Genomic DNA, 57,671 nt, shown 5'->3' with positions numbered 1-57,671 from the left:
CAGGACTTTTATCTTTATATGCTTTTTCTTTTTACTTCGTTTAGTATGTTTATTAATAAAAATCTCTAGTATTTCATTTCGAAATAGAGCTTTTATTTTCATCTTCTCTAAATCGAAAGGTAGAGTAACAATTCTTTCCGCTATTACTTTATTTGTAGGAGGTTCGCTGCTCTCTAAAATCTGAATATTGATTGTATCATTTTTTAACTTGAGATTGATTTGGTTCGGAAGATAACCTGTTAATTCAGCCTCAACAATATACTCATCTTGTGTTTCAAATAAATCAACTCTAAATTGATACGAATCAAGCGGACTTGTAAAAGGGTCATCAAAAAATTGTCTCATCCAATCCTCTAAACCTTCTATTGGTAATGGCTTGGGATTATCAAAATTATTCATTTGCATAGACCTCCATTAATTTCTATATTCAGGATATTCAAAAATTATTAATTCGTGTTAGGACAAACCGAACAAACTTATTTGAAAATCTAATGCATTCATGTCAGAATAAAAGCTAAATAGGAGCGTTGGAGGAAACTGTTATGAAGGATGATGTTCGGTATCTCCCTGCTATACATGAGTTGCAAAACCATAAGAACTTTCGAGAAATTGAAACCAATTATGGAATAAGGGAAGATGAGGTTACAAGGATATTACGAGGTATAATTGATAAAATTCGAAAGCAAATTTTAGAAAATAATTGGGAAGAGAGTATGCATACAAAACAGGAGTTTATAGAATATATCTTCCGTATGCTAAACTCACACGTAAAAGATGCAACAGACCTTTATTTAAAGACTACCATAAATGGTACTGGCACAGTTCTACATACAAATCTTGGACGGGCTAGACTAAGTGAAGATGCTGTAAGGCATGTCAATAAGGTTGCACAGGGTTATTCAAATCTTGAATATGATTTAGCTAAAGGGGAAAGGGGTTCACGCCATTCTATTCTAGAAGAGACCATTAAGCGATTAACAGGTGCAGAAGCGGCAATGGTCGTCAATAATAATGCTGCTGCTGTATTTTTAATATTACGCGGACTTGCGGAAAACAAGGAAGTTGTAGTGTCGCGCGGTCAATTGGTTGAGATAGGCGGTTCGTTTCGTGTATCTGAAATCATGGAAGAAAGTGGTGCCAGATTAGTTGAAGTAGGTACGACAAACAAAACACACCTGTGGGACTATGAACAAGCTATTTCTGAACATACCTCTATGATACTTAAGGTACATACTAGTAATTTCAAAACAATCGGCTTTACGAAAACTGTTGAAATATCTGAACTTTTATCTCTACGTAAATATAAAGAAGATATCATTATTTATGAAGATCTAGGTAGTGGTGTTCTTTACAAATTTAAGGAGCATGGGATTGGCGATGAGCCAACTGTAAAACAAGTGTTAGACCAAGGAGTGGATATAGTCTCATTTAGTGGAGATAAACTTCTAGGAGGTCCACAAGCGGGAATAATTGCAGGAAAAAAAGAACTAATTTCTCGTTTGAAAAAACACCAGTTAGCACGTGTGCTGCGTGTAGATAAAATGACTTATGCTGCACTTGAATCGACTCTGCTTTCTTATTTAGGTGATAATGTTTATGAAATTCCAACGATAAGGGATATTCTTCTAAGTAAAGAAGAAATCTATGAAAGATGCTCTCGATTTAAAAATGATTTACATGAAATTACTACTAATTTTGATTCTAGCATAATGGAAGATGCTTCTACCATTGGTGGTGGAACTATGCCTGGAGTTGAAATCCCAACGTATGTAGTCGTTTTAACACATAAAACAAAGAGTGCTGAAGAAATTTCAAAACAGTTAAGAACATACTCTACTCCGGTAATTGCCAGAGTTAAAAACGAAAAGGTACTTCTGGATTTCCGTACTATTACTATATCGGAAATAAAAGTAGTAGTAGAAGCTTTCAAAGCTATTGATATAGATTAATGTGTGTGGAATATAGGATGAAAAAGCCGCCTTTGCGGCTTTTTGTGTTCCTTTTACATATCATGTCCAGAGTTATTCTTTTGTCTTGTATGATTACGATTTTTTACTTTTTTTGAGCCGCTTAATGGTTGAGGTTGGTTACCTTCATTTTGGCCGCCGTTTGCTCGAATGTCTTTAAATGTATTTTTTTCTCCCATCTCTTATCCCCCCTTATATGTATTAGGATAATGTTTTTCCACTTTTTTATGCGAAAAGTGACTGAATGATTTTATGGAAAAAAGGTAAGCTATTATTGAAATTCATCCTAGAGGGAGATGACATAATGCCTTATCACAAAAACAAGCAACAAGCCTTTCAGGCTGCGCAACAAGGAACTGAGCAGGCTAGAGATGTTTATGAAAATATTGTTAAAGATGATCCAGATTATGGTGTTCACTTAAAGCGGTTGAAAAATGAAGTGAATGAAGCGTACCAACAAATTGAAAATGCACTTGAGGTTGCTTCAGAACATCAAAAAACTCAACTAGAACAATTTCAGAATGATTTACAATCCATTATGAATGAGGTTAATGAATAATTGGATAAATAAAGTAAGCCCGCATCAAAGCGGGCCTTTATTATTTCCAACATATTAATTTGTTTACTGATTCTTTTTTCTCTTTTTATTGTTTTGGCGCTGTTCAGCTGTTAGGGGTTCATTAGAAAATTCCTCATTAAAACCTGCTCCCACTCCTTGAGCACTAGCTGCATTCATACCTGGACGTACATGATTTGCTTTGCGCTTCGACATTCTTTTCACCTCCGTCATTATTTTATATCTACTATCGATAAATTATCCTTCTTCTCTATAAGTTAAACTTATAGATGACAATAACTTTCTTGTTATTTACTTATGTATATAGTTATATTAATATATGTAATGCAGGAATATTATGGAGTAAATAAAATTCTCTTATATTTCGACATTTCGAGCAATTTGAGCTATTATTTAATCAAAGGGGGAATACATATGGCAAAAAAAGATGTTTTTAATGCACGTTCTTCATTTGAAGTTAACGGTAAAAAGTATAATTTTTATAATCTAAAAGCATTAGAAGATGCAAATATTGGTAATGTTTCAAAATTGCCATATTCAATTAAGGTTCTTTTAGAATCTGTATTACGTCAGGTTGACGGAAGAGTTATTACAAAAGAACATGTTGAAAACTTAGCAAAATGGGGAACTGACGAATTACAAGAAGTTGATGTACCATTCAAACCTTCACGTGTAATTCTTCAAGACTTCACTGGGGTACCTGCTGTAGTTGATTTAGCTTCTTTACGTAAAGCAATGGCAGATATGGGTGGAGATCCTGACAAAATTAATCCAGAAATTCCAGTTGATTTAGTAATCGACCACTCTGTTCAAGTAGATAGAGCTGGAACACTTGATGCACTACAATTCAACATGGATCTTGAATTTGAAAGAAACGCTGAACGTTATAAGTTTTTGAGCTGGGCTCAAAAGGCGTTTGATAATTACCGTGCTGTTCCACCAGCTACAGGTATTGTTCACCAAGTTAACCTTGAGTATTTAGCAAATGTTGTTCATGCTGTTGAAGGTGAAAATGGAGAATTTGAAGCGTTTCCAGATACATTAGTTGGTACTGACTCTCATACTACGATGATTAACGGTATTGGTGTACTTGGATGGGGTGTTGGAGGAATTGAAGCTGAAGCAGGTATGCTAGGCCAGCCTTCTTATTTCCCAGTACCTGAAGTAATTGGGGTTAAATTAGTTGGTACATTACCAAATGGTACTACTGCAACTGATTTAGCACTTAAAGTGACTCAAGTACTACGTCAAAAAGGTGTAGTAGGGAAATTCGTAGAATTCTTTGGTCCTGGTGTTTCTCAGTTACCACTTGCTGATAGAGCAACAATCTCTAACATGGCTCCAGAATATGGTGCAACATGTGGATTCTTCCCGGTTGATAGCGAAGCAATTGAGTATCTTCGATTAACTGGCCGTGACGAAGAACAAATCAAGGTTGTAGAGGAATACTCTAAAGCTAACGGTTTATTCTATACTCCTGATGTAGAAGATCCAACTTTCACATCTGTTGTAGAAATCGACCTTTCTGAAATTGAAGCAAATCTTTCTGGTCCTAAGCGTCCACAAGATTTAATTCCACTTTCAAAAATGAAAGAAGCTTATCAAACAGCTCTAACTGCTACTGGTAACCAAGGGTATGGTTTAACACCTGAGGAAATCAACAAGGAAATCACTGTTAAGTTCAATAACGGCGATGAAGTACAAATGAAAACTGGTGACATCGCAATTGCTGCGATTACTAGCTGTACAAATACTTCAAACCCATACGTAATGCTTGGTGCTGGTCTTGTTGCAAAGAAAGCAGTTGAAAAGGGCTTAGAAGTACCTAAATATGTAAAAACATCTTTAGCACCTGGTTCTAAGGTTGTTACTGGTTACTTAGAAGATTCAGGTTTACTTCCATACCTTGAAAAACTTGGCTTTAGCACTGTTGGTTATGGTTGTACAACATGTATCGGTAACTCAGGTCCTCTTGCGGACGAAATTGAGAAAGCAGTTGCTGAAAATGACTTAGTCATTACATCAGTTCTTTCTGGTAACCGTAACTTTGAAGGACGTATTCATCCTCTAGTAAAAGGTAACTACCTTGCATCACCACCATTAGTAGTGGCTTATGCACTAGCAGGAACTGTTGATATCGATCTTCAAAATGAACCTATCGGTAAAGATAAAGATGGCAACGATGTATTCTTTAATGACATCTGGCCAACTGCGGAAGAAGTAAAAGAGGAAGTTAAAAAGACAGTTACTCCAGAGTTATTCAGAAAAGAATACGAGCGAGTATTTGATGATAACAAGCGTTGGAACGAAATCGAAAGCACTGACGAAGCATTATATGTTTGGGATGAAGAATCAACATATATTCAAAATCCTCCATTCTTTGAAGGATTATCTGCTGAGCCAGGCGAAGTTAAACCACTTACTGGTTTACGAGTTGTAGGTAAATTTGGTGATTCAGTAACAACTGACCATATTTCACCAGCTGGTTCTATCGGAAAAGATACTCCAGCAGGTAAATATCTACAAGAAAAAGGCGTGTCACCTCGTGACTTTAACTCTTATGGTTCAAGACGTGGTAATGACCGTGTTATGACAAGAGGTACATTTGCAAACATCCGTATCCGTAACCAAATTGCACCAGGTACAGAAGGTGGTTGGACTACTTACTGGCCAACTGGCGATGTTATGTCTATCTATGATGCTTGTATGAAATATAAGCAAGATGGAACTGGCTTAGTTGTTATTGCTGGTAATGATTATGGTATGGGTAGCTCTCGTGACTGGGCAGCTAAAGGTACAAACCTTCTTGGTATTAAGACAGTTATCGCTGAAAGCTTTGAGCGTATACACCGTAGTAACCTTGTATTAATGGGTGTACTTCCACTTCAATTCAAACAAGGTGAAAATGCTGAAGTTCTTGGCTTAACTGGTACAGAAACTATTGAAGTTCAAATTGACGAAAATGTTAAGCCTCGTGATTACGTAAAAGTAACCGCTACAGACGAAGCAGGAAACAAGAAAGAATTTGAAGTACTTGTTCGTTTTGATAGTGAAGTAGAGATTGATTACTATCGTCACGGTGGTATTCTACAAATGGTTCTTCGTGACAAAATGAAGGGCTAAAAAGAAAAGCGGAAGCGTCTTGCTCAGAAACGAGAAAACTGGCCGACTAAAACCGCCACGTCCTGTGGCACCATCGGCACTTGCACTTCCTGTGCGTCGGAGAGTCCGACGAAGAGGCGTTTTTTGCCTCTGTAGGAGGAGTTGAAGTTTCTCGAGTTTCTAGACGCTGTAGCTAGACAATTACGAAAAGCGGAAGCGAAAAAAGACAGTTTTGTGAAATTCACATAACTGTCTTTTTTTATAATTGAAATGTATGGTTTAATAAACATATACATGTTAGTAATGTAAATAAAAACCGTTTGGCTTTCGTAATTTGTGGAGGAAACGCATATGAGAAAATTTGTAATAACCATAATAATTCTTGGGTTAGCAGGTTATGCAATTTGGCAGTTCATTGAAGAACAGAAGCGTGGAGTGACAGGGATTGAAATTGGTAATACTGCGCCTGACTTTGAGGTCCAATTATTAGGTGATGAAAACGAGACGATTCGTTTATCGGAGCTACGTGGGAAGAAGGTTGTTATTAATTTTTGGGCATCTTGGTGTAAACCATGTCGGGAAGAAATGCCAGAAATACAAAAATTTTATGAAACAAAAAGCGATGATGTTGAAGTTCTAGCAATTAATATGACTGCATCTGAAGTTAAACCCGAAAATGCAAAAGAATTTGTTGAGGGAAAGGGATATACCTTCCCACTCTTATTTGATGTTAAAAACCAAGCTAGCAGTGATTATAAAGTATTAGGTTTACCCGAAACGTTCTTTATAAATTCTGATGGTACAATTAACGATTATATTAAAGGACAAATGAATATGGAGACCTTAGAAAAAAAGGTATCAGAATTAAAATAAAGTATTACGAACAAGAGTCAAAAGGCTCTTGTTTTTTCTTTTTATAATTTTTTTTAGTTAATTTTCGAAAATTTGTAATAATTTCAGCGTCTTTTGGAGATTAATAATATTACAATAGTAATAGAGGAAGGTGAGAATTTTGAGAAAAGTACGAAAAGCTAGCTTTGCTGACTTAGTTAATGAGAACAAGCAACAATTATTAAAAGACCAAGAAGCAATGGATCGAATCGAGGCAAGACTAGAACAAAAAAGACTTGAAAAAGCTGAATAGTTTTGCAAGCGGATTCAAGATTATCTTTTCATATAATGGATGTAATCCCCAGTCTCCTTCTTACATGAGAAACACTTTCTCTGGTGATAATGAAAAGGAGGAGGGGGATTTTAATATGCCAAGAAATTATCACAATCAATTCAAGAATAACCAAATTGGTACACAACCAAGAGGTTTTGGCGGTAATAAAGGGAAAAAAATGCAAGATAAATCTGGAGAGCATGCACAGGTAATTCAAACAAAAGGTGAATAGTAGCAAGTATAAAAGGAGGACGTGTGACAACGTCCTTTTTGCATGTATGTTTGTATAGAACAGTGTATCTGTTTAATGGGAGAACTTGGTGGATGTGGGGACGGTTTAATGCCTAACTTCCTTCTTTTGTTATGAAATATTTTTACCTAATTGAAGCACAATAGGTATGTAAGATTAAGTAACTACATAGGAGGAAACAGAATGACTCATAATAGACCAAAACCAGATGATCGAAGTGATAATGTAGAAAAGCTTCAAGAGATGGTCCACAATACAATCGAGAATATCGAAGAAGCTCATGAGGCAATGGAATTTTCAAATGCAGAGGAACGTGAACGTATTGAAGCGAAAAATAGACGAAGAGAAGAGTCTATTACTGCGATGAGAGAAGAAATTAAAGACGAAGCTTCAGACAGGGAAAATGGTTATCAATAAGTTACAATGAAAAGTATGCCGTATGATGGCATACTTTTTTAATGATTATTACTTTATTTCACGGTATATAGTGCTGGCTTAAATTGTATGTAGATTTTTCAATTTATGATACTATTATGGTTATAATTGTAAAACAGATAGGGAGAGAGTTAACTTGTTAATTTCAGAAAAAGAAGTAGAAGTACGATACGCAGAAACAGATCAAATGGGAGTCGTTTACCACGCTAACTATCTAGTTTGGATGGAACTTGGTAGGACTCAACTAATAAAGGATCTTGGTTTCAGTTATGCAGCAATGGAGGCAGAAGGCATAATTTCTCCTGTAATTGATTTGCAGGTTTCATATAAAAAACCACTTACATACGGGCAAACTGCACTAGTAAAAACATGGATAGAACATTATGATGGTCTACGTGTTATTTATGGATATGAAATTCAAACACCTGGGGGAGATATCTCAGTAACTGCAACTTCTTCACATGTTTGTGTGAAAAAAGAATCTTTTCGACCAATTCAAATTAGAAAACACTATCCAGATTGGCATGCTGCCTACGAAAAAGCAAAGAAAAAGGAATAGTTGAAGGAAAGAAATTATTGGTTTAGAGTAATGGCTATTTTTGCAAACCTTGTTGCATATGGAAGGCATTGATATGTTTCACAAGGGTGATTGGAGCGCAGGGTGCGAGACTCCTCGAAAATGCTTTGCATTTTCTTCGTGCGTGGGAGAATTCAAAGGAGACCCTCAAAGTCCTGCGGGAAAGTCATAGAATCGTCTACTAAAAGCCGCCACGTCCTGTGGCGAACGTAGACGTCAGCACATCCTGTGCAAGTCAGTGAGACCCCGCAGGAGCTTTTGACTTGTCTAGCTTCAGCGGCTAGAAACTCGAGAAATTTCAACTCCTCCGTCAGAGGCAAAAAGCGCCTCTTTTGTCGGAGTCTCCGACGCACAGGATGTGCTAGTGCCGCCAAAGCCACAGGACGTGGCGTTATTGGCGGCCAATTTCCTCGTTTCTGGTCGAGCCGCTTCAGCATTTCATTGAGGAGGCTCACGGTCCGCCCGCGGAAAGCGAGTGCCAGGAGCGGAAATCACCCAACTTAGTACCCTTTCATTCTTAATTAAAACAAGTCCAATAAAAACTCCTATAAAAACAAGCTTTTAGAAAAGAGCAAAGAAAAGACACTTCATTTACAAATGTGAAGTGTCTTTTCTCCTTTTCTATTTAATTAACTACATTAAATTCTGGTTCATTCAGTTTTTCATTGAGTGTAATTGAAACACTATGATCATCTAAATACCAAAGATCTTCTTCTCTAATATAAAATGTAATTCCAGAAGCTTCAGTTTTGACACCGATATGCTCTGCTGGTTCTATAGAGAGTCCAAGTGAAAAACCTTTTTGGAAGGAACTAAATCCCCCGTATCTTACAAAAAATCGGACAGAGTCACCTTTGTTAAGCATTAATTCATCTTTGTACCATTCTGCAGCTTTTTCTGAAATAAGTAAATCCATTTAACAGCACATCCTTTAATGAACTACCTTTATTATATAATTAAACTTGAAAAGAATACAAAAGTCTGATTTGTGAACTTTTTATCCTGGTGTAATCGTTCGTTTTACTACGTAGTACGAATGATTACGTTTAGGTGGGAGATAACTGATGCTAATACTCCGATATGTTCATCTAACAATCAGTTGTGAAGTACAAAACCCTACGGATTGAAGTTTCACTTTATTCTCTTCCATTTATCCATTGAGACATATGCTGGTTTGTTTCCTCGTATACAGCAGATGCATTGCTGAGTCCAACCGAACCCGCGTTCTCTAAAGGAACGACTCGAAAATTACGGTACCTTTGACTTGTTACGTAAGTGGGTATGAAGGATGGATTTTCTAGACGAATTTCAGTTTCACCCTTGGTCTTAATATCCTTCACAATTTCTATTTGAAAAACGCCACCAATATCTTTATAATCCTTCATTTGTCCAGATAAAAAGTTTCCTAATGAATAAATGACAAATGTTTCATTTCCGTCTTTGCCACTCAGCCACTCCATAGGTTGGAGAACATGTGGGTGATGTCCGATTATCAAATTTACCCCTTCATCAGCAAGTTCTTGAGCAAGCGTTTTTTGTTCATCATTTGGTATCCGTTGATATTCATTACCCCAATGCATACTAACAGCTAGTACATCAGCTAATTCTTTTGCCTTTTTTATATCCTCTTTTATTAGGTCCATATCAATCAAATTGACCAAATACTCTTTTCCCTGTGGTACTGGAATGCCATTCGTTCCGTAGGTGTAAGAGAGAAATGCAATTTTTATTCCATTTCGATTTATTACTCTAATATGCTCTCTATCTTCAGGACTTCGGTAGCCACCTGTATAATCCATACCAATGTCCGTTAGATATTTGGTGGCATTTAAGATAGCTTTCTCTCCACGATCAAGTGTATGATTGTTTGCAATTGAAACAATGTCTACACCTGCATCTTGTAATGCATCAGCAACTTCAAAAGGACTGTTAAAGCTTGGATATGTGGATAATCCAATCTCTGTACCTCCAAGAATTGTTTCTTGGTTAGCAATTGTTAAATCTGCATTTTCTAAGTGTTCTTTAACTCCCGCCAGCATGGGCTTGAAATCATAACTATCTGCCGTTTTAGCATCATTGTAAACTGTTCCGTGAATTAAAATATCACCTACTGCGGCAAGTGTCATAGATGTAGTAAAAGGTTTAAATTCTTGTTCAGTTTGTTTTGTTTCGTGTTTTTGTACAACAAAAGTTTCTGAAGAAGTACCATTTTGTATTAGTCCGATTGATAAATAGGTAACTGAACCGAGCAAAAGTAAGATGAAAATGGTGAGTAGGTATAAAGGACGTCTTTTCTTTCGTTTTCTCATGTAACAAAACTCCCTAAATATGATAATTCTACTATAATATAAAGTAAGTTGAAAATGTTAGAAATTTATCGAATTTTGTCAGGTTTTTTGAGGTATTTCATAAGTCGAAATAAATTTTGAAGGATATTTTATTAGCTTGTCGAATAGAGTAGTTATGGCTTTAAAAATTTATAAAGAAGGTGTAGATAAATGAACTTTCAGAAACCGGATGTTGAACAATTTTTCAGGACCTTTGGCATTCAAAATTTCACAGTTAGTCCTGATGAAAAACAGCTCGTCTTTAGCACGAATTTAAGCGGTAAATATAATCTTTGGGCAATAGACTTCCCTAATAACTTCCCATATCCGCTAACTTTCATTGATCAAAGTTGCCAAGAACTTACATATGAGAAAAATGGACGGTTTTTAATAGCTGGATTTGATAAAGACGGAGATGAGAATACCCAACTTTATGCACTCCAACCACAAGGTGGAGATCTAAAGCCGATTCGATTACAAGAAGGTCATAGACATATGAATCCAATCCTTTCAAAGGATGGAGAACGCTTGTATTATACATCGACTAAAGATAATCCAATGTATTTAAACTCATATTCCTATAACCTTGTGACAGGGGAAGAAACTGTCTTGAATGAAGGTTCAGAAGCTGCAACCTACCTTGGAGTATTAAGTCCAGATGAGACAAGCAATATACACTTACAAACATTTGCAAATACGCACTCAATAGCGTTTTTACATCGAAACGGAGAGGCAATTCGATTAACTCCAGAAACGGATAAGCAACATACTGTCTCTGATGTATTGTTTGTATCTGAAGACGAAATATTCTTAGTGACGGATTACGATGATGATTTCTCATACTTAGCGAAATATAATGTAGAAGAAAGACAATTTTCTAAATTAGTTGCTTTTGAAAATGAGGATTTTAAAGCTATTAGATATAATAAAGCGTATAATACAATTTACATTGCTAGTGAGAAGGGAGTAGAAGACTTCCTATACGCTTATGATTTAACTTCTGGTGAGGTAACTAAGCTCGAAACACCTGTGTCTGTTATTGAAAAATTGATTGTTACGGAATCAAACAATATTTATGTACTAGGTCGTTCTGCAACAAGACCATTTAATATCTATAAGCGTGAAGCTAGCTCAAAAACTTGGGAAACTTGTACTAATTATGGTGTACCTGGGGTTAGTGAAGAAGAACTTGTAAATCCTGATGTTGTTAAATACCCTTCTTTTGATGGCCTTGAAATTGAGGCGCTATTTTTTAAAGCGAAGGAAGACGTATCAAATGGACATGTCATCCTATGGCCTCATGGTGGACCACAAGCAGCAGAAAGAAAGTCATTCAGAGCAATGTTTCAATTTTTAGTGAATCGAGGATACAGCATCTTTGCTCCAAATTTCCGTGGTTCAACTGGTTATGGGTTATCATATACCAAAATGGTAGAAGGAGATTGGGGATACGGGCCACGCTTGGATAACATAGAGGGAATAGAATGGTTAATCAAGAATGGTTATGCTGACCGTGATCGAATCTTGTTATTAGGTGGAAGCTACGGTGGTTATATGGCGTTATTACTACATGGTAGACATCCAGAATATTTCAAGGCAGTTATTGATATCTTTGGACCAAGTGATTTATTTTCCTTCATCAATTCGGTACCAGAACATTGGAAGCCTATCATGAACCAGTGGGTAGGGGATCCTGAAAGAGATAGAGAAAAATTAATTGAATACTCACCAATTACTCATCTAGATAATATGAGTAAGCCGATGTTAGTAATCCAAGGTGCGAATGACCCGCGTGTTGTAAAAGCGGAATCTGATAAAATTGTTCAAGCATTACAAGATAAAGGTGTTAAAGTTGAGTACCTCGTACTTGAAGATGAAGGGCATGGTTTCTCAAAAAAGGAAAATGAAATTAAGGTTAACCGTACAATATTAGAATTCTTTGATCGATTTATTTAAGCTAAATAAAAGCAAAAAGACGTGTGACCGATTAAGAGTCTCACGTCTTTCTATTTTATTGCGAATATGTTTTGTCTTTTATACCTATAAAGCGCTTACATAGTCTTCATTATCATCTAAAAATTCTAATACAGATATTAGTTCATCAAAGGACGAAATTGTACGATATGGAGTTAAACTAGTTGAAAAGTCAGGGGAGTATGTGTAAAGTTCCAATAAAAATTCCTCAGTTGACGGACCAACACTCGTTTGATAAACAAAATTACTTGATTCAGTACCTTTCAACACAATCAACTCCTTAAATATATATTCTACTATTATAATACAACAAATCTGTATAGATTATCACTAAAATTATTGACAAATCTGAAAACTTCACAAAAAGAAAAGCCTCCGTAACAGGAGGTCTTTGTCTCTTATAGCCATTTTATTTTAGGTTCAGTCTTGTTTCGAATACGAATAATATTTGCACGATGACGGTAGAATACAAAGCTTGCTAAGAGGACTACGATAATAATTAACGGAATATCAACCCTAATGATTAAACTAAATACGATACTATATAGCACACACACAACTGCTGTTAACATAGATGAAAGAGAAACCATTTTAGTAAGTTTTAAAAAAATAAAAAAGCTTAAAAGTGCTGTTATAAACAGCGGCCAGTTGTATAGAAGGAGTACTCCTCCAGAAGTTGCAACTGCTTTACCACCTTTAAATCCAGCAAACACAGGATACATATGCCCGATAACAGCAACCATCCCTACTAGTAGAGGGTGCAACTCAGGTGCAAAGAAAAGTGGGAGGGAAGCAGCAAGTGTCCCTTTTAATATATCTGCAAGAGTGACAATTAGCCCTGCTTTTTTGCCAAGTGTTCGAAATGTATTAGTTCCACCTAAATTACCACTGCCATGTTCTCTTATATCAATTCCATATCCAATCTTTCCAACAATCAAAGCTGATGGTATAGAACCTAGTAAATAAGCTATGACAATAAGTATTATATTTACTACCATAAACATAACTCCTTTTAAAAAAATGATCTATAATTTCAGTAATTCCTATTGTACCATTTTTTCATCAATATACCATGTTTGTCCAATTATTATCATTATACTTAATTTTTATCTATTATATGATTTTTTCTTTTCTTTTCGACAAAAGTTTCGTAACATGTCGTTAGGAGGATGTATAATGGCCCGAATTGAGACTTCAAAAACTAAATCACCACTTTATATTTATTTTGGTTTACTTTTAGCACTAATCCTTGTTTTAACTAGTTTGATAGTTTTATTATTTCCATTTCCATCAAAGGAGATAACAACATACACGAGTATGAAATATCCAATAGTCACAGATGGTGAAATTTATAAGGATGAAGCCATTTATGTAAACGGTACCGTCTATTTTCCGTTTTCTTATATACAAGAATTGATAGATGACGGTCTACTCATTGATGAGAAAACTGAATCTATTATTCTAACAACCCGTAGTAAGGTCTATCAAATACCGGTTGATTCTCTTGAATATTATGCGAATGAAGAATCACTTGTAATAGATTATCCTATTTATAAACAAATAGGAAGTATACCGTATATCTCAATCGATCCTTTTCAACTACAGTACCAATTACAATATAAGTTTAATCTAGAAACAGGCATTACAGTTGTAAGAAAAGCAGGAGAAACGATCTTAACTGGTAAAGTGAAAGAAGAGCAGAAAGAGCCGCATCTTTTAATGAGAAGTGAGGCAACCTTGACTTCTCCTTTTGTAGATTCTCTACAAGCAAATGAAATAGTATTTATTGAAGATGACCTTAAGGATTATTATTATATTCGAAAAGCTAATGGGAACGCAGGGTATGTAAAAAAGGAAATCCTATTAATTGATGAACCTACTACATTAGTAATAGAAAATCCAGATAAAGAAAATACCGGTGTTCAAGCTCCTACTCTTCCAATCAACCTTACATGGGAAGCTGTTTATACGAAAAATCCCAATACAAATAAGCTTCCAGAGATGCCGGGTGTAAATGTTGTTTCACCGACATGGTTTTCACTAAAAAACAATGAAGGCGAGCTAAATAATCTAGGATCGACCGAATTTAGTAATTGGGCAAAATCTAAGAATTATGAGGTGTGGGGATTGTTTTCTAATGACTTTGACCCTGACAAAACTCATGAAGCATTCAAAGATTTTGAAACTAGGAAGAAAATAATCAATCAGCTTTTAGAATATAGTGCAGTCTATCAGTTAGATGGAATTAATATAGATATTGAGAATGTGTATGAAGAAGATGGATATCTTGTCACGCAATTCGTTAAGGAAGCAACCCCTTACCTACATAATGCAGGACTTGTTGTATCAATGGATGTAACATTTATTTCGGATAATAGCACATGGTCAAAATTCTATGATAGAGAAAAGTTGATTTCTGTAGTAGATTACATGATTGTAATGGCTTATGACGAACATTGGTCAAAGTCACCTATTGCTGGAAGTGTAGCAAGCTTACCTTGGGTAGAGAGTAATCTTCAGCGAATGTTAGAAGTTGTTCCTAATAATAAGCTTGTCCTGGGTGTCCCACTATACACAAGGCTTTGGAAGGAAACAGAAAAAGAAGATGGTAAGATTGAAGTAACTTCTAGTGCATACCGAATGGCTGATATTGAGCAATGGATGGCAGAGCATAATGTAACACAAGTTTATGATGATGCTTCTGGTCAAAATTATGTGGAATATCATAATGAAAAGGAACATGCTACATACAAAGTATGGTTAGAAGATGAACAATCCTTGCAAAAACGTATCGATTTGTTTCATAAATATGAACTTGCAGGTGTAGCGTCATGGTCAAGGTACTTCGCAAATGAACATGCATGGACGACAATTTCACAGTCAATTGAAGAAACGGAAGTAGTTAATAAGTAATTTGAAATTAGTAAAGGAATATCCTTCTTACTAATCGAAATACTATGGAAGATACTTACTAGACTTTTACTTCAAGAAATTTTATCTTTTTTAACATTAAAAGTGAGGAAAAACATTGAATCCGCTATTTTTTTCGGTGAATCGTGTTTTTCCAATGATTTCATTATACGTAAAGGGGACTAGGTAACATGGCAGTAGAAATACCATCACGTGATGAATTAGGAAAGATTTTAAAGAAAAGCAAGCGGATTGCTGTTGTTGGATTATCAGCTGATCCTGAGAAAACTTCTCATATGGTAAGTAAAGCAATGCAGGATGCTGGTTATGAAATTATCCCAGTTAATCCGACTGTTGATAAAGTTCTAGGTGTGAAAGCAGTAAAGTCACTGAATGAAATTGAAGGACATGTTGACATTGTAAATGTATTCCGTCGTTCCGAGCACTTATTAGATGTGGCAAAGGACTTCGTAGAAATAGATGCTGATGTGTACTGGGCTCAACTAGGTCTGATTAATGAAGAAGCTTATGATTTCTTAAAAGAACGTGGTTATACGGTTGTAATGGATCGTTGTATAAAGGTAGAACATGCATTAACAAAGTAGAATTTAAATTAGATTAATCTAATGGAAAAAAGAGGATGCTATCTTTACTTTATGTCTATAGATAATTCCTCCAAACCTTTAAAATTCGACTGTTTTTTATCTAACCGTTGATAAAATCCTTGTCCATTTAGACAAGGATTTTTGCTTTTTTCTAAATTTCGGTTTGCCAAATTAAGATAAACAGATAAAATAAAACATAGAGCATTAAAAATAAAAACATCTGTTCTTTATCTTAGAAGGCTTTATTTAAGTGATAGTATAAATATATAGAGAGAGGCTTTAAAGCCATATGGCTTGGTAGATATACCAGGTTTTTGTGTATATGAAAGGGGTATGTTTTTTGGCGAAGCAGCAATTTGAATATAATGACGATGCAATACAAGTACTAGAAGGCCTTGAAGCCGTTAGAAAAAGACCAGGTATGTATATTGGAAGTACAGATAGCAGAGGACTTCATCATCTTGTTTATGAAATTGTAGATAATTCGGTGGATGAAGCACTTGCTGGTTACGGAAATCATATCATTGTAAAAATTCATAAAGACAATAGTATTAGTGTACAGGATAAAGGTAGAGGTATGCCTACAGGGATGCATAAAATGGGAAAGCCAACTCCTGAGGTAATATTTACCGTGTTACATGCAGGTGGAAAATTTGGACAAGGTGGTTATAAGGCGAGTGGCGGGCTACATGGTGTAGGTGCATCAGTCGTAAATGCCTTATCTGAATGGTTAAAAGTGACCATTAAACGAAATGGATTTGTATATGAACAACGGTTCGAGAATGGTGGCGTACCTGCTACAACACTTGAAAACGTGGGTAAAACTAACCAATCTGGTACAACAATCCATTTTAAGCCAGATCCAACGATTTTTAGTACTATAACTTATAATTTTGAAACTTTAAGCGAGCGGTTACGTGAATCTGCTTTCTTACTAAAAGGTTTAAAAATAGAGATTATTGATGAGCGTAATGATTTTCAAGAAGTGTTTCATTATGAAAATGGTATTGAAGCATTTGTTGGATATTTAAATGAAGAAAAAGATGTTCTCCATCCTGTTATTTCATTTGAGGGGGAGCAGAACCGGATTGAAGTGGAATACTCCTTTCAATTTAATGATGGATATTCAGAGAATGTTCTTTCTTTTGTTAATAATGTGCGAACAAAAGATGGGGGTACACACGAAGCTGGTTCTAAGACAGCATTAACCCGTGCCTTTAATGAGTATGCACGTAAAATAGGTGTCCTCAAGGAAAAAGACAAAAACCTGGATGGATCAGATATCCGTGAAGGATTAACAGCTATTGTTTCTGTTCGTATTCCAGAGGAATTATTACAATTCGAGGGTCAAACGAAAGGAAAGCTTGGCACAAGTGAAGCACGTTCAGCTGTTGATTCAGTAGTTTCTGAAAACCTGGCATATTTCTTTGAGGAAAACCCTGATATAAGCTCCCTCTTAGTTAAAAAGGCAGTAAAAGCTTATCAAGCAAGGGAAGCAGCTAGAAAAGCAAGAGAAGAAGCGAGAAGTGGTAAAAAGAAAAAGAAATCCGAGGCGGTCTTAAGTGGTAAGTTAACGCCTGCTCAATCTAAAAATCCTCAGAAGAATGAATTATACCTAGTTGAGGGTGATTCAGCCGGAGGCTCTGCGAAGCAAGGTCGAGACCGTCGTTTCCAAGCGGTTCTTCCACTTAGAGGTAAAGTTATTAATACTGAGAAAGCAAAACTTCAGGACATTTTTAAGAACGAAGAAATCAATACTATTATCCATGCTGTAGGTGGCGGTGTTGGTGCTGATTTTTCCGTAGAGGATATTAATTATGATAAAGTTGTAATCATGACAGATGCTGATACAGATGGTGCGCATATTCAGGTATTATTACTTACATTCTTTTATCGTTATATGAAACCACTTATTGAAGCGGGTAAAGTATTTATTGCATTACCACCGCTATATAAAGTAAGTAAGGGAACAGGTAAAAAAGAAGTTATTGAGTATGCCTGGTCAGATGATGAATTAAAAGGCGCAATTAGTAAAATAGGTAGAGGATATATGATTCAGCGTTACAAAGGATTAGGAGAAATGAATGCTGATCAGCTTTGGGATACAACAATGAACCCTGAAACGAGAACGTTAATTCGTGTTCGTATTGATGATATTGCAAGAGCTGAAAGAAGAGTAACTACTCTTATGGGCGATAAAGTAGAACCACGTCGAAAATGGATTGAATCAAATGTTGCTTTCGGTCTTGAAGAAGATTCAAATATATTGGACAACGAAAATTTATCGGTCGCAGAAGGGGAGTTAAATTAAGATGACACAGATAGAGAAATTTCGCGATTTACCTCTGGAAGAAGTAATTGGGGATCGATTCGGGAGATATAGTAAGTACATTATTCAGGAACGTGCACTTCCAGATGCGCGAGATGGTCTAAAACCAGTTCAAAGACGTATTCTATATGCGATGCATGTGGAAGGAAATACTTCTGACAAAGGATTTCGTAAATCAGCCAAAACGGTCGGTAATGTAATCGGTAATTACCATCCGCACGGTGATACTTCTGTATATGATGCAATGGTAAGGATGAGTCAAGATTGGAAGGTTCGTAATGTTCTTATCGAAATGCATGGAAACAACGGAAGTAATGACGGTGACCCTCCAGCTGCAATGCGTTATACAGAGGCACGTTTATCAAGTCTTTCTTCTGAACTATTGCGAGACATTGAAAAGAAAACTGTTGAATTTGTTCCTAACTTTGACGATACAAGTGAAGAACCAATTGTTTTACCTGCGATGTTTCCAAACCTGCTCGTAAATGGGTCTACTGGTATTTCAGCAGGATATGCAACAGAAATTCCCCCACATCATTTAGGTGAAGTGATTGATGGGGTTATTATGAGAATAGATAAGCCTTCCTCAACAGTTGAGGATTTAATGAAAGTTATTAAAGGTCCTGACTTTCCTACAGGTGGTATCATTCAAGGTATAGACGGAATTAGGAAGGCCTATGAAACTGGAAAAGGTAAGATAATCGTTCGTGGTAAAGCTGATATTGAAGATTTACGTGGTGGAAAACAACAAATTGTAGTTACAGAAATCCCTTATGAAGTAAATAAGGCTAATCTTGTTAAAAAGATAGATGAGTTTCGTTTAGATCGCAAGGTAGAAGGTATTAATGAGGTTCGTGATGAAACAGATCGAACTGGTCTACGAATTGTCATTGAATTAAAGAAAGATGCAGATGCTGCAGGAGTATTATACTACCTCTATAAAAATACTGATTTGCAAATAACGTATAACTTTAACATGGTGGCTATATTAAATAAGCGACCAACATTAATGAGCCTTCCCAAAATGCTAGATGCCTATATCGAACATCAAAAAGAGGTCATCACAAATCGATCTGTTTTTGAACTAGATAAAGCGAAAGAACGTCAGCACGTTGTAGAAGGTCTCATGAAGGCACTGTCTATCTTAGACGAAGTTATTGCAACAATTCGCGCTTCACAGGATAAGCGCGATGCAAAGAACAATTTGATAGATAAATTTGCGTTTACTGAGCCTCAATCAGAAGCTATTGTTTCTTTACAGTTATACCGCTTAACAAACACCGATATAACTGCTCTGCAACAAGAATTTGATGAGTTAAATCAAAAAATAAATGAACTAACTGAAATTCTTCAAGATGAGAGTAAACTATATCAAGTTATTAAAACTGACTTGAAACGCGTAAAGAAAACTTATGCAGATAATAGACGTTCAAAGATTGAAGATGAAATTGAGGAAATCAAAATCAACCTTGAGGTAATGATTCCATCTGAGGATGTAATTGTTACAGTTACACAGGATGGCTATGTAAAACGCACAAGTCCGCGTTCATATGCAGCATCTAACGGTCAGGATTTTGGTATGAAGGATACAGACAGGTTATTACGTAAATTAGAAATCAATACCACGGATACACTGCTTCTCTTTACGAATAAGGGTAACTACTTATATTTACCTGTACATGAATTACCTGATATTCGTTGGAAGGACCTGGGTCAACACGTAGCAAATATTATTAGTATAGACCGTGATGAACGTATTATTGAAGCGTTGCCTGTTACTAATTTTGACTTACCAGAGTATCTACTTTTTGTGACCAAAAACGGTATGGTAAAGAAATCAGAGCTATCATTATATAAAGCACAACGCTATTCAAAGCCATTAGTTGCAATTAACGTTAAAGCTAATGATGAAGTAGTTAATGTACATGTGACAAATGGAAATATGGATGTGTTCTTAGTTACAAACTATGGTTACGGTCTATGGTTTAGTGAGGAAGAGGTAAGTAACGTAGGTGCAAGAGCAGCGGGTGTAAAAGGAATTAACCTAAAGGATGGCGATTTTGTAGTTGCTGGAAACATCCTTGCTCCATCAATGCCAGTTGATTTAGTTATTGTCACTCAACGTGGAGCGGCAAAGAGAATGAAATTAACTGAATTTGAAAAAGCAACAAGAGCTAAACGCGGTGTTGTCATGCTTCGTGAATTGAAAAACAATCCACATCGAATTGCAGGAGCACATTTAGTTAGTAAAACTGATGAAATATTTATGAAAACCTATAACGGTAAAATAGAAGTGCTAGATCCTAATACACTTAGACCAAATGATCGTTATAGCAACGGCTCATTCATTATTGACTCAGATGATGCAGGACAAGTAACCGAAACCTGGATTATTACTAAAGAAGAAACTAACGAAGAAACAAATTAACTTCAAAAAGACAGCTACTGATACTAGTCAGTAGCTGTTTTCTTATGTAAAGAGACCTGTTTATTAATTGAATATAGCAGAAATGTGATAATCGTGCTTTAGTATAGGGATAAAACCTTTATTAGAAAAATATTTATATTTTAAATACGCCTACTTTACTGTACAATAATAAGTATATATACTGAACGGATTTTTCAGTAGAGGGTAGGTAAAATAAGTAAATGATAAAAAAATATGTAAATAAAAAGAATATACTCCTTGCTCTTGCGGTTATTGCAATAATCTATTTATTACCGATGTCTGTTTCACTTATTTTAGCCTTTTTAACTGCTCTCATGTTAGAGCCTATTATTAATTTATTAATTACTAGATATAAATTTAAACGTATATACTCGGTTACGGTAACCTTTGTTATTTTCTTAGTTTTTCTAATTATCTTAGGCTATGTGCTGGTTAATGTTATTATCAATCAGTTAATAACCGTAGTTAAAAATATTCCTTTTTATATCTCAAATATTAATACCGATGAGATTATAGCCACCTTTGAAAAACTAGAGAATTATTTTGAAGATCTACCGTCAGAAGTAATCTCCTCTATAAATAATGCGCTTTATTCATTACAAGATCTTGTGATAGTGTTTGCTAAAAATATTACGGAAGGAACCTTTGGTTTCGTATCAAGCATTCCTGAATTATTATTAGAACTTATCGTTTATCTTGTTGCTGCATTTTTATTTATGAATGAGGTACCTGATATAAAGCGTAAATTAAAAGAAATACTTGAAGATAGTACAATTGAAAAAGTAAAGATTGTAACAACTCAACTTAAAAAGATTTTTGTAGGTTTCTTTAAAGCCCAACTTGTTCTTAGTGGTGTCACATTTATTATTACATATATAGGGCTCTGGATTTTGGATGTAAACTATTTAATTGTATTATCATTACTAATTGTTTTAGTAGATTTGTTGCCTATTTTGGGTACCGGTTCGTTTATCGTTCCATGGGCAGTCTTTGTATTAATTAATGGTAATACCAAGCTCGGAGTCGGCTTGCTAATATTATTCGTGTTAATTACCGTTATAAGAAAAATCATTGAACCTAAAGTATATTCCACAAGTTTTGGTATAAGTGCGTTGGCGTCTCTAATTAGTATGTATCTAGGGTTTAAGATTATAGGTATTGTAGGCTTATTAGTAGGACCACTTGTTGTGATTATGTATGATTCGCTATCCAAAGCAGGAGTTATTAATTTGAGTTTTAAATCTGACAAAGTTGAAGAATAACCAAAAAAGCTACCTGTTGGTAGCTTTTTTATTTTAGAAATTACCCCGGGACTTAATCTGGGAATTTTTATTGTATTGCCTTAATGTGATTCAGTAAGAAACCTTGAAACTCTTTTAAATCTTGTTCTTGCTGAAAAGCTGCTTGAGCAGAGGTGTTATTTCCACCACCCTTACCATTATAGTTCTGGAGTTCCTGCTTAAAGATCTGGCCACAATGAAGCGGATGGGTGCCATTTTGAGCAAGGAGGAGCTTGTTTTCAAGAGTTGTAGTCAAAATAACAATATTATTTGTTTGGTCCGTAATTTGCTTAGCAATTCCTTGGAGTTCTTTTACAGTTTTGTCATTGAAGGTTTCAGTAATAATTGGTTCGCTATGGTTTTGAATGAGTTCCATAGCTTTAAATCGATTTAATTCATCCTTAAGGGTATCGATTTCCTTTTGTTGTTGTTTGCTTTCTAATTCCATTTTGGAGAGTTTCTCTAGTAAACCCTCTCGATTTGTACTATATTTAGTAGCAATCGTTGTGATTACTGAGTGTGATGCTTGGTAGTCTTGTAATGCACGAAGACCATAGATAAAATAAACCCTTGTGTTTCCTTTGCTTTTTTCTGTCTTAAGTAGCTTCAACAATCCAAGTTCACCAGTTCTTGTTACATGTGTTCCTGCACATGCTGAGGTATCAATTCCTTCTATCTCCACAATTCTTAAGTCACCTTCAACTTCTGGCTGTTTGCGAAGGGGAAGTGATTTAGCTTCTTCTTTTGTTACGAAATATGTTTTTAACTCGCGATTTTCAAATATAAATTGATTTACCTGTTTTTCAATATGTAAAAGCTGCTCTTCTGTAAGTTCAGGAATGCTTAAATCGATCGATACAATCTCTTTTCCTAAGTGAAAGCTAGAAGTATGTGCATCGTATAAGTCGATGCAGACAGCAGAAAGTAGGTGCTGACCAGTATGTTGCTGCATATGGTCAAATCTGCGATTCCAATCAATTCTACATTCTACAGTTTGAGATGCAGGTGGATGGGGGAGTTTATGATACACTTCACCATTTTCCGTATAAACATCTAGAACCTCTATATTTCCTATTAATCCTGCATCAGAAGGTTGTCCACCGCCTTCAGGATAAAATGCAGTTTCTTCAAGGGTTACAAGGTAATGGTCTTCTTGTTTGATGATACTTTTAATGGTGGTAGTCCACTGTGTAAGATATGCTGAATCATAATACAATTTCTTTGTCATGTTCTCGATCCTTTCGGTTTCCTATGCATATGCATAAATAAAACATACTAAAAAGAATGGTAATTTTCAAATAAATCGTTTTTGTTGTTGACATACTAAATAGAGAAGAGGGGCAGCTAATAGTAAACTGGAGGGAATTGTTATGGAGAGTTTTAATAATTTCAATGACAATAATAAGCTCATTATGGGTGAAATAGAGGATAATCAATACATATTAACTCAATTCAAACATATCAAAACACAATCAGTAATTAGTAAGAAGAGGATAGAGGCTATTTGTACATACCTAAGGGATGAGTTAGAAAATGGGGGACAAGAGCACTTTATTACGATTAATGATCAAATTCCTGTGAGAGTAAGCAGCGAAGAAATGAATCAGCTGCTAGAGGAGTTGAGATTTATAAAGGAAGGGTTGAAAGAAAGTTAAAAATGGAATTAAAGTCAACCATAACTATATTATGTAAACTAATCTAAAGAATTATGGAAGGAGGTAGAGATATTAATTTTTGTGTTTATTAATAACATATTCCATTCCAACTTCTAATAGTGTGTTTGTGTGGGTGCGTAATGATCTAGCACGGTTCTTTAGTTGATTATATTGATTTTCACTAAACGTCGTTCCCATTTGAACTCGGTCATTCGGTTTGTCTGGAGCTTTAAAATCAGCAGTTTTTTTATACGTTTTTAGTACATAATCAATTCCATCAGCAAGCAATTGATTGAATGAGATTTGCTTGTTTTTTGCAAGTAATTTAATTTTATCTAATAATGCCTGGCTAACTGTCGTATTACGCGTTACACGATCAGGGTTAGATGCGCGAATTTTGCTTTGGTAAGGCATTGGTATCAACTCCTGGCTTTAAAGTTGGTTATTTGATAGCAGCGAAAGTATAAAGTATCTACATAAATATTAACTACATATATGATTGGATACTTATAATAATCAATTATTGAATTTTGTTTTATTTTGAGTATATCATAGGTGTGCTGTATATTTAGTGTTCATTTTCTTGTTTTGAACTAAGTGCCTAGAATAAATATTATGTAAACCTAATTTTTTTTTAAAAAAAGAGCAAGGGTGAAATAAACGCCCTCTACTCTTCACTTTGTAGGTCATTAAATATTTTATGGAAGTTTTCATCTGCTTTACACCATTTGTAAAAAGTTGATTGTTTAATTCCTATTGCAGCGCATGAAGTCTCTAAACAACTTGATTGCTGGTATTCTTTTAGGAAGTTCTTTTTCCGTAATGAAACAGCATGTTTAGTTCTTTTATGCTTCCTATCTACTAATTCGCTTTTAGGATGTTGTTCTTGCAAAAAGTTAGAGAGTTTTCGATTTAAATAAAGATTCCCATTTGTATAGATCCATTGTGCAAATAGTTGTATGGTTAATCTGTCGGAAATAATGACTCTATAGTAGTTCTGCCTTTTAATAATTTGGGGGTTAAACCCTTTGTTTCTTAATAACTCATATAGAGCGTTCATAAATTCAAAAGAACCACCAACAAAACTAACTACATATTTCTGATAATTTATATTCCCATCCCCATCAAAATACCCTCTTATAAAGTGAGATAAATACGCATCTGGTACGAAAGGAAACAACACAGTTGAAGATTTGTTTGGAGTTATTCCATGGATGTTTATTAAATCATCCTTTAATACCTTGCTATTAAGGTTTAATAAATAAACTCCAGTTTTCTCATTTTTTTGTAATGGTTGATTAGAACCTAATTCATATACAACCATCTGCAACAATAAATCCTAAAATATATGCCATGTTATTAGACCAATATTTGAAATAATCTTCATTTAGGCTGTATTGGAGTTTTCCAGCTTCCAAATGGCCTCATTTCGATATTATTGTTGTTAAGTACTTTACGTATATACCTCGCGCTTACATTGGCTAACTCTGCTATCTCAGAAGTTTCCTTTCCTTCTTGATATAACCTGAAGATTTCTTCAAATTCTAGGGTGCGTTTTCTTTTCTTTCTAGTGTCGCTTCTAGCCATTGAATTCACCCCTTTTTATCGACAAAAGAACATTTGTTCTATATTTCTATTATTCGAATATTTGTTCTTGTTTTCAAGTGAAAGCCGCATGTAATAACAAAAAGTTAGAATCCTCAAAAAGTAACAAAAAATTATCTTGAAACTCTATCGCTATGAGAGTAAAATCATTTCATCTAGATACATTTCGTGTCTCTAAGTATATGCTGAAAGAAGCTGACATCTTGATGAAATATTCATCTGAGGAAATTAAGTGGAATGAAAAATTTAGTATCTACAATGGTGCTACCTCCATTGTCGTCCAAAGCTTTATTAATGGTTTTATACCCTTATTTGCTATTCAAGTTTTACATGCATCAAATGCACAAATAGGTCTTATTAGTTCAATGCCATCTATCATGATGTTACTCTCAATGATTCCGGGCGCTTATTGGATTAACCGTCTTGAATCTAAGAAAAGATTTACAAGTATTAATATATTTGCAGCAAGATTTCTCTTTATGCTTCTTCTTTTTGTTCCGCTTATTCAGGTATCAAATCAAGCGTGGCTGTTAGTCGTGATCATTGCAATGATGAATTTACCGAATGCACTGGCAACTTTATCGTGGCAGTCACTCATAGGTGATTTAATTCCGGATGATCGCAGAGGACAATTTTTTAGTAGGAGAAATCGGGTATTAACCATTGTGGGGATGATTATTACATTTGCTGCAGGTATATACTTGAATCAATTTGAGAAAAGTAACCCTTTTCCATATCAACTTCTTCTTTTTGTCGGTTTTATCTTTGGTATTTTAGAAGTTTATTATTTAATGAGACATATCGAGCATAAGCAAAAACAAGAACTGGTCCAACCGAATATTTTCAAAGGTTTAGCAGCAACAGTTAAACATAAACCCTACTTATATTTTATAGTGTGTGCAGTATTATTTAATTTTGGATGGCAAATGGCATGGCCGCTGTTTTCTCTCTATCAGATAAATGATGCCCATGCCACAGCTTTATGGCTTAGTATATTTACTGTAGCAAATCAGATTGCACAAATTGTCAGTTACACCTGGTGGGGAAAAACGGCAGATAAATGGGGGAATTCAACAATGCTCTTTATCTGTTCAATTGGGATGGCTACAGCTCCAATCATAACTGTAATGACAACCAATTTATATATCTTGGCGTTATCAAATTTATGGACCGGTTTATTTGTTTCAGGGACCACTTTGCTTTTATTTAATCAGTTGCTGGCAGTGTCACCAAATGAAAATCGTACTTCTTATCTAGCAAACTATAATTTGTTAATTGCTTTAATCGGGTTTATCGCACCTCAAATTGGTGTATTTTTACTTGAATATGTTGGTATGATAAAAGCAATGTCAATCTCTTCTGTATTTCGGATAATTGGTGGAATTTCGTTCTTAGTTGTTGTTTTCTATTTTGAAAAGAATAACCGAAAAAAGATATTCAAAGCACCTGCTTAAATTACTTGTTCGTCTAAGGTCAGCCATATACTTCTGGTTGACCTTTTTTAATATGTGCTTGTTATCCTCTAATCTTCCTTGTTCCTTTCAAATTCTTTTAATTCTTTCATAAATAGGTTTGAAGTTTTTGAGTCATAGTTAGATAGTTCCTTATACCACACCAATTGATTCTCACCTATCGTGTTATCTGTTTTCTTCAATATATAAATGATAAAATTCCGATGTACTTCTATTTGCCTGTTAAGTTTAACAATTCCGTCGTTATCTACATTATTAATTGCTGTTCTTAAGTCTGCATATAAACTAGATAAATACAAAAGTTGATCACCAATAATCCTTAATTCTGATCCCATTTCTGTAAAGTTATGTGCATTACTAATTAACTCTCCAATAAATCTTTCTATTAGGACATCTCCGTTTTTCTTTTTCAGTTCTTCTATCCAAAAGCTGGCTGGGCTTTCTAAGTCAAAAATAGTATTTCTAACGGTTGTCTGATACTTTGATCCCATAGAAAGCTTAAAGTCTTTGTTTTTTTGATATTGAACATAGTTAAACCCGACAGAAGCAATTAATAGTAAAACAACTGTATATTTTATTAGTTTACTTGATTTGATGAAACCTCCTCCCTTCTTATATCAGTGCTCTTTCAGGATTATATCCTTATATAAAAATAGTACTTTTCTTTATTAGTTATTTACTTTGCTCCAGTTTACTAATTTTACCATAAAATCACTCGTAAAATCGCAAAAAAACAGTGTTATTTCTACTAGAAATACACTGCTTTTGTATCTGGTTTATTCACTTTTAAATGTATATGAGTTTCTATTCCTTCGCTACTATTTCGAATTTTGAATCGGGGTATTTCCGAATAACAACTTCAGAACCTGGTTTTAGTTGTATTTTGTTAGCAATTTCTTTTCCCAGATACCAAATATGTGAGCGTCCTTCTCTGTATCTAAATGATGTAACATAAGGTGTCCCATTAATAAACACCGTTAATTTACAATTTGTCTTAGGAAAAAACCTCTTGAAGTCCTTTGTTACACGAATCTGCATCTTTTTAACATCAATCTCAGTTATTGAGTTTCCTTGAGCTGGCAGGGTGAAAATTTCTCTTTTATTCATAAGCTGTCCCCTTCCTTTTAAGAAAAAATCATAGTGTTACTTAAGTTTATTCTGTAAAAGGTAACTCATTCCTACGTTCGTAGTCCACTCAACAATTACAATTAAAAAATTCACTATAAAATAAGGAAAATTGTCCCGACAGTAATTATAATTCCACCAATAATCACATGCTTCGTTGCCTTCTCTTTTAGGATGAGGAAACTGAGCACAATGGTTAGTACCACACTGAATTTATCAATGGGTGCAACTATTGATACTTTTCCGATTGCAAGTGCAGCAAAATAGCATAACCACGACAAACCTGTTGCAACACCAGATAAAATTAAAAAGATGTATCCTTTTTTTGTGATCTGTTTCATTTGTTTAAAGGTTTTCTGAAAAAATACGATGGCCCATGCAAAAAGTAAAATAACAATTGTACGTAAAAAGGTTGCTAAAATGGAATCAACATCCTCTAATCCTAACTTTGCTAAAATCGAGGTTAAGGCTGCGAATACTGCACCTAAAATGGCATATAAAATATACACTTGTGATCCTGTAAATCGTTTGTTTTCTTCACTTTTACCTATCAGGACAAATGTCCCCAACGCTATAATTGCTCCTCCGGTAATTACAAAAGTGTCAAGCGGTTCTCCTAATACCATAAAGGATAAAACAATCGTAAGAACTACGCTTGATTTATCAATAGGGACTACTTTTGAAACGTCTCCCATTGCTAATGCTTTAAAGAAAAATAACCAAGAGAGACCTGTTGCAATCCCTGATAAGAAAATGTAAAGCAGCGCCTGATTTGAAACTAAAAATACAGTGTTAAGTTGATCTGTAACAACCACGACTACAAAAGCCATAATAACCACAACAATTGTTCGAATGGCTGTCGCTAAATTCGAATTAACATTTTCAATACCAATTTTGGCTAGTATTGCAGTTAAAGAAGCAAACAGTGCTGCTAAAAGTGCAAGAATTATACTCATTGTGATCCCTTCTTTTGGTTAAAAGTTAATGACTATATACTGTCGACAAATAAAAAGCGATTTCTAATAGAACATCGCTTAACTTAATTACTTATTTAATTAGCATTTCTACGATATAAGTCCCTACTTTTATATCCACTAGCTAGAATCAATTTCATTTCTTCACGTCTTTTTTCTTTAGTTGATTCTTGTTTTGCACTATAAATATAACGGGCCCAGTCTTTTTGGTACCCAGGTGTAAGGGCTTGATAGAATGTTAATAATTCAGGAACGTCACTTAAATCCTTTTCAATCTCTGGTATATAGCTTATATAATCATCAACACACTGACTAGCTAGCTTTACTAGACGTAGCATTTTTGCTTTTTGAATCCTCTTTTAATCCAACGATCGTAAATACGTCGTCTAATCCAACCATTCGATTAAATTTTATTGTACTTTCCCCAATATACCCGTTTTCGTCTGCTCCTAAGCCTTCAAATAGTGAATCTCTATGTATATAGCTTGTATATTTTTTATTTCCCTTTTTAGGATAAGCCAGCAAAAGGTACCCATTTTGAATAAGAAAGTTTTGGCTTTTGACTTTATCAACAATTGATTTTAATGATTCCATATTTAATACGAACGAAAAAATAAGATCATATGATTGATTTGGCTCAAGTTTAGTTTCGTATCTGGGTAATCCTGATAAGTAGTCGCTCCCTTCAGGTAAATCTAAAACGGCTACTTTCTTATATTTTGTAAGATTTAGTTTTTCAACAATCGTTTTTGTCATTATACTCACCTATCTTAAAGTAGTAAAAATCTACTCAAAAGATTTTTTATTATATATTGTTTATCCAACGCCCAACCATATCAATCCAATTTACCACGTCAGTCTGTATAGATGCCTCATTATTTAGACCCTTTGTTTCTTCTGTTCCGAGTGACAATCCATGAGCACCTCTTGGATAAATATGCATTTCCATGGATACATTGTTTTTTAATAGAGCATCTGCGAATAATGTACTATTTTGAACAGGAACAGCAAGGTCTGTCGCGGTGTGCCATAAGAAAGTCGGCGGTGTTTCCTGTGATACCTGTTTCTCAAGAGATAATAATTCTAACAGTTCTCTATCCCCATACTTATCACCTGCTAAAGCCTTGAAACTACCTTGATGAGCATACTCCCCTGAGGAAATAACAGGATAACAAAGGACAATTCCATTTGGTTTAATTTGTTCACTTGAAAAAGGAAGTAAGTCTGTTAAAAATTCTTTATTCCAAAACACGCCAATACTTGCAGCTAAATGCCCACCCGCAGAGAAGCCTAGTACTACAATTTTCGTAGTATCGACATTCCATTCTTCTGCATGTTCTCTAACCTGACCTATAGCGCTGGCTAATTGACAAAGAGCTGTTGGAAAAACAGCTGGAGCCACACTGTACCATAAGACACATGCATGGAAACCCATAGCGTTCATTTGAATGGCGATCGGCTCTGCCTCTCTGTCAGAGGTGAATTGATAACCTCCTCCAGGGCAAATTATAACTATCGGCCTTTTTCGATTTGGGTCAATCTGTGGTGAGTTATTTAGTATATAGGTTGTTAAAGTTGCATTTTCACCAGCATGGGAAATATCAATTGTTTTATGGATCATAATGTCACCTTCCATTCTGAGTTACTAATCTACTAATAATTTCGGTATTTTTTAAAATAATCCTTTGTTTGTACACAAATTTGTACTGGTCTTTACCTAATTATGATGCATTGGCAATGTCTTGATTATGCTTATTGTTTTTTAATAGTTTCACAAATGAAACTACTATTGTGAAGATAGGTAAACTCCAAATAAAAATGGCGTATGGTAAATATGATATAATCGGCACCCCAACAACTGCACTACACATTAAAGCTAAAACACTCCAAGGAATCATTGCTGGAAATAACATTGTGGAATCACCCATTACCCTAGACAGTTCTTCTTGAGTATGGTTTTTTCTCCAACGAGTTAATAAGGTTCTTCCAGTAAGAATAATTGGTAATGTTTGGTTTGCTGCGATTAAGGATATCCCGAAAGTAGCTAGTATCGTTTTAATAGTGTCATCTACTATATTTTTGGAGGTATCAAACCATTGATCAATTAAAGGTTGGATAAGCTTGAACTCTTCTAAAATACCATTATATGCTCCAGCCAAGGCTAAGAAAAGCAGGAGGAGATACATATTTATTAGGCCTCCACCCTTCCCTTCAACTCCTAACAATAATGAAGAGAAAAGTTCTTGTGTCGTTACGTCATTTGTGAGTGCTAGCATACTAGCAGCAACGATACTTAGAAGAAATCCATAAATAATGCCTTTTCTAAATAAAACAACCGCTATTAAAATGAGCGGGGGTAAAAATGATAAAAGAGAAATCTCCTTCAAGCCAGGCGTTACCTGAGTTATAGTGAAAGTAGATTTAGAATCTAAAATTCCATAAAATAGTATAGCTATTGTGACTCCTATGACAGTTGTAACTGACATTGCTTTAAACTGTTTTTTTGTCGGCGTTTCAACTGTATGAGAAAGTAGTTGAAACGCACTGGAAAAGGGTGATGTTCGATCTCCTACAAATGCTCCAGATATTAGCGCACCTGCTACTATTTCAAGAGGTAATTCAATAGCTAAAGCTGTACTTATAATTGGTATACCTACAGCACTTAATGTCCCTACAGAAGTACCTAGAGTCATTGAGAACAACATCGCGATTATAAAGGACAGTAGGTAAAAATGTTCAGGTGTAATTACATAAAGGGATAATGATACTAGCTGATCAATCGTCCCAGATAAATACCATGAAGGAAGTACGAAACTTACAAGTAAAAGTATTATGATAACACTTTGAGTTTTACTTACTCCATTGCGACTGATTTGCAACAAAGTTTTAAAGGAAACCCCCTTCCGTCTAACTAAAAAAACTAAATATATATAACCAGGAAGCATTCCCAAAACTAGTGGAATTTGAAAACTAACAGATAATAAAACTCCTAAAAGTGTTACAAGAATTAAGCTGATAATTTGTAGTTTCTTGTATTTGTATGTATTCAGTTCGTTCACCTCAAAAAACGTTAGATAAGTAACACTTTAAATAGTATCACGTTTACATGTAAAAACAATTAGAATCTGACGACAATGGTAATTAGAAAACTCGGCGATTGCCGAGCCATTAGGCGACAGAAGAGCCGTAGTTGCACTTATACAGATAGGAAAGAATTTTATAAATTCCTATCGCAAAAAAACGGAGCTGCTGTGCAACTCCGGCTAAGTGAATCTTTCATCCATTCATTATAAAAATTGCAACTATCGAGATGACGGGAATTGCAGACATTAATGCTAAGCCAATAAAAAACAAGGTATTAACGATATTTTTTGATTGGCTTAAAGGATTATGGCCAATAACGTCCCTTCTAGTAGCTAGGGCATTTATTTTTGCGATGGCAACTATTACGATGATTGAGAGTAATGGTACGAAGATATTTATTGGCTCAGTAACTTGTTCAATTTGCATAAAGCCAAATACAATTAATAGTATTGGTATAGATTCAGCAACCGCTACATTTATAAAAAAACGTGTCTGTTCTTTTTGTAGCCCTTGCAATTTAAGCTCCTGACCATTATTTATTTGTGCCTGAACCTGCCTCATGAATTTCTTAAACGCTAATAAGATCCCAATAACTGCTATCGCTGTTGCAGCAACAAATAACCATGCAGGATTTAGCATAATATCCCTCCTTTTAAAGTTGTTCTCTTACTCAAGGTACCACTTTGTCAGAGAAGAATAAAGGTTCAAGGCCTTAATAACTTGTTAGAAATCAGGTTATACCTGAGGTTCTACCCCTTAAATCGTAGGTATCTGTAAAATGATGAAGATGGTACCCAGCAATTATATAGCCAATTGCTCCTACGAAAATAGATTCATTGTTTGCTTTACCTTTTCTCCGCCAAGAAGTTTGATGTGTCCCCTCACGAGTGAAATTGTTTCCCCAAAAAGTCGACTACTTTTTTTGATAGATAAAACGAATGTGATAGTTCTGTGACATAATTAGTTGAATGGGAGAAAGTTAGTTATAATATGATAATATGGATGTTGGTAGTAAACTCAAACTTAGTAATAGAAATATGGAGTTGATAAAATGAATGCAAAAAGAATCTCTATTCTTGGATTGGTTGTCATTGCGCTAGGGTTTGTTTTATATGTTGCAACTAACAATACAGATGAACCAACTGAAGCGAAAGTTGAGGACATTAAGGCATTGGTTGATGATTATAGTGCCAAGAAAACCGATGACGAAACTGCATCAATTACTTCAAAAGAACTCATTATTACAAAAAGTGATGAAAGCCAGGTAACTTATGAATTACCTGAAGACGAATTCTTTGTTTCCATTGCACCGTTTATTAATGAAACACATCCATGTGCAAACCATAGCTTAACAGGCTGCCAGGGAGAATTAGTGGATGCTGATTTTGATATATATATCGAAGACCAAGATGGAAAAGTGATTGTTGACAAAACAATTAAATCATTATCTAATGGTTTTGTTGATTTATGGGTTCCGCGAAACAAGAACTACACTATAAAAATCGGTTATGATGGAAAACAGGCAGAAGCAGAATTTTCTACATTTGAAAGCGACAATACCTGCATTACAACCATCCAATTAAAGGATGAAAAAAGCGCCTAAAAGGTGCTTTTTTCTTTTTACTAACCCGATTAATTAATAAATTCCTTTTTGAAAATTAGTTCTCCATAATCGTTTTCTTTGTACTGGCTAATAAACCCTACACTTTCGTATAAATGTATGGCGTGTGTGTTTTCTTTCTCAACAGTTAAGTTAATAACTTTACACCTGGGATGTGTCTCTTTAATAAATTTAAGTATTTCCTCTAGGGATTTTCTTCCTAAACCTTTCCCTTGGTGTTTTTTGTCGACTTGGAATCCACCAATCCAATAATTTTTTTCACTGTCAGGTGTATAACTTAGATAAAACATACCAATTATTTCTTCGTTAACATATATCGCATATGGCTCAAGTGCTTCATCCCAAGGCTTAAGATATGCATAAGCGAGTGATTCTGCAACCGACGGAACGAATGTTCTTTGATTGTCCATTACCGAGATACTGAATGCTTCTTCCCAGTTTTCTTTTGTGATCTTTTTAAACTGAATGGTTTGTGTCATTTATTCAATCTCCTATAATAATTTCCTTATAATTTATATATCTAGCTACTATTTTGTATGTATATGATTCTTAGATCAATTTAAAACAAGTCATATTCACATTCTAATCGTTGTCTATAGAGATTCATTATCCTAATATGTTCTTCTCTTCGTCTGTCTTCCGGCCAGTACATATGCATCAAGCTGTATTCAAAGACCTCTTTACAAAAATGACATCCACGTAATTTCTTCAACCTGTTCATCGTACGATTTATAACCCGAGAGTCTAGCATAATAGTTTTCTTGTACACCACTACAATGATATATTTCATTCGTAATTTTCTTTACTTTGTGTATCTTAATAGGGTACTTTTTATTGACGAAATCTAAGACATATTGTTCATCAACTTCTTTTCTAACCATTTGAATAACCACCTATTAAGTATTAGTACTGAAACAGTTTTCAATTACCGCTTCTAATAATACGATTAGTGGAGAGAAAAGTTCACAATTTTTTATGTTTCACGGGATATTATATATTTTACCGATTTCTTTATAAATCACAGAAAAAACACGTAATTTAAAAGGAATTTATCACGTGTTTTTCTGAATGTTATTTTACAAACCAAACTTTCGTTATTTTATCACCTGTTATTTCATATATTGCGATTGCCTCCGATGTAATACCATTTGCACGCCCAGTGATGTATTCATGATCTATTACAGTGTTTTCTTTTACAATTCTACCTTTTAGTTCTGCATGTTGATTTGGGTTGTTTTTAAACAGGTCATCATATCTTTTTTTGAAATCTTTCATTCCAGATAGCTTAACCTCATTTGTAGGAAAATCCATTACCACTACGTCCTCACTATAAACTGAAATGAAATCTTCGAGTTGTTTATTGTTGTATGCATCTAGTTGTTTTTGCGCTAATTTTTCCGCAAGTGTCATTTTGTACCTCCAAATAAATAAGTATTCTGCTGTTTAATTTACTATTTCTCTTCCCGTAAGTAAACAAAAATTGTGAATTACAGGAGTTTAAGTTTATTTCATCCATCAATACAAACCATACTTCTGGTTGACCAGATAAAAGAAAATAGCGGTGCATGGATTTCCAATTACACGCTGGTACACTTGAGGAAATAGATCAAGTTTAATCGCAGTTAGTAATATTAGGAACAATGACTAAAGTTCAATAAAAAAAAGAGCCTAGTTTAGGTTCTTTGTTGTTGTAACTATATCATTAAGATTTCTTTAATATCATCTTCAGTTAATGCAGTGGATCCTTTGTTTTCTGAATCGATTAGTTCGCCGATTAGATGTCTCTTTTTATCTTGTAGTTCATTTATTTTTTCTTCGATTGTTCCTCTACTAACGAGTTTGATAACTTGAACATTATTTGTTTGACCAATCCGATGGGCACGGTCTGTTGCCTGCTCCTCAACAGCGGGATTCCACCAAATATCATAGAGAATGACGGTATCCGCACCTGTTAAATTAAGCCCTGTTCCCCCCGCTTTTAATGAAATAAGGAATATATCTCTTTCTCCTTCATTAAATTTGTTACAAAGGTCAACTCGTTCTACTGAAGGGGTTTGTCCGTCAAGATAGAAATAAGAATATCTTCTTTTAGTAAGCTCACTACCGATAAGTTTTAACATCTTGGTAAATTGAGAGAAAATTAATACTCGTTTTCCTGAGAGCCTTGCTTCCTCTAATACCTGTAATAACTGCTCATATTTTGCAGAACTTCCCTTATAACCATCCACAAACAACGCGGGATGACAGCAAATTTGTCGTAACCGAGTCAAACCCGCTAATATTTTTATTCGGTTTTTCCTCATGGTGTCTCTATCCAGGTGTTTTAAAGTGTCTTGTCGTAGTTTTGCCAAATAAGCCGCATAAAGCTTCTTCTGTTCTGGTAATAATTCACTCGATTCAATTGATTCAATTTTATCAGGAAGTTCGGATACAACGTCCTTCTTTACTCTCCTAAGCATAAATGGGCGGAGCCTTCTAGCGATATCTTTTCTTGAAAGATGGCTATATTCCTTAAGACCTTGGAAAAGCTGAGGAAAGATAACATGATAAATTGACCAAAGCTCTTCAATCGAATTCTCAATCGGAGTTCCAGTTAACCCGAATCGAGTATCTGCTTGTATTTTTTTTACTGCTCGAGCAGTTTGTGTAACTGGATTTTTAAATGCTTGAGCCTCATCGAAAAATACTGTATGGAATACTTGAGTCTCATACCACTTTATATCCTTGCGGAGTAAATTGTAAGAAGTAATGATGACATCAACTTGATCTAGTTGTTTTTGAAGTTCCTCTCGATCTGATTTCTTACCGTCAATGACAATAGCTTGAATAGTCGGAGCAAACTTCATGATTTCGGCTAACCAATTATAAGTCAATGATGTTGGTGAAATGATCAGGATAGGAAGATTCTTTTCACGTATGTTTTCTAACTCAGAAGCAATATACGTTATGCTTTGAAGGGTTTTTCCGAGTCCCATTTCATCTGCTAACACACCGCCAAAACCATAACTGGCTAATGATTTCATCCACTTGTATCCTTTTTTTTGATACGGGCGTAGGATAAATTCCAATTGGTTTGGAACTTCAAATTCCAATTTTTCAGGGTAATGAATTTTATCTAAAAAATCTCTGAACGATTCCTCAATTTTAAAAACCTCACTATGTTCAACAGAGTCAAGAAACTTCAGACTTTGAATAATGGGCATATTTAGTTCCGCTTCAATGTCGTCATGTTGAACGGGAACCGCTTTTAAAAATCGTTGGATTTCTTCCATTTCCCTACTTTCTAATGAGAGTAAGGTGCCATCTCGCAATCGGTAATACTTTCGTTTTTCCTCAAGAGCAGTCAAAATATCACGTATATGTTGGTCTGGTATACCGTCCATTTCAAAGTTGAATTCGAGCCAATTGGTTCTCTCCTTTTTGACCTTCACCCTTATTTTTAAAGGAGGATTCCCCCTGAAAATACGATTTCTCACGGCTGTTGTAGCATAAACTTGTACTAATTGTTGTAGCTTAGGCACTGTGTGGTAGAGAAAATTGTATTCTAACTCTTCGTTGTACATGTAATAGCCGCCGTCTGTTTTGGAGAATAAGCTCTCCTCCATTAACTCAAGGATTTCTTCCTCTTTTTCATAATCTCGGATGATGAACGGACTAATTTGCTCTTCATTACTTTCCAATGGTTGGATGATGATATTTTCATAGTGGAATTCAAGTCCAGCTAGTAACCGATTTTTAAGACGATCCAAATATAATCTTGCCACTAAAGGAGCCTTTGAAAACTGTCTTGTTAATGATCCGGGTAAGTGAACAACTCCAATTTTCTTCAATTCTGGTACTATATTCGTAATAAAGCTTTCCATTTTATCATTTGGTATTGCAATTTGGTTACCTTCTGGTGAATTCAACATTTGTCTTAACTCTAGTAAGCGGGTACAGTCCTGTTCATTTAGTTTAAATAATCTTGTTCCGCTTAATGCCATATTATATGAACGGAAAATGGTTAAATTTTCGAACCCCTTTATAGTTAACTCAATGCTCTCATTTTTTTGTTCAGAGAAAGAGAAATGTAGAGGTAATGGTCCCTTATCTACTTTGAAATTAATAGATTGCCCTTGATACTCAAGAGTAGCAAGAGATCCAAGTTCTAATGAAGGCATTAGATCTTCCCATGAAGATGGAGGAATAACTAATATGTGATTATTCCTCAAATAAACTGCTTCATCAAGTTTTGTATGAAAGTACGCATTTTCATCTTCTGCCACAGCTATCATCTGTTGAATGACAACATCTGCCTGGGGAGAAAAACAATGATTAGATGGGTGGTAAACAAATCCTTTAGAAAATGTATACTTCTTTCCTCGCTTTACGTTAGTTAGAAAATCTTTTATGTCTGTAGCCTTATTTTCACCGAGATATACACTAATTCCAAACATATTAGAGATGTCATCTAAGAAAATAGGTACACAAGAAAACTTGAGATCTAGTACTTCTCTTTTTTCAAAATGTCGCTGAGACCCACTGGGCTTTACTTTTCTTTCACTGAATAATGTCATTAGACCTTCAGCTAATTCTAGGTTTTGAACGTTAGTTGGACCCTTTTTAATGGTATCTGCTGGATACTCATTCGGTCTTTGTTGCTGATCATGAATGGCTAGTAGTACTGCCGCTATATGTTGACAATCCTTTTGAAAGGTTTTAAGTGTGGGACAGCTGCATGTTGTTTGTAGCTTTCCTCCATAATTACTACTCTCAATCGTTACGTAAAATTCCTCTGAACCAGTTACTGTGGCTTCACAGTAAGTTTGATTGTATTTTGTGAATTTTACCTTGTTTGTACGGAAAAAAGTATCTCCCTTTTTGAAGGAGACGGTGCCGCATAAATCTTTTATTTGTTTGTGAGTTACCTTTATATTCAAGGAATCCCGCTCCTTCTAATCCTTTAACATTGATAGTAATGTTACTTTTTTTATGTAACCAATTCTATCATATTTCTTCTAAAATGACGAAACTGATGTTCGTACCCCAAATAAAATCGAGAAATTATTGGACAAGGGTCATACGTTCCAAACTTTTTCATAAAATGTACAAGTTGTATTTTTTATAAACTATCTTCCGGTAAAGAGAAATCAATTAGAAAAGACTTGTTTCTGCGTTAAATCGGTAGGCGGTTTAAAAGGGATGGAGTGATGACTATTGAGTGTAAGCATATTACTTAGTTATATACTATTAGGGTTAACTTTGGCCGCTCCAATCGGTCCAGTTAATTCAGCCCGTTTAGATAAAGGAATAAAAAATGGCTTTTGGCATGCTTGGGTAGTTGGTGCTGGCTCCATGATTGCAGACGGAATCTTTATGCTCCTCGTTTACCTCGGTTTGGTTCAGTTTCTTGGTATCCCCGGTGTTCAAGTCTTTTTGTGGTTATTTGGAGGCTTTGTTTTAATCTATACTGGTATTGAAAGTATGTTAGGCGCTAACTCCGTTGATTTAGAGTATAGTAGAAACAAAGATTCTCTATTAAAATGTTTTCTTACAGGTTTTATTATGTCAATAACCAGTCCACTATCCATTTTATTCTGGTTAGGAATTTATGGCTCTGTTTTGGCAAAAACAGCGCAGGAAAATGGAACTGGCGAATTATTAATATACAGTTCAATGATTTTTATAGGATTAACCTTATGGGATATTTTCGTGGCAGCATTAACTACATTTTTTCGAAAATATCTAAATAGTATTGTCCTCATCTGGATTTCTATTTTGTCTGGTTTATCCCTACTAGGATTTGGCGTATATTTTGCATATCAGGGTATTACAACACTTTTTGGATAAGTTCTAGGACTGAAAATAGAAAGTAGCTAATGAGCTACTTTCCATTATTTCTGTTCGGATATTTCTTTGGTATACGTGATGGTCTTCGAGGACGTTCAAAATAACATTCATTACATATGGTAAATGAAAATCCAATCGGAAGATTTTTCCCACACCGTTTACACACTCTCTTAGCTGGTTGTACCCCTGATTTCAATTGCTCATGTATTTTGTCACTGATTTCTTCTCTTATTCTTTCCCAATAATGTGCTTCTGTGTTCTTCCCGAGCTTGTATAGGAAAAGCAAATGTAGACCTATTGCTTTATAGGATAATTCGAGTTCCTCAAGTCCTGAGTCTTTAACAACTGGATCTGGTAAAGCTTGTCCATCAACGATCGCCTCTAAATTTCTTTTCCATTGGGCTCTTAGTTGTTGCTCATTTGAGGAAAACGGTAAATGTAAAAAGCCATACAAATCAGGTAATGACAGCTTTGCTTCAATAATTGTGTCTTCTACGAGTTCATATAAAAGACGTTCTTCAGAGAGTGTTGCTTTTTTTGTTCCTTCCGGGCTTTTAAATTGATCCCATAGGTAAAAGAACATCCCGAGTTTTCGAGAGTATTTTTGAAACTTTTCAAGTACAGCTGTAGTAGGTGCAATAGCGAAACCTTCAAGCGGCTCATCCTCCTGTTCAAGAAGACGAGTCATTGTCTTACTATCACTTGTGAATGACACCCTTCCAATATTATAGATTCCCTTGCGGCCAGCACGTCCGGCAATTTGTTTTACCTCTTGAGAGGTTAACAACCTTCTTCTCGTACCATCAAACTTATCATTTTCTAAGAATACAATCCTTCTTATAGGTAAGTTTAATCCCATTCCAATTGCATCTGTTGCAACGATAACGGTTGTTTCACCATCAATAAAACGCTCAATTTGCTTCTTTCTTGTTTCCGGAGGCATGCTGCCATAAATCATACTGACTCTACGGCCGGTTCTTTGAAGCTCAGATGCCGTCTCAAGAACCTTCCTTCTTGAAAAACAGACCAATGCATCTCCTTTTTTTGTATGATTTAGTTTAAATAACTGGTTTTCTACCTCTAAAGGAACATCTCGTACATATTCATAAACTTCGACTTGTGAATCTCCTAACAACTGTAGGATCATTGATTTTGCATGGAAGCTGCAGATAATATGGACTTCCTGTGCGTTTGCTTTCGTAATGGCCTTATACCAAGAGAATCCTCGATCTTTATCAGCAATCATTTGTGCCTCATCAATCACAACAATCTCATAATAGTCCTTCTCACGTAACATCTCTACAGTAGAAGATACATGTGCTGCTCCTTCAACATATTTCTCTTCTTCCCCTGTCTTTAAGTTACATGGTACACCTTCGCTATTAAGGGTCTCATAAATTTCTAAGGCTAATAAACGTAAGGGTGCTAAATAAATACCACTTTTGGCTTCTTTCATCCTCTGAATAGCTTGAAAGGTCTTACCAGTATTTGTTTCACCTACATGAAGGACATATTGAATATTTCGTCCGGGAAAAAGGTTATATTCTCTTCCAAATATGTCTTCCAGCATCCTTGCTTCTTCTTCTTGCTGCCTTTTTCTTTCCTCTTTTTCTCGGATGACCTTTTGTTCTCGTTCATAGATATCGGTCTTAAAAAGTTCCCGATGAGTATTAAGGTCAAATGGAATATCGATAAGTTTCGTTAAGTCAGAAATGTATTCGTCTAAGAAGTCCTCAAATAAATCATCCCTTAGTTCAATGAACAATTCATAAGCCGCTTCTGTCAAAAACGATTCATTCAGTGCTTCATTAAATGCTTGTTTATACTCATCGAACAAATGATCGGGTAGATGATTTTTTAACCAGTTTGGCCCAAAATCAAGTAAATATGTAAGAATGAGGTTCTCATACTGTTCGGTAGCATCTTCATGAAAAAAGTATTGAGTATATAAGAATTCTGTTTCTTTGTAAATGTACGACGAAAAGGTGATATCTTCTGAAGATAAAATAATTCCTTTTTGTTCAATCTCAATAGCTAATTGGCTGCCTAGTAAATACCGAACATATAGGTAAAGCTCTTCGTAATTTTCTCCGAGCAACTGCTCAGTATAGTATACAAGCTTGTCTAAGAATTTGCTTTTTACTTCTCGATCCTTCTGGTTTTTCATACGTTCGGTATATACTGCTCTTGCAAGTGTATATTTTTCTTTCCATGCTTCGTTTTGATTCGCGAACTGAGTTTCTAACCAATCCAGGATGTTATAGGGCTCTACACTTCGAATCTCTGTTCGAAACAGCTGATTTATGAGCTTCTTGGGTACATCTTCCACTTCAAAACCATGTTCCTCAAGAAATTCCTTCTTTTCCGAATATCGAGCATGACTCCCGGCTGTGTTCAACCATGCATTTTGCCAAATCTGTTCAAAAAAATGTCCACGCTCCCTAATATATTGTTCATATGAAGGCATATCTTCTTTTTCCTCTAAATAGTGATTGATATCTTCCATCACCATTGCTTTTGCTCGTTCTATAGCTCTTTGATAGTAATGCTCTAAACGTTCGCTCATGAGTTAACCCCTTTAGTACACGTAATATGTCTTAGGATATTTTTTAATGATTATAAAGTAAAGAAATTTCAACTCCTTTATCCAAGGCGCTTGCGCTTTTCTTTTATTGTGCATTCAATATCCAAAAATATGAATACTGCCTTTTATAAAAGGTTGATATTACCAAGCAAAACATGGTCTTCTCTCTGTTACAATTCTATAGTGAAGAAGATTAGGAGGACAACAACCTATGAAAAAACAACATGTCTTCATTGGTGTCTTTTTAGTTGTACTATTTATGGGTGGCTTCTTTTCTGGTGCGTTTTTCTCTAAGAATGAAGCAAAGCCAGAATATGATGTAAAACAGTCGCCATATTCGACTAAATCCCCAAATATGAAGGATATGCCTAAGATAGAAGAACAGAAATCAAGCGTACTAATTGGTTACAATCAGGATTTCAGAGATCCAAATCAAGTCGACTACGAAAAACTTACACATGTCATTTTTTCATTTGCTCATCCAGAAAAAGACGGTAGTCTATTATTTACTGGGGACCATGCAATAAAAAATCTGCAGGACACTGTGAAAAATGCTAAGAAGCATCAGACAAAGGTTATTTTGGCAGTTGGTGGCTGGTATCACATGAATGGTGGAGAATCCTATGGTTATTTTTCATCAGCATTAGCCAATCAAACGAGCCGGAACAAGCTTATTACTGAACTGATGACAGCAGTGGAAAAATATAATCTTGATGGAATCGATATTGATTTTGAACATCCACGAACAAATGAAGATGCAACGAACTTAACTGTTTTTATGAAAGAATTAAGTAAACAACTCCACAGCAAGGAAAAGGAATTATCAATTGCAGTCCATTCTAAGATTCATGGAGAAACGCTAACCGAGCTAGGATATGTTAAATACGAGCCAACGATGTTTGAGTATGTTGATTATGTGAATATCATGGCCTATGATGGTCAATGGGATGGAGGTTATTTCGCTAAAAACCTATCCCCTTACCCGTTTACTGAGAAAATAGTTAGTTATTGGGGAACCCTTTTTGACTCACATAAACTGTCAAAAGAAAAATTGGTTCTAGGTGTTCCATTTTATGCACAACCTGAAAATCCAGATATAAAACAAGTATCTTACGGAGCAATTGTAAGTGCAGATCCTAAGAATGCAACTAATGATACTGTTATGATGAATGACACAACGTATCATTTTAATGGGAAAACAACCATGCAACGAAAAACCGAACTAGCCCTTAATAACGGCTTTGGCGGAATGATGATCTGGGAGCTAGGGCATGATTCAACTGGTCCAGAAAGCATGGTAGGTACAATTTATGAGGCCTTGGAAGCAACTAAGGTATCTGGTTATTACACCTTGAAAAAATAAGAAAAAGGATTGTACGGATGAATCTGTACAATCCTTTTTCGTTATTGTTTATTTTCTCGATATGTTTTAAATGCCAGAAACCCGGCTAATAATCCCTCAATAAGCATTACAGTCTCTGGTAAACTTCCAAGTGCTCCGCGACTTACAATAAAGAAAGAAATGGAAAGAATAGCTATTATTCCAAAAAAGACAGGTGTACTCTTACTTTTTTTTCGCCATGATACCATTATTAGTACGATACTTACTAAAAACAGTAGAAGAATAGGTATAAAGAATAAATAAGAAGTGCTTTGAACACCATCTAAACCAGCAAGTAACATCAATGCTATAACGAAAACTGTTAAAAATAAAACCCCAATCCCCATTAAAATCCCGCCTAAACGAACAACACCACTATAGCGCATTTCATATCCCCTTTTTAGAACGCAATTTTCTTTATTTTAGCATGAGTAGTGGAGAAAATCTTATTAAATTTTAATAATTTTCTGTTTAATAGATGAACTACATTATCTTTAAAAAATTTAATAAATAACCTCGTTTTACCCATGCTAAAAATGGTGGAGGTGAAAAAAATGAAAGATTCAAATCCTGTAGAGTTCACCGGAAAAGTTCTTGACCAACGGAATGATTTAACAGGCCCAGATCAAGGGAAAGCATCGTTTCCTGAAAAGCCAAATAACGCTCCTATAAAGGAACAGAAACGGTAAGAAAGAAAGCCGAAAAATAGATAAGATGGCTTTCTATTTTTCGGCAGGTAGTAACTAAGCCATAACCTGCCCACCATTTACATGTAATGTTTGCCCTGTGACAAATCGAGAGTCATCTGAGGCAAGGTAAACATAGGTTGGTGCAAGTTCAAAGGGTTGACCTTGACGATCCATTGGGTTCCCGGCAAGTGGTACTTGATCTGCTGAAAAGCTTGAAGGAATGAGTGGAGTCCATACTCGACCAGGAGCTACAGCGTTAACCCGAATTCCTTTTGAAACAAGATTTCTTGCTAGTGCACGTGTAAAACCTACATTAGCAGCCTTTGTTGCTGTATAATCAATTAGCTGATCATATCCGTAAAAGGCAACAACTGAAGCCGTGTTAATAATAGAACTTCCCGCTTTTAAATGTGGTAAAGCAGCTCTCGTTGTATAAAAATGTGAATAGATATTTACTTTAAACGTATCATCAAATTGTTCATCAGTTATATCAAGAAGACTGAGTTGTTGAAACTGAATCCCAACATGATTACATAAAATATCAAGTTTTCCAAAGGTTTTTACTGTTTCCTTAACGATAGATCTACATTGTTTTTTATCCCGCAAATCGCCTGGGAGTAACAGACACTGTTGGCCAATTTCCTCAATTCTACTTTTCGTGCGTTCGGCGTCCTCTTGTTCATCTAAATAAGAGATAGCCACATTAGCCCCTTCCTTTGCAAACGCAATTGCTACGGCTGCCCCTATTCCACTATCCCCACCTGTAATCAAAGCAACTTTTCCACTCAGTTTAGCGCTTCCTTGATAGTTTGGGTTTTCAATGATGGGTCTTGGTACCATTAGTTTTTCTACCCCTGGTTGACGAAATTGTCTTTGCTCAGGGACCGTTAATGCAACATCCTCATATTGAGTGATTCTCCCGTAGTTTGGACTCAAGGGATAGTTTTGCTTCCCTTCATTTTCTCGTTTACTGCTAGACATAGGCAACCTCCTAAATTCAATACTGATTTAGCGTATGAACTAAGGAAAGTTCAGGTGCTTGTATGCTGGTATACAAGAAGAATCTTCGCAGGTACGGGCTCATGAAACGACAGAGATGAATAAAATGGGGTAAGCATCTAAAGGAGGCATAGGTATGTATTATTTTAATCAAGAGGTTAAGTTTTTGTTGATGAATAACTCTACAAAAAAGGTTGACCTTGTCTATAATGTCAATGATCAATCCTTTGAAATGCCTGAGATTGGGCCAAGACCACCGTATTACTATAATCCTAGATATGATTTTTACTATCCAGTAATTTAACACAATTGTTATAAATAATCTTGTTCATGGGGAATCTACCTTCAAGAAAAGTTTGGGGTGAGGTCTCCATGGTAGAAAACCAAAATGAACAAAATGAATCTAAGATGACAGATGAAAACCCAGTACGTGATCGAATTAAACAAAAAAACTCAACTGATTTTAGCAGCTCCTCGTTTCGCCGTATTGCATTAACACAGCTTGGCCGTAAATAGGTAAGAAAAAACGTTAGGAGCTAATCCTAACGTTTTTAACTGTATGTCTTATTAAAAAGTACCGCTTCATATAAAGCTTTATACTCTTTTGCGGATGCCTTCCAACTGAAGTCCAAATTCAATGCTCTTTCGATAAGCTCTTTCCACTTCTTTGGCTGGAACCGATAAAACCAAATCGCCCTTTCAATTGTATAAAGCATATCGTGCGCATTGTAGTTCGTGAAACTAAATCCATTCCCATAATCAGTGAATTCATTGTAAGGAATTACGGTATCTTTTAGACCACCAGTTTCCCTAACAATAGGCAAAGTTCCATAACGGAAAGCAAGTAATTGACCAATTCCACATGGTTCAAACTGAGACGGCATTAAAAATAAATCTGATCCTGCATAGACTTTTCGGGATAATCCTTCATCGAATAATAAATTAGCGGAAACCTGAGCGGGATATTTTTCGGCTAATTCACGAAAGGCATCTTCATATCGCGATTCCCCTGTTCCAAGTAAAACAAATTGTACATTTTGTTTAATTATTTCTTCAAAAACATGTAAAACAAGGTCAATCCCCTTTTGTTCTACTAATCTGGTTATCATCGAAATGACAGGGATTTTTGGATTAACTGGAAGTCCGAGCTGTTCTTGTAAAAGTCTTTTATTCTCAGCTTTTCCTTCATACGAATCATAGTTGATAAAGAGATTAGGATCAGTAGCGGGATTATATTCATGAGAATCAATCCCATTAACAATCCCACATATATCACCGCCACGCTTACGCAAAAAACCATCAAGATTTTCTCCGTAATAAGCGGTTTGTATTTCATTTCCATAGGTTGGGCTTACCGTGGTTATCGAATCAGCAAAGGCTAAGCCGGCTTTTAAGTAACTAACATTCCCGTAGAATTCAACAGCTTCAATATGAAAATATCGATCACTTACGTCTAATAATTCCCCTAATACGTTTCGAGGGTATACCCCTTGGTAGCGAAGGTTATGAATAGTGAAAACTGTCTTTATCTCTTGGTAAAAAGGATGATACTTGTAATGTGCCTGTAATAGTAAAGGAATTGGTCCGGTTTGCCAATCATGACAATGAATAACATCAGGTTTCTCTTCAAGATAAGGCAATGTCTCAAGTACTGCACGTGAGAAAAAAGCAAATCTTTCACCATCATCGTAAAAACCGTAACTTCCATACCTTTTAAAATAATACTCATTATCGAGAAAGTAACATGTAACCCCGTTATATACGATTTTTTCAATACCGCAAAATTGTTTCCGCCATCCAACTGGAACATCAATTATTCGTATTAATTCTAATTTTTCTTTATATGAATCTGCCAAATCACTGTATTTTGGCAAGATAACTGTTACATTTATATCTTCCTTCTGTAATGCTTTTGGTAAAGCACCAATTACATCTCCAAGGCCGCCAGTTTTAATAAACGGAGCACATTCAGATGCGGCAAACAATACATTCATGACTTTCCCCCATTATACGTTCTCCGCTTTTTTTATAACATGAGGATAGAATTCCCCAATTATCACTTTGTCTGGTGTAATATTTACTTGTTTATCCGTTATGACATTTTCCAGATACGTTCCTTCTTCAATAATTCCTTTTTGCATGACGATACTATTTTTCACAGTTGCACCTTTTCTAATTTTTACACCTCTAAATATAATTGAGTTTTCAACGGTCCCCTCGATGTCACAACCGTTAGCAATCAGCGAATTCGTTACTTTCGAGGAGGTTGAGTATTTTACAGGTGGTTCATGCTTTATTTTGGTATAAATATCCCAGGTATCAAAGAAAAACTCTCTTGTTAATTCCGGATTTAGAAAATCCATATTGCTTTTATAATAACTAGAAATAGAATGAATCCATGGCATATAGCCTGTGACACGATAGCTGTTTACTTTTAACTGGTGAAGGTTTGCTTTAACAACATCTCGCAAAAAATCATATTCCTCATTCTCATAGCATTTTGTAATCAGCTCAATTAAAATCTGTTTATTAAAGACAAAGGTTTCTAAGCAAACAGGATCACCGTAAATAGGAGAAGTATATAGCTCTAAATTCATAATGTTTCCTTCAGAATCATGGATACAATTATGATAAATCGGTTTTTCTACAGGCTCCCCATCAAAGTGTTTATACAAAATGGTAATGTCAGCACCGCTTGCACGGTGACTTTTCACGACTTCATTATAGTTAATTTTTGTTACATGATGACCCGGTGAGAAAATCACAGTATCTTCATATGAACGTTGAAAAAATTCAATGTGATCATAGAACTGTTGGATATCTCCTTTGATATTATTATCGGGGTGCACAGGTGGTAAAATGAACAGCCCTCCGTTACGTCGATCCAGATCCCACTCTTTTCCTGAGCCAAGATGATCCATAATAGAACGATATTTATCCTTCGTAAATACTCCGACCTTTTTAATTTGAGCGTTGATAAAATTAGACATTGTAAAATCAATAAGCCGATATCGTCCTCCAAATGGTACAGCTGATAAACAACGATGATGAGTTAGCTCTTTTAAGTATTGTTTCTCGTTAACCAGATTTATAACGCCAATTACACGTTCCAAAAACATCGCTCCTCTGTAGTTATATCTGTGTATCTTACTTATTTACAATAAAGGGTTCTTCCTTATTTGCATCGCCTATTAATGTAATCTTAGAATCTATTGAATCAGAACCTATAACTGCTCCATCCGTAATGCAAAGGTCACTGGCAATTATAGATTTGTATATTCTTACGTTTTTTCCAATTTTGACATTCGGCATGATAACAGAATCCTTTATTACTGTGTTCTCTCCTACTTGAACATTATAGGAAAGTACAGAATGATCTACTGCACCGTGCACGATGCATCCTTCATTTATTAGAGATTGAGAGACTGTGGAATTAGCAGATATAAATTGTGGCGGATGATTTGCAATACCAGTAAAAAATGGCCATCGTGGATCATGCAAATCAAAACCAGGGTTATCATCTAATAAATCCATATGAGCTTCCCATAAGCTTTCGATTGTCCCAACATCCTTCCAATAACTATTAAACTGATAGGCATAGAGGTTTTCTTTGTCAGCCAATAGCTTTGGGATAATATCCTTGCCAAAATCCTTTGTAGATAAAGTGTTCTCTTCATCTTCAATAAGGTATTTTTTGAGAAGCTTCCATTGAAACAAATAGATTCCCATCGAAGCGAGATTGCTTTTTGGATTTGCTGGTTTTTCTTCAAACTCAACGATTCGTTGTTCTTCATTTGTATTCATTAGGCCGAAACGGCTAGCCTCAGACCAAGGAACCTTGATAACAGCAATTGTAGCTGCAGCTGCTTTTTCAAGATGAAATTCCAGCATTTTACTATAATCCATCTTGTATATATGATCACCTGATAATATCAGGACGTATTCAGGGTTATATTGCTCAATATAATGAATATTTTGGTATACAGCATTCGCAGTGCCTTTGTACCATTCTCCTCCATCTTTTCCAAGGTAAGGAGGAAGAACGGTAACACCGCCGCTATTTCGGTCTAAATCCCATGGTCGACCGTTACTTACATAGTTATTCAAAACATGTGGCTGATATTGGGTGACAACACCAACTGTATCAATACCTGAATGAGTGCAATTACTTAATGGAAAATCGATAATACGATATTTACCGCCAAATGGTACAGCGGGTTTTGCTAGAGTTGTAGTTAATTCGCCTAACCGTGAGCCTTGGCCTCCAGCAAGGACAATTGCAATCCACTTCTTTGATCTCATTTTACTTGACTCCCCCTCGATCTCTTCTTCGTAAGTTTTTGAAAAATACTTATAGCTAAAGGTGGAACCTTAATGCTCATACTATATGGCTGATTATGCCAAGGTTCGGAACTTACCAGTGTAGGTTCATTGTTTAGTCGACCTGAACCACCATAGAACTCACTATCACTATTAAGAACCTCGATATATTTTCCTTTAGAGGGAACGCCAATTCGATAATCCTCATATACTTGAGTAGAAAAATTACAAACAACTATTGAATAATCACCTTTACGTTTTCCATGTCTGATAAATGTAAGCACCGATTGTTCATGGTTATCCGGATCTATCCATTCAAATCCAGCTTGCTCGTGGTCAAGTCTCCATAGACTGTGATTTGTACGATAAAAGTGCTGAAGTTCTTTTACATAACTTTGAAGTTTTGAATGTGACTCATAATCTTGTAAGAGCCAATCCAGTTGCTCTAATTCCTTCCATTCAGAAAACTGACCAAATTCTCCTCCCATAAAGAGAAGTTTCTTTCCTGGATGTGTCATAAAGTATCCGTATAAAAGTCGTAGGTTCGCAAACTTTTGCCAATAATCTCCTGGCATCTTATCGAGTAATGACTTCTTCCCGTGTACAACGTCATCATGAGAAAATGGAAGTACAAAATTTTCAGAAAATGCATAAAAAAACGAAAAGGTTAATAAATTATGATGGTAGCGTCTTTCGGAAGGATGATGTTTCATATATGTAAGAACATCATTCACCCAACCCATATTCCATTTGTAATTGAAACCAAGTCCTCCTACAGAGGTGGGTGCACTAACGAGTGGATAATCTGTTGCTTCTTCAGCAATCATTAGGACACCTGGATACCGTTTGAAAATTTCTTCATTCGCTTTTTTTATAAATGCAATTGCTTCTAGATTTTCTTCACCTCCAAACTGATTTGTAAGCTTTTCTGGTTTTGGGTTGTCATGGTTGAGGTAAATCAATGAAGAAACAGCATCAACCCGAAAGCCATCGATATGATAAACATCCATCCAAAACACAAGGTTGGAAAGTAAAAAACTATGCACTTCTGGCTTCATAAAATCAAAGCTATAGGTTCCCCATAATTCTCGGTCTGCTCTACTGGAATCAGCAGGTTCGTAAAGAGGTGTTCCATCAAACCTGCCTAGACCATGGTCATCACGACAAAAATGCACAGGAACCCAATCAAGAATTACACCTATTCCGTGCAAGTGGCATTGGTCAACGAAATACATAAAATCTTCTGGAGTACCATATCGACTTGTAATAGAGTAATAGCCTGTTAATTGATACCCCCACGATAAGTCGAACGGGTGTTCGAATACCGGCATAAGTTCAATATGTGTATAACCATGTTCAAGAATATAGGGTATGAGTTCATCTGCAAGTTCCCTGTAAGTATAAAAGGAACCATCATCCTTCTTTTTCCAGGATCCGATATGAAGTTCGTACATAAGAATTGGTTTGTTATAAGATGATTCCTTATCTCGCTTTGTTAGCCATTTTTTATCATTCCACTCATATTGATTAAGGCGTTTTGTGATAGATGCCGTATTAGGGCGCACTTCAGAATAAAATGCATATGGATCTGATTTAAGTTTTCTCTCACCATTAACATTTTCAATTTCAAACTTATATAGTTCCCCTTCCCCTAAATCAGGAATAAATCCAACCCAAACTCCGGATTGTGGAAGTTTTTTTAGTTTATTCTTTGTTCCATCCCACCTATTAAACTCCCCAACAACAGAAACCTGTTTTGCATGAGGCGCCCATATTGTAAAACGGACTCCAGCTACTCCTTTGTACGTAATAAAATGTGCCCCTTGCATGTTATATGCTTCCAAAAGTGTTCCTTCATGAAAAAGGTATAACTCCAGATCACTCGGAAAAAGGTCTACGTCTAGTTCAGCAATCGAATTCATTAAGATATCCCCCTTTTGTTATATGTGCAGGTGACCTATGTAATACCAGAAATCTAGTTGATTAGTTATATATTTGTAAATTCTCTTTCGTATAGAAATTATCCTTTAGCGAATAATGTTTTTTATTGTCAAATAAAGAGGAATAGGTAAAAAAATATTATTTAACACGCTTGCGAACAGGACGTTTTATTTGTAATCGTTTTCAACAAATAGTTATTTAGTCACATATTATAAGATTGAGGTTAGAAATTTAATTATTTCAATATAATATTATGAATCTACATTCATTTATTGTTTTTGTTATCTTAATATAGTTTTTTCGACGATAAAAAAAGCCGCTTTACGCAGCTTTTTAACTTTATTCAGCAGAAGTCCCCTACTTCTATAAGTGGGGGATGAATGCAAAAAGAGTATACAATTAAGCCGGGGTTCAAACTCCGGCTGAATAAAGTTAAAGCCTCCGGCGGATGCCTCGATTTTTAAAAGGAAATTTTTCGAGCAAGCTCGAAAAAAATCGGGCGCATATACGCCAAGGCGCATTTGATAAAGTCTATGATATTTTTTCTGTAATTACATGTTCCATCTTAAAGAGGAATTCATAGGATAGTGAGACTGACCAGGCGAGTGGTGTATTTCCATTTGGGTGATTTGTACCACCAACATATAATTCCGGTACCTCCCAGTTGTCCGGAATAATTCGCTTTGTCTTACCAACGTATTCCTCGGCCTTATCAAATAAACCAAGTTCTAAGTAACAAAGACCTAACCATGGAAACCCGAAACACCATTCTGCCTCACTACCTTGATTATAATATTGATCATTTTTGTAACGAATAACCCCGTGTCTACGCTCAAGTTTAGATGAAACATTATCTACAATTTTTATTGCTGTTTCTCTATCAACCACACGGTATGGATACACCAATGATAATAATGCTAAATCTGTATCTTTTGTTTTGCTTTCTCTAGGTAAAAGGTCTTTTAAGGCCTCTTCCCCTTTTCGAATTAGGTCTTCTTTTACGTTTACAAGGATTTTTACTGCGTGTAGACCAGCAATACAAGCTCCAAGACTAGAAGCATGGACTTCCATATTTTCTTCCCACATTCCATTATCTGCTGCATGCCAATACTCAAGACATTCGAGGTAATCAACGAGCTTTTGAATAATTTCTATATCTTTTTCATCACGAATGACTCTTTGACCAAGTCGATAGCCTTCACCTACACCCCATAAAAATGCGCCAATCGCATCATTTTGTGCGTGACCCCATTCTACTGGCATTTCCTTTAACTCAGTTGAATAACGGGAGTGGATATATTCATACAAATAAATTGGTTTCTTATTTCGGTGGATATCTATCTTCCATTCGTATCTTTTAAATAAATCAAATAACGCATGATATGCCTTTGTATAACGTTCCGAAGGTTCTTTCATGAACGGAAGTACTGTGTATACAATGTCCCTTATCCAAACGTAGCTATAATCTTTTGACAAACTAGCTGTATAAGCTCCATTCGGTAAACGCATGCGGTCAAGAACCTGTATGGCTTTATTGGTATACATTTTTGTAACACCCCATTAGCTTTTTTAGTTACATTCATTCTTGACGGAATTCTTATTTGTTAACCGGTAAGGTAATCGTTTGTAAAATATAATAATTTACTTTCAAATAGAGGCTTTCGTAAAAGCTCTCTTCTTCTTACAGATACTATAAGGTATGTTAATAAGGGGAAATTTGATAATCATTGTCTACAAGAAATCAAGAGTTTGAGTAATATGGGCATGATATGATGAGCTTGTTACTAAATTATTATAAAATACATTCGATTTGCAAAAAAAAAAAAGCTTGGTTTAAAAAATCATACCAAGCCACATATCATGTCTATAAAATTTTTACCATGTTAAACCATACTTCCCCACCATGGACTGAATTGGAGATACCTTCGTTTTGATATCCATTTCTTTCATAGAAGGTAACTAATTCTTCTTTACAGGTCAAAGTTATGGTTTGGCGTTGCTTCGTTTTTGATATTTTTTCAATATGGGTTAGTAACGCTGAAGCAACACCCTGCTTTTGGTAATTGGGAGATACTGCAAGTCCAAGGATACTTTGATGGCCTCCAGTTGCTTTGTTCGTATTCACATCACGAAATAAATTGTCTGTAATGTACTTGTTTTCGATGACAGGCCCGTTCACAAAGCCAATTACCTTGTCATTTTTTTCAGCGACAAAAAAGCTATCTGTGATTTTTTGTATTCTATTTACAAATGCTTCTTCTGAAGCGGCCTCTTCTTTTGAAAAGCAGAGATGCTCAATTCTTATAAGGGTTGGTAAATCATTCATATTTACATTGCGTATCATAAGCATAATTACCCTCCAAGGTGTATTCTATATTTATCATAATCTTTTTAAGTATACTAAAAAAAGACCAATTAGCAGTGAAATTGGTCTTTTAGTGATTACCTATTAAAAATCTTTGAGATTATTTCATCTGTAGTCATCGTACTATCGATTTCATAGGTACCTAACTTTAGATATTTTGCTACTCCCTTGTCTTCTACTATAAAAGTGAAGTCCCAAGCATCTTCGATGATATTTGCTGATACAAGCGCCTTACCTACATCAAAACTTGTCATACCTTCTGAAACTGTAACAACGGTACGAAATACTTCCTCTCTAGGTTCTTCAGCTTTTTTTTCAGTAGTTGTATCTTCGGTAGCTTCTTTTTTCTCTTCAGTTTTTTCTTCAGTAGCTGGTTGAACTGCAGCAGTTAATTCGTTCCATTCTGTCTCAGTATGAACAACATAACCATCTGCCTGTAATAATTTTGTCATTTCCTCAACTGTTGGTTTTTCTTCGGCTTTTGTGGTATTTGTTTTATCAGGGCCGACAAAATATACGAGTGCACAAACACTTGCAGCAACCAACAATCCAGATGCAAAACTTCTTAAAATTTTATCAGTCATTTGCTACTTGTCTCCCTTCCTCTTTTTGCTTCATAAAAGGAGAAAGTAATTCTTGGACTTCGATTTCTGTCATGTCTTTTTCAGTAGCTATGCTTGAAAGGGAATACCCTCTTTTGTATAAATCAAGTGCTTCGCGTAACAGAATTCTTTGCTTTCGATCTGTTGTATCAATTCCTGCTTCATTTGCAAGAATCTCTGAGTCTAGCTCTATATCTCTCATTTGCTGTTGTAATTTATTAATCTCTTCCATAAAGCTGATTGAATATAGCTCAAGTTCTCTATGCTCGGCCTTCTTAGCTTTTTTCGTTAATGTATAGGATAAAATGAGCAACACTGCTGCTGCACCAAATAATATGACTAACGCCCATTCCATCATGAACGGAACCTCCTTTATTTTTAGAAAAAGTTGAATTACATTTAGTTATTATACAACGAAATAAGACAAATTTCGATTTAATTCGAGAAAATCCTTCGATAGTTTGGGGGAATGGGAAACATTACCGAAAAGCAAGGATAATATAGTGTCGAAAGTCCTATGTACAAGAATAATTGGTGAGGTAGTAATATGTCAAAAAAAGTCCTTCAAGATGAAGGACTTAATGTCATTGTTACTTATTCTTTTGTAAACTCAATTGTACTTCTAACAGTATTAATTGGGCGAACCATTTTCTCAATGGCTTCGCGTTTCGATTCTAAAAATGGAGGTAGTGACAACTTCTCTCCTAGTGTTTCATAAGGTTCATCTCCCATAAAGCCTGGTCCATCAGTCGCAAACTCAAATAAAATTTGAGGAGCCATGTTTGAATATAAAGAACCAAAGAAGAAACGATCAACAAAACCGGACGTTTGGAAGCCAAAGCTTCTAATACGTTTATCCCATTCCTCGATAGCGGATCGATCTTCTACGCGGAAAGCTGCGTGATGAACAGTACCAAATCCCTGACGTGCTGGAGGAAGAACAGTGTTGTTTTCTACAATAACTTGTGCTCCGTTTCCACCTTCTCCTACTTCGAACAAATGATGAGGGCCTTCTTTAGCAATTTCCTTAAATAGTAATACCTTCTCCATCATTTCCTTGAAAAAGTCAAAATGGGCAGTCCGCACAAATAGTGGTCCTAAACCAGTGATTGCATATTCAAGTGGGATTGGTCCTTTTTGCCATGGAGTACCTGAAGGAACACCCTTATTGTTTTGGTCTGATATTAGTTGGTATTGCTGGTCATCGAAATCAACAAACGATATTGTTTTTACACCAAACTGTTCCTTTATTCCAGTATGTTTAACCTGTAGACGATCAAATCTCTTTTCCCAATATTCTATTGCAGCGTCTGTTGGCACTCTGAAAGATGTTTTTGAAATCTCATTCGTTCCATGGGTTCCTTTAGGTATACCAGGGAAATCAAAAAATGTCATGTCCGTTCCTGGATTTCCTGTGTCATCAGCAAAGAATAAATGATACGTTTGTATGTCATCCTGGTTTACAGTCTTTTTTACGAGTCTCATCCCTAATGTATATGTGAAAAATTCATAGTTTTTTTCAGCACTGCTTGTAATAGCTGTAACGTGGTGTATTCCCTTTAATCCGTTCATCATTCAACCTCCGTATTTAAGTATACTTATATTTTCCTTTTTAATGGGCAATTACTCTACTTTCTAATACCTTTAATTAAAATATCTTTAACTCAAGATAAATTTATCAAAGAGACTCGGATTTGTCAAATAGTGATTAATTTTATTCAAGTAAAAAAGGGTGTCAATAAAGACACCCTTTATGCAATACTCTATATGTTTATGGTAGTACATTCCCTGCTGAACGATAAATCTCATACCATTCTTCTCTTGTTAGTGTAATATTTGAAGCCTCGGCAATATCCTTTAAACGTTGTGGGTTCATCGAGCCAACTACAGGTTGAATGCTAGCCGGATGACTTAAAATCCAAGCTATTGCAATAGCAGAATCTGTTACCCCTTTTTTCTCAGCAAGTTCCTGTAGTTTAGCATTTACTTCTGGATAATCCTTATTTCCCATGAAGGTCCCTTCAATCATTCCGTATTGAAATGGTGACCAGGCTTGAATTGTCATGTCGTGAAGGCGGCTATATTCCAAGATGCCACTTGCTCGAACAACAGAAGGATCATTTTGCATATTCACATTAAATCCTGCATCAATCATTGGAGTGTGCATAATACTTAGTTGTAATTGATTAATGATTAAATGTTGTTTAACATTCTTCTTTAACAATTCAATTTGCATTGGGTTTTGATTGCTCACACCAAAATAACGAACTTTCCCACTTTCTTTTAAAGAAGTAAATGCTTCTGCAACTTCCTCTGGTTCCATTAAAGTATCAGGACGGTGTAGAAGTAAAATATCTATGTAATCTGTGTTTAATCTCTTAAGACTTCCTTCAACGGATTGAAGAATGTGTTCCTTCGAGAAATCAAAAAATCCTTTGCGTATGCCACATTTTGTTTGAAGTATTATTTGCTCTCGATTAATTGAAGACTGCTCAAGTGCTGATGCAAATACCTCTTCAGATTTGCCCCCACCATAAATGTCTGCATGATCAAAAAGATCAATTCCAGTTTCAATTGCGGTTTCGATAACTGTTGCTGCTTCTTGACTAGTTAGACTAGACATACGCATACAACCTAAAGAGATTTCTCCTGCTTGTATATCACTAGTACCTAAATTTAATTTTTTCAAAAAGTACAACTCCTTAATTAGAATAAGTTCATTTTATCACTTAAATATATCGGCTCCAAAATAAATGATTGAACATTTTGTAACATTGGGACACAAAATACCCCATACTAGCTAGTATTACTAGTAAGGGGTAACATACATACAGCTTTTTTATTCTCCGATAACAACTCGAAGTACATTTGGACAATCTTTAAACGTTTTTGTACCAGCGCCATATCCAATGGAGGAAACTTTCATTGAAGGTATGCTGCAAAAATCTTCTGCTAGTACTGCTACAATTCCAGCACCTGTCGGAGTTGTTAGTTCAAAACGAACTTCACTATGCTCGATAGGTACTCCTCTTAAAATCTCAAGTGTTGCTGGTGCAGGAACTGGGTAGATTCCGTGGTCAATATGTATTTTACCTGTACCAACAGGAATTGCTGAAGATTTTATAGTTGTTATTCCTAACTCATTTATAAGAATAGCAGCTCCCACAATGTCTATGATTGAATCTACAGCACCTACTTCATGGAAATGAACATCCTCTAATGGAAGTCCATGAATTAAACCTTCCGCTTCACCAATTTTACGAAAGATTTTTAATGAAGTTTCTTTAACATCAGAAGAAAGTTCTGATGTCTCAATCATTCTCACAATGTCTTTATATGACCTATGGGAATGGTGATGACCATGTTCATGATGGTGATCGTGTTCGTGATGATGACCATGTTCGTGATCGTGTTGATAATCATGTCCGTGATGGTGATCGTGATCGTGTTGATAATCATGTCCGTGATGGTGATCGTG

The 57,671-nt window shown here is 35.4% G+C and carries 55 protein-coding genes and 2 pseudogenes (1 of these 57 only partly in view); 22 read left to right on the top strand and 35 right to left on the bottom strand.

Going from position 1 to position 57,671, the window contains the following annotated elements; all coding sequences use genetic code 11:
- On the bottom strand, positions 1-399 hold the 5' portion of the coding sequence (locus AB3M96_RS14205) for an Hsp20/alpha crystallin family protein (protein ID WP_412968285.1). Its footprint begins 3 nt before the window's first position; the window shows 399 of its 402 coding nt (coding positions 1-399); it begins with the start codon at positions 397-399; its stop codon lies off the left edge, out of view.
- 143 nt (positions 400-542) lie between these two features.
- Between AB3M96_RS14205 and selA the strand changes: the two genes are divergently transcribed.
- On the top strand, positions 543-1,949 hold the full coding sequence (selA, locus tag AB3M96_RS14200; RefSeq protein ID WP_412968284.1) for an L-seryl-tRNA(Sec) selenium transferase: 1,407 nt from the start codon (positions 543-545) through the stop codon (positions 1,947-1,949).
- Between the two features lie 53 nt (positions 1,950-2,002).
- Here selA and AB3M96_RS14195 read toward each other — a convergent pair whose 3' ends face one another.
- A complete protein-coding gene (locus AB3M96_RS14195) occupies positions 2,003-2,146 on the bottom strand; it encodes a small acid-soluble spore protein P (protein WP_412968283.1) in 144 nt (47 codons plus the stop codon).
- 125 nt (positions 2,147-2,271) lie between these two features.
- On the opposite strand from AB3M96_RS14195, the gene AB3M96_RS14190 reads away from it, so the two are divergent.
- Positions 2,272-2,526: a hypothetical protein gene (locus AB3M96_RS14190; protein WP_412968282.1), complete on the top strand. Its 255-nt coding sequence runs from the start codon at positions 2,272-2,274 to the stop codon at positions 2,524-2,526.
- A 63-nt stretch (positions 2,527-2,589) separates the two neighbouring features.
- Here the strand turns inward: AB3M96_RS14190 and sspO are convergent, their stop codons facing one another.
- Positions 2,590-2,739, bottom strand: coding sequence for a small acid-soluble spore protein SspO (sspO, locus tag AB3M96_RS14185; RefSeq protein WP_412968281.1), 150 nt, complete (start codon positions 2,737-2,739; stop codon positions 2,590-2,592).
- Positions 2,740-2,958: 219 nt separating this feature from the next.
- On the opposite strand from sspO, the gene acnA reads away from it, so the two are divergent.
- The 6 genes from acnA to AB3M96_RS14155 all read left to right on the top strand — a co-directional run bounded on the left by acnA (position 2,959) and on the right by AB3M96_RS14155 (position 8,055).
- Positions 2,959-5,667 (top strand): aconitate hydratase AcnA, encoded by a 2,709-nt coding sequence (acnA, locus tag AB3M96_RS14180; RefSeq protein ID WP_412968280.1) that lies wholly within the window; start codon positions 2,959-2,961, stop codon positions 5,665-5,667.
- 330 nt (positions 5,668-5,997) lie between these two features.
- Complete coding sequence (locus AB3M96_RS14175; RefSeq protein ID WP_412968279.1) at positions 5,998-6,519, top strand: TlpA family protein disulfide reductase; 522 nt, start codon at positions 5,998-6,000, stop codon at positions 6,517-6,519.
- A 139-nt stretch (positions 6,520-6,658) separates the two neighbouring features.
- Entirely contained in the window at positions 6,659-6,790 is a 132-nt protein-coding gene (locus tag AB3M96_RS14170) for an FbpB family small basic protein (protein ID WP_412968278.1), read from the top strand.
- 115 nt (positions 6,791-6,905) lie between these two features.
- A complete protein-coding gene (locus AB3M96_RS14165) occupies positions 6,906-7,043 on the top strand; it encodes an acid-soluble spore protein N (protein ID WP_412968277.1) in 138 nt (45 codons plus the stop codon).
- A gap of 201 nt (positions 7,044-7,244) precedes the next feature.
- Positions 7,245-7,478, top strand: coding sequence for a small acid-soluble spore protein Tlp (gene tlp / locus AB3M96_RS14160; protein WP_412968276.1), 234 nt, complete (start codon positions 7,245-7,247; stop codon positions 7,476-7,478).
- A gap of 154 nt (positions 7,479-7,632) precedes the next feature.
- The gene (locus tag AB3M96_RS14155; protein WP_412968275.1) at positions 7,633-8,055 is read left to right on the top strand and encodes an acyl-CoA thioesterase; all 423 of its coding nucleotides are present in this window, start codon (positions 7,633-7,635) and stop codon (positions 8,053-8,055) included.
- Positions 8,056-8,698: 643 nt separating this feature from the next.
- Here AB3M96_RS14155 and AB3M96_RS14150 read toward each other — a convergent pair.
- Positions 8,699-8,989 (bottom strand): HesB/YadR/YfhF family protein, encoded by a 291-nt coding sequence (locus tag AB3M96_RS14150; RefSeq protein ID WP_412968274.1) that lies wholly within the window; start codon positions 8,987-8,989, stop codon positions 8,699-8,701.
- Between the two features lie 220 nt (positions 8,990-9,209).
- Entirely contained in the window at positions 9,210-10,382 is a 1,173-nt protein-coding gene (locus AB3M96_RS14145; protein WP_412968273.1) for a CapA family protein, read from the bottom strand.
- Positions 10,383-10,571: 189 nt separating this feature from the next.
- On the opposite strand from AB3M96_RS14145, the gene AB3M96_RS14140 reads away from it, so the two are divergent.
- Positions 10,572-12,356 carry a S9 family peptidase gene (locus tag AB3M96_RS14140; RefSeq protein ID WP_412968272.1) on the top strand — a complete coding sequence of 595 codons (1,785 nt, stop codon included), beginning with the start codon at positions 10,572-10,574 and terminating at the stop codon, positions 12,354-12,356.
- 84 nt (positions 12,357-12,440) lie between these two features.
- Here the strand turns inward: AB3M96_RS14140 and AB3M96_RS14135 are convergent, their stop codons facing one another.
- Together AB3M96_RS14135 and plsY are read right to left on the bottom strand one after the other, a co-directional pair.
- The gene (locus AB3M96_RS14135; protein ID WP_412968271.1) at positions 12,441-12,641 is read right to left on the bottom strand and encodes a hypothetical protein; all 201 of its coding nucleotides are present in this window, start codon (positions 12,639-12,641) and stop codon (positions 12,441-12,443) included.
- Positions 12,642-12,772: 131 nt separating this feature from the next.
- Complete coding sequence (gene plsY, locus AB3M96_RS14130; RefSeq protein ID WP_412968270.1) at positions 12,773-13,372, bottom strand: glycerol-3-phosphate 1-O-acyltransferase PlsY; 600 nt, start codon at positions 13,370-13,372, stop codon at positions 12,773-12,775.
- Positions 13,373-13,550: 178 nt separating this feature from the next.
- Here plsY and AB3M96_RS14125 point away from each other — a divergent pair, with 178 nt between their 5' ends.
- The 5 genes from AB3M96_RS14125 to ytvI all read left to right on the top strand — a co-directional run bounded on the left by AB3M96_RS14125 (position 13,551) and on the right by ytvI (position 21,929).
- Positions 13,551-15,287, top strand: a complete 1,737-nt coding sequence (locus AB3M96_RS14125; protein WP_412968269.1) for a glycosyl hydrolase family 18 protein — start codon at positions 13,551-13,553, stop codon at positions 15,285-15,287.
- A 188-nt stretch (positions 15,288-15,475) separates the two neighbouring features.
- Entirely contained in the window at positions 15,476-15,889 is a 414-nt protein-coding gene (locus tag AB3M96_RS14120) for a CoA-binding protein (RefSeq protein ID WP_412968268.1), read from the top strand.
- A 340-nt stretch (positions 15,890-16,229) separates the two neighbouring features.
- Positions 16,230-18,200, top strand: a complete 1,971-nt coding sequence (gene parE / locus AB3M96_RS14115; protein WP_412968267.1) for a DNA topoisomerase IV subunit B — start codon at positions 16,230-16,232, stop codon at positions 18,198-18,200.
- Between the two features lies 1 nt (position 18,201).
- Positions 18,202-20,646, top strand: coding sequence for a DNA topoisomerase IV subunit A (parC, locus tag AB3M96_RS14110; RefSeq protein ID WP_412968266.1), 2,445 nt, complete (start codon positions 18,202-18,204; stop codon positions 20,644-20,646).
- A gap of 221 nt (positions 20,647-20,867) precedes the next feature.
- Positions 20,868-21,929: a sporulation integral membrane protein YtvI gene (gene ytvI, locus AB3M96_RS14105; RefSeq protein WP_412968265.1), complete on the top strand. Its 1,062-nt coding sequence runs from the start codon at positions 20,868-20,870 to the stop codon at positions 21,927-21,929.
- 67 nt (positions 21,930-21,996) lie between these two features.
- Here ytvI and AB3M96_RS14100 read toward each other — a convergent pair whose 3' ends face one another.
- Positions 21,997-23,175 (bottom strand): alanyl-tRNA editing protein, encoded by a 1,179-nt coding sequence (locus tag AB3M96_RS14100; protein WP_412968264.1) that lies wholly within the window; start codon positions 23,173-23,175, stop codon positions 21,997-21,999.
- 142 nt (positions 23,176-23,317) lie between these two features.
- Between AB3M96_RS14100 and AB3M96_RS14095 the strand changes: the two genes are divergently transcribed.
- Complete coding sequence (locus AB3M96_RS14095) at positions 23,318-23,602, top strand: hypothetical protein (protein WP_412968263.1); 285 nt, start codon at positions 23,318-23,320, stop codon at positions 23,600-23,602.
- Between the two features lie 72 nt (positions 23,603-23,674).
- Here AB3M96_RS14095 and AB3M96_RS14090 read toward each other — a convergent pair whose 3' ends face one another.
- Both AB3M96_RS14090 and AB3M96_RS14085 read right to left on the bottom strand, forming a co-directional pair.
- Positions 23,675-24,016: a hypothetical protein gene (locus AB3M96_RS14090; protein ID WP_412968262.1), complete on the bottom strand. Its 342-nt coding sequence runs from the start codon at positions 24,014-24,016 to the stop codon at positions 23,675-23,677.
- A gap of 253 nt (positions 24,017-24,269) precedes the next feature.
- Positions 24,270-25,189, bottom strand: a pseudogene (locus AB3M96_RS14085) (LAGLIDADG family homing endonuclease).
- Positions 25,190-25,341: 152 nt separating this feature from the next.
- On the opposite strand from AB3M96_RS14085, the gene AB3M96_RS14080 reads away from it, so the two are divergent.
- A complete protein-coding gene (locus AB3M96_RS14080; RefSeq protein ID WP_412968261.1) occupies positions 25,342-26,661 on the top strand; it encodes an MFS transporter in 1,320 nt (439 codons plus the stop codon).
- Between the two features lie 68 nt (positions 26,662-26,729).
- Here AB3M96_RS14080 and AB3M96_RS14075 read toward each other — a convergent pair whose 3' ends face one another.
- From AB3M96_RS14075 to AB3M96_RS14045, 7 genes and pseudogenes are all read right to left on the bottom strand, one after another.
- Positions 26,730-27,170 carry a hypothetical protein gene (locus AB3M96_RS14075; protein ID WP_412968260.1) on the bottom strand — a complete coding sequence of 147 codons (441 nt, stop codon included), beginning with the start codon at positions 27,168-27,170 and terminating at the stop codon, positions 26,730-26,732.
- 313 nt (positions 27,171-27,483) lie between these two features.
- Complete coding sequence (locus AB3M96_RS14070) at positions 27,484-27,786, bottom strand: hypothetical protein (RefSeq protein ID WP_412968259.1); 303 nt, start codon at positions 27,784-27,786, stop codon at positions 27,484-27,486.
- Between the two features lie 113 nt (positions 27,787-27,899).
- Complete coding sequence (locus AB3M96_RS14065) at positions 27,900-28,760, bottom strand: EamA family transporter (protein WP_412968258.1); 861 nt, start codon at positions 28,758-28,760, stop codon at positions 27,900-27,902.
- 95 nt (positions 28,761-28,855) lie between these two features.
- Positions 28,856-29,537: pseudogene (locus tag AB3M96_RS14060) on the bottom strand (YdeI/OmpD-associated family protein).
- A gap of 46 nt (positions 29,538-29,583) precedes the next feature.
- Positions 29,584-30,399 carry an alpha/beta hydrolase gene (locus tag AB3M96_RS14055; RefSeq protein WP_412968257.1) on the bottom strand — a complete coding sequence of 272 codons (816 nt, stop codon included), beginning with the start codon at positions 30,397-30,399 and terminating at the stop codon, positions 29,584-29,586.
- Between the two features lie 100 nt (positions 30,400-30,499).
- Positions 30,500-31,660, bottom strand: a complete 1,161-nt coding sequence (locus AB3M96_RS14050; RefSeq protein WP_412968256.1) for a Na+/H+ antiporter NhaC family protein — start codon at positions 31,658-31,660, stop codon at positions 30,500-30,502.
- A 394-nt stretch (positions 31,661-32,054) separates the two neighbouring features.
- Positions 32,055-32,501: a hypothetical protein gene (locus AB3M96_RS14045; protein ID WP_412968255.1), complete on the bottom strand. Its 447-nt coding sequence runs from the start codon at positions 32,499-32,501 to the stop codon at positions 32,055-32,057.
- Positions 32,502-32,913: 412 nt separating this feature from the next.
- On the opposite strand from AB3M96_RS14045, the gene AB3M96_RS14040 reads away from it, so the two are divergent.
- Entirely contained in the window at positions 32,914-33,465 is a 552-nt protein-coding gene (locus AB3M96_RS14040; RefSeq protein ID WP_412968254.1) for a CueP family metal-binding protein, read from the top strand.
- A 29-nt stretch (positions 33,466-33,494) separates the two neighbouring features.
- Here the strand turns inward: AB3M96_RS14040 and AB3M96_RS14035 are convergent, their stop codons facing one another.
- The 4 genes from AB3M96_RS14035 to AB3M96_RS14020 all read right to left on the bottom strand — a co-directional run bounded on the left by AB3M96_RS14035 (position 33,495) and on the right by AB3M96_RS14020 (position 38,402).
- The gene (locus tag AB3M96_RS14035; protein WP_412968253.1) at positions 33,495-33,962 is read right to left on the bottom strand and encodes a GNAT family N-acetyltransferase; all 468 of its coding nucleotides are present in this window, start codon (positions 33,960-33,962) and stop codon (positions 33,495-33,497) included.
- Between the two features lie 201 nt (positions 33,963-34,163).
- Positions 34,164-34,364, bottom strand: coding sequence for a hypothetical protein (locus AB3M96_RS14030; RefSeq protein ID WP_412968252.1), 201 nt, complete (start codon positions 34,362-34,364; stop codon positions 34,164-34,166).
- 190 nt (positions 34,365-34,554) lie between these two features.
- Positions 34,555-34,893, bottom strand: coding sequence for a nuclear transport factor 2 family protein (locus AB3M96_RS14025; RefSeq protein WP_412968251.1), 339 nt, complete (start codon positions 34,891-34,893; stop codon positions 34,555-34,557).
- A 284-nt stretch (positions 34,894-35,177) separates the two neighbouring features.
- The gene (locus tag AB3M96_RS14020) at positions 35,178-38,402 is read right to left on the bottom strand and encodes a DEAD/DEAH box helicase (protein WP_412968250.1); all 3,225 of its coding nucleotides are present in this window, start codon (positions 38,400-38,402) and stop codon (positions 35,178-35,180) included.
- Positions 38,403-38,679: 277 nt separating this feature from the next.
- Between AB3M96_RS14020 and AB3M96_RS14015 the strand changes: the two genes are divergently transcribed.
- Entirely contained in the window at positions 38,680-39,312 is a 633-nt protein-coding gene (locus AB3M96_RS14015) for a LysE family transporter (RefSeq protein ID WP_412968249.1), read from the top strand.
- Positions 39,313-39,346: 34 nt separating this feature from the next.
- On the opposite strand, the gene AB3M96_RS14010 is transcribed toward AB3M96_RS14015, so the two are convergent.
- A complete protein-coding gene (locus AB3M96_RS14010; RefSeq protein WP_412968248.1) occupies positions 39,347-41,878 on the bottom strand; it encodes a DEAD/DEAH box helicase in 2,532 nt (843 codons plus the stop codon).
- 229 nt (positions 41,879-42,107) lie between these two features.
- Here AB3M96_RS14010 and AB3M96_RS14005 point away from each other — a divergent pair, with 229 nt between their 5' ends.
- Positions 42,108-43,259, top strand: a complete 1,152-nt coding sequence (locus tag AB3M96_RS14005; RefSeq protein ID WP_412968247.1) for a glycosyl hydrolase family 18 protein — start codon at positions 42,108-42,110, stop codon at positions 43,257-43,259.
- A 41-nt stretch (positions 43,260-43,300) separates the two neighbouring features.
- On the opposite strand, the gene AB3M96_RS14000 is transcribed toward AB3M96_RS14005, so the two are convergent.
- Complete coding sequence (locus AB3M96_RS14000; protein ID WP_412968246.1) at positions 43,301-43,663, bottom strand: hypothetical protein; 363 nt, start codon at positions 43,661-43,663, stop codon at positions 43,301-43,303.
- Positions 43,664-43,831: 168 nt separating this feature from the next.
- Between AB3M96_RS14000 and AB3M96_RS13995 the strand changes: the two genes are divergently transcribed.
- The gene (locus tag AB3M96_RS13995; RefSeq protein ID WP_412968245.1) at positions 43,832-43,966 is read left to right on the top strand and encodes a hypothetical protein; all 135 of its coding nucleotides are present in this window, start codon (positions 43,832-43,834) and stop codon (positions 43,964-43,966) included.
- A gap of 54 nt (positions 43,967-44,020) precedes the next feature.
- Here AB3M96_RS13995 and AB3M96_RS13990 read toward each other — a convergent pair whose 3' ends face one another.
- Positions 44,021-44,947 (bottom strand): SDR family oxidoreductase, encoded by a 927-nt coding sequence (locus AB3M96_RS13990; RefSeq protein ID WP_412968244.1) that lies wholly within the window; start codon positions 44,945-44,947, stop codon positions 44,021-44,023.
- 154 nt (positions 44,948-45,101) lie between these two features.
- Here AB3M96_RS13990 and AB3M96_RS13985 point away from each other — a divergent pair, with 154 nt between their 5' ends.
- Positions 45,102-45,269 carry a hypothetical protein gene (locus tag AB3M96_RS13985; protein WP_412968243.1) on the top strand — a complete coding sequence of 56 codons (168 nt, stop codon included), beginning with the start codon at positions 45,102-45,104 and terminating at the stop codon, positions 45,267-45,269.
- Positions 45,270-45,337: 68 nt separating this feature from the next.
- Positions 45,338-45,481, top strand: a complete 144-nt coding sequence (locus AB3M96_RS13980) for a hypothetical protein (protein WP_412968242.1) — start codon at positions 45,338-45,340, stop codon at positions 45,479-45,481.
- 35 nt (positions 45,482-45,516) lie between these two features.
- On the opposite strand, the gene glgA is transcribed toward AB3M96_RS13980, so the two are convergent.
- The 11 genes from glgA to larC form a co-directional block, all read right to left on the bottom strand.
- Positions 45,517-46,959 (bottom strand): glycogen synthase GlgA, encoded by a 1,443-nt coding sequence (glgA, locus tag AB3M96_RS13975; protein ID WP_412968241.1) that lies wholly within the window; start codon positions 46,957-46,959, stop codon positions 45,517-45,519.
- 12 nt (positions 46,960-46,971) lie between these two features.
- Entirely contained in the window at positions 46,972-48,078 is a 1,107-nt protein-coding gene (gene glgD / locus AB3M96_RS13970) for a glucose-1-phosphate adenylyltransferase subunit GlgD (protein WP_412968240.1), read from the bottom strand.
- Between the two features lie 34 nt (positions 48,079-48,112).
- Positions 48,113-49,267: a glucose-1-phosphate adenylyltransferase gene (locus AB3M96_RS13965; RefSeq protein WP_412968239.1), complete on the bottom strand. Its 1,155-nt coding sequence runs from the start codon at positions 49,265-49,267 to the stop codon at positions 48,113-48,115.
- Positions 49,264-51,207, bottom strand: coding sequence for a 1,4-alpha-glucan branching protein GlgB (glgB, locus tag AB3M96_RS13960; RefSeq protein ID WP_412968238.1), 1,944 nt, complete (start codon positions 51,205-51,207; stop codon positions 49,264-49,266). The genes AB3M96_RS13965 and glgB overlap by 4 nt, the downstream gene beginning before the upstream one ends.
- 550 nt (positions 51,208-51,757) lie before the next feature.
- Positions 51,758-52,771: a glycoside hydrolase family 15 protein gene (locus AB3M96_RS13955; protein WP_412968237.1), complete on the bottom strand. Its 1,014-nt coding sequence runs from the start codon at positions 52,769-52,771 to the stop codon at positions 51,758-51,760.
- A 319-nt stretch (positions 52,772-53,090) separates the two neighbouring features.
- A complete protein-coding gene (locus AB3M96_RS13950; protein ID WP_412968236.1) occupies positions 53,091-53,576 on the bottom strand; it encodes a GNAT family N-acetyltransferase in 486 nt (161 codons plus the stop codon).
- A 92-nt stretch (positions 53,577-53,668) separates the two neighbouring features.
- Complete coding sequence (locus AB3M96_RS13945) at positions 53,669-54,175, bottom strand: MltG/YceG/YrrL family protein (protein WP_412968235.1); 507 nt, start codon at positions 54,173-54,175, stop codon at positions 53,669-53,671.
- Positions 54,168-54,551, bottom strand: coding sequence for a hypothetical protein (locus AB3M96_RS13940; protein ID WP_412968234.1), 384 nt, complete (start codon positions 54,549-54,551; stop codon positions 54,168-54,170). The genes AB3M96_RS13945 and AB3M96_RS13940 overlap by 8 nt, the downstream gene beginning before the upstream one ends.
- 236 nt (positions 54,552-54,787) lie before the next feature.
- Complete coding sequence (locus AB3M96_RS13935; protein WP_412968233.1) at positions 54,788-55,765, bottom strand: ring-cleaving dioxygenase; 978 nt, start codon at positions 55,763-55,765, stop codon at positions 54,788-54,790.
- Positions 55,766-55,964: 199 nt separating this feature from the next.
- The gene (locus tag AB3M96_RS13930; RefSeq protein WP_412968232.1) at positions 55,965-56,882 is read right to left on the bottom strand and encodes an aldo/keto reductase; all 918 of its coding nucleotides are present in this window, start codon (positions 56,880-56,882) and stop codon (positions 55,965-55,967) included.
- Between the two features lie 150 nt (positions 56,883-57,032).
- The gene (larC, locus tag AB3M96_RS13925; protein WP_412968231.1) at positions 57,033-57,512 is read right to left on the bottom strand and encodes a nickel pincer cofactor biosynthesis protein LarC; all 480 of its coding nucleotides are present in this window, start codon (positions 57,510-57,512) and stop codon (positions 57,033-57,035) included.
- Positions 57,513-57,671: the final 159 nt, after the last annotated feature.

This window comes from Ferdinandcohnia jepli, assembly GCF_047246645.1.
Taxonomy (GTDB): Bacteria; Bacillota; Bacilli; order Bacillales; family Bacillaceae_L; genus Ferdinandcohnia.
The sequence above is the reverse complement of the archived record's forward strand: the minus strand, read 5'-3'. Positions and strand labels throughout refer to the sequence as shown.

Coding starts and splice junctions, on each gene's coding strand:
- parC (WP_412968266.1), top strand. CDS start 18,202: ATGACACAGATAGAGAAATTTCGCGATTTACCTCTGGAAGAAGTAATT.
- AB3M96_RS14145 (WP_412968273.1), bottom strand. CDS start 10,382: ATGAGAAAACGAAAGAAAAGACGTCCTTTATACCTACTCACCATTTTC.
- AB3M96_RS14055 (WP_412968257.1), bottom strand. CDS start 30,399: ATGATCCATAAAACAATTGATATTTCCCATGCTGGTGAAAATGCAACT.
- AB3M96_RS13985 (WP_412968243.1), top strand. CDS start 45,102: ATGTATTATTTTAATCAAGAGGTTAAGTTTTTGTTGATGAATAACTCT.
- AB3M96_RS14090 (WP_412968262.1), bottom strand. CDS start 24,016: ATGCCTTACCAAAGCAAAATTCGCGCATCTAACCCTGATCGTGTAACG.
- AB3M96_RS13980 (WP_412968242.1), top strand. CDS start 45,338: ATGGTAGAAAACCAAAATGAACAAAATGAATCTAAGATGACAGATGAA.
- AB3M96_RS14000 (WP_412968246.1), bottom strand. CDS start 43,663: ATGCGCTATAGTGGTGTTGTTCGTTTAGGCGGGATTTTAATGGGGATT.
- glgB (WP_412968238.1), bottom strand. CDS start 51,207: ATGAATTCGATTGCTGAACTAGACGTAGACCTTTTTCCGAGTGATCTG.
- AB3M96_RS14150 (WP_412968274.1), bottom strand. CDS start 8,989: ATGGATTTACTTATTTCAGAAAAAGCTGCAGAATGGTACAAAGATGAA.
- selA (WP_412968284.1), top strand. CDS start 543: ATGAAGGATGATGTTCGGTATCTCCCTGCTATACATGAGTTGCAAAAC.
- AB3M96_RS14065 (WP_412968258.1), bottom strand. CDS start 28,760: ATGAGTATAATTCTTGCACTTTTAGCAGCACTGTTTGCTTCTTTAACT.
- ytvI (WP_412968265.1), top strand. CDS start 20,868: ATGATAAAAAAATATGTAAATAAAAAGAATATACTCCTTGCTCTTGCG.
- AB3M96_RS13995 (WP_412968245.1), top strand. CDS start 43,832: ATGAAAGATTCAAATCCTGTAGAGTTCACCGGAAAAGTTCTTGACCAA.
- AB3M96_RS14125 (WP_412968269.1), top strand. CDS start 13,551: ATGGCCCGAATTGAGACTTCAAAAACTAAATCACCACTTTATATTTAT.
- AB3M96_RS14080 (WP_412968261.1), top strand. CDS start 25,342: ATGAGAGTAAAATCATTTCATCTAGATACATTTCGTGTCTCTAAGTAT.
- AB3M96_RS14035 (WP_412968253.1), bottom strand. CDS start 33,962: ATGACACAAACCATTCAGTTTAAAAAGATCACAAAAGAAAACTGGGAA.
- AB3M96_RS13950 (WP_412968236.1), bottom strand. CDS start 53,576: ATGCTTATGATACGCAATGTAAATATGAATGATTTACCAACCCTTATA.
- AB3M96_RS14175 (WP_412968279.1), top strand. CDS start 5,998: ATGAGAAAATTTGTAATAACCATAATAATTCTTGGGTTAGCAGGTTAT.
- AB3M96_RS14075 (WP_412968260.1), bottom strand. CDS start 27,170: ATGGGATCAAAGTATCAGACAACCGTTAGAAATACTATTTTTGACTTA.
- AB3M96_RS14195 (WP_412968283.1), bottom strand. CDS start 2,146: ATGGGAGAAAAAAATACATTTAAAGACATTCGAGCAAACGGCGGCCAA.
- AB3M96_RS14045 (WP_412968255.1), bottom strand. CDS start 32,501: ATGCTAAATCCTGCATGGTTATTTGTTGCTGCAACAGCGATAGCAGTT.
- acnA (WP_412968280.1), top strand. CDS start 2,959: ATGGCAAAAAAAGATGTTTTTAATGCACGTTCTTCATTTGAAGTTAAC.
- plsY (WP_412968270.1), bottom strand. CDS start 13,372: ATGGTAGTAAATATAATACTTATTGTCATAGCTTATTTACTAGGTTCT.
- AB3M96_RS14095 (WP_412968263.1), top strand. CDS start 23,318: ATGGAGAGTTTTAATAATTTCAATGACAATAATAAGCTCATTATGGGT.
- sspO (WP_412968281.1), bottom strand. CDS start 2,739: ATGTCGAAGCGCAAAGCAAATCATGTACGTCCAGGTATGAATGCAGCT.
- AB3M96_RS13940 (WP_412968234.1), bottom strand. CDS start 54,551: ATGATGGAATGGGCGTTAGTCATATTATTTGGTGCAGCAGCAGTGTTG.
- AB3M96_RS13945 (WP_412968235.1), bottom strand. CDS start 54,175: ATGACTGATAAAATTTTAAGAAGTTTTGCATCTGGATTGTTGGTTGCT.
- AB3M96_RS14030 (WP_412968252.1), bottom strand. CDS start 34,364: ATGGTTAGAAAAGAAGTTGATGAACAATATGTCTTAGATTTCGTCAAT.
- AB3M96_RS13965 (WP_412968239.1), bottom strand. CDS start 49,267: ATGAGATCAAAGAAGTGGATTGCAATTGTCCTTGCTGGAGGCCAAGGC.
- AB3M96_RS14120 (WP_412968268.1), top strand. CDS start 15,476: ATGGCAGTAGAAATACCATCACGTGATGAATTAGGAAAGATTTTAAAG.
- AB3M96_RS14100 (WP_412968264.1), bottom strand. CDS start 23,175: ATGACAAAGAAATTGTATTATGATTCAGCATATCTTACACAGTGGACT.
- AB3M96_RS14165 (WP_412968277.1), top strand. CDS start 6,906: ATGCCAAGAAATTATCACAATCAATTCAAGAATAACCAAATTGGTACA.
- AB3M96_RS14010 (WP_412968248.1), bottom strand. CDS start 41,878: ATGAGCGAACGTTTAGAGCATTACTATCAAAGAGCTATAGAACGAGCA.
- glgA (WP_412968241.1), bottom strand. CDS start 46,959: ATGAATGTATTGTTTGCCGCATCTGAATGTGCTCCGTTTATTAAAACT.
- AB3M96_RS14190 (WP_412968282.1), top strand. CDS start 2,272: ATGCCTTATCACAAAAACAAGCAACAAGCCTTTCAGGCTGCGCAACAA.
- AB3M96_RS14070 (WP_412968259.1), bottom strand. CDS start 27,786: ATGAATAAAAGAGAAATTTTCACCCTGCCAGCTCAAGGAAACTCAATA.
- AB3M96_RS14040 (WP_412968254.1), top strand. CDS start 32,914: ATGAATGCAAAAAGAATCTCTATTCTTGGATTGGTTGTCATTGCGCTA.
- AB3M96_RS14005 (WP_412968247.1), top strand. CDS start 42,108: ATGAAAAAACAACATGTCTTCATTGGTGTCTTTTTAGTTGTACTATTT.
- AB3M96_RS13935 (WP_412968233.1), bottom strand. CDS start 55,765: ATGAACGGATTAAAGGGAATACACCACGTTACAGCTATTACAAGCAGT.
- AB3M96_RS13955 (WP_412968237.1), bottom strand. CDS start 52,771: ATGTATACCAATAAAGCCATACAGGTTCTTGACCGCATGCGTTTACCG.
- AB3M96_RS13990 (WP_412968244.1), bottom strand. CDS start 44,947: ATGTCTAGCAGTAAACGAGAAAATGAAGGGAAGCAAAACTATCCCTTG.
- tlp (WP_412968276.1), top strand. CDS start 7,245: ATGACTCATAATAGACCAAAACCAGATGATCGAAGTGATAATGTAGAA.
- larC (WP_412968231.1), bottom strand. CDS start 57,512: ATGATTGAGACATCAGAACTTTCTTCTGATGTTAAAGAAACTTCATTA.
- AB3M96_RS14140 (WP_412968272.1), top strand. CDS start 10,572: ATGAACTTTCAGAAACCGGATGTTGAACAATTTTTCAGGACCTTTGGC.
- AB3M96_RS14025 (WP_412968251.1), bottom strand. CDS start 34,893: ATGACACTTGCGGAAAAATTAGCGCAAAAACAACTAGATGCATACAAC.